57 protein-coding genes and 1 tRNA gene (2 of these 58 running past the window's edge) are annotated in these 55,821 nt (G+C 59.5%); 40 read left to right on the top strand and 18 right to left on the bottom strand.

Annotated features, from left to right (window positions below):
* Both ACO1VH_RS02300 and ACO1VH_RS02295 read left to right on the top strand, forming a co-directional pair.
* Window positions 1–230: the 3' portion of a hypothetical protein gene (locus ACO1VH_RS02300; protein ID WP_486242133.1), read on the top strand. Its footprint begins 85 nt before the window's first position; only the last 230 of its 315 coding nucleotides appear in the window; its start codon lies beyond the left edge, outside the window; the stop codon is at window positions 228–230.
* A gap of 499 nt (window positions 231–729) precedes the next feature.
* Window positions 730–2,070, top strand: a complete 1,341-nt coding sequence (locus ACO1VH_RS02295) for a class I SAM-dependent methyltransferase (protein ID WP_486242131.1) — start codon at window positions 730–732, stop codon at window positions 2,068–2,070.
* Window positions 2,071–2,073: 3 nt separating this feature from the next.
* Here ACO1VH_RS02295 and ACO1VH_RS02290 read toward each other — a convergent pair whose 3' ends face one another.
* The 3 genes from ACO1VH_RS02290 to ACO1VH_RS02280 form a co-directional block, all read right to left on the bottom strand.
* Window positions 2,074–2,283, bottom strand: a complete 210-nt coding sequence (locus tag ACO1VH_RS02290; RefSeq protein WP_486242129.1) for a hypothetical protein — start codon at window positions 2,281–2,283, stop codon at window positions 2,074–2,076.
* 156 nt (window positions 2,284–2,439) lie between these two features.
* Window positions 2,440–2,515 (bottom strand) — tRNA-Asn (locus tag ACO1VH_RS02285).
* A 104-nt stretch (window positions 2,516–2,619) separates the two neighbouring features.
* Complete coding sequence (locus ACO1VH_RS02280; protein ID WP_486242127.1) at window positions 2,620–3,834, bottom strand: amino acid aminotransferase; 1,215 nt, start codon at window positions 3,832–3,834, stop codon at window positions 2,620–2,622.
* Between the two features lie 118 nt (window positions 3,835–3,952).
* Between ACO1VH_RS02280 and uvrB the strand changes: the two genes are divergently transcribed.
* Both uvrB and ACO1VH_RS02270 read left to right on the top strand, forming a co-directional pair.
* The gene (uvrB, locus tag ACO1VH_RS02275; RefSeq protein ID WP_486242126.1) at window positions 3,953–6,046 is read left to right on the top strand and encodes an excinuclease ABC subunit UvrB; all 2,094 of its coding nucleotides are present in this window, start codon (window positions 3,953–3,955) and stop codon (window positions 6,044–6,046) included.
* Window positions 6,047–6,154: 108 nt separating this feature from the next.
* Window positions 6,155–6,931: a uracil-DNA glycosylase family protein gene (locus ACO1VH_RS02270; protein WP_486242124.1), complete on the top strand. Its 777-nt coding sequence runs from the start codon at window positions 6,155–6,157 to the stop codon at window positions 6,929–6,931.
* 16 nt (window positions 6,932–6,947) lie between these two features.
* Here the strand turns inward: ACO1VH_RS02270 and ACO1VH_RS02265 are convergent, their stop codons facing one another.
* A complete protein-coding gene (locus ACO1VH_RS02265; protein ID WP_486242122.1) occupies window positions 6,948–7,550 on the bottom strand; it encodes a TetR family transcriptional regulator C-terminal domain-containing protein in 603 nt (200 codons plus the stop codon).
* Between the two features lie 584 nt (window positions 7,551–8,134).
* Between ACO1VH_RS02265 and iscR the strand changes: the two genes are divergently transcribed.
* The 8 genes from iscR to iscX all read left to right on the top strand — a co-directional run bounded on the left by iscR (window position 8,135) and on the right by iscX (window position 13,840).
* A complete protein-coding gene (iscR, locus tag ACO1VH_RS02260) occupies window positions 8,135–8,611 on the top strand; it encodes a Fe-S cluster assembly transcriptional regulator IscR (protein ID WP_486242120.1) in 477 nt (158 codons plus the stop codon).
* Window positions 8,612–8,630: 19 nt separating this feature from the next.
* On the top strand, window positions 8,631–9,884 hold the full coding sequence (locus ACO1VH_RS02255) for an IscS subfamily cysteine desulfurase (protein WP_486242119.1): 1,254 nt from the start codon (window positions 8,631–8,633) through the stop codon (window positions 9,882–9,884).
* A gap of 37 nt (window positions 9,885–9,921) precedes the next feature.
* Window positions 9,922–10,326 carry a Fe-S cluster assembly scaffold IscU gene (gene iscU / locus ACO1VH_RS02250; RefSeq protein ID WP_486242117.1) on the top strand — a complete coding sequence of 135 codons (405 nt, stop codon included), beginning with the start codon at window positions 9,922–9,924 and terminating at the stop codon, window positions 10,324–10,326.
* A 53-nt stretch (window positions 10,327–10,379) separates the two neighbouring features.
* The gene (gene iscA, locus ACO1VH_RS02245; protein ID WP_486242115.1) at window positions 10,380–10,703 is read left to right on the top strand and encodes an iron-sulfur cluster assembly protein IscA; all 324 of its coding nucleotides are present in this window, start codon (window positions 10,380–10,382) and stop codon (window positions 10,701–10,703) included.
* 91 nt (window positions 10,704–10,794) lie between these two features.
* Entirely contained in the window at window positions 10,795–11,310 is a 516-nt protein-coding gene (hscB, locus tag ACO1VH_RS02240) for a Fe-S protein assembly co-chaperone HscB (protein WP_486242113.1), read from the top strand.
* 69 nt (window positions 11,311–11,379) lie between these two features.
* Entirely contained in the window at window positions 11,380–13,242 is a 1,863-nt protein-coding gene (hscA, locus tag ACO1VH_RS02235) for a Fe-S protein assembly chaperone HscA (RefSeq protein WP_486242112.1), read from the top strand.
* 53 nt (window positions 13,243–13,295) lie between these two features.
* The gene (gene fdx / locus ACO1VH_RS02230; RefSeq protein WP_486242110.1) at window positions 13,296–13,634 is read left to right on the top strand and encodes an ISC system 2Fe-2S type ferredoxin; all 339 of its coding nucleotides are present in this window, start codon (window positions 13,296–13,298) and stop codon (window positions 13,632–13,634) included.
* Window positions 13,635–13,645: 11 nt separating this feature from the next.
* Window positions 13,646–13,840: a Fe-S cluster assembly protein IscX gene (iscX, locus tag ACO1VH_RS02225; RefSeq protein ID WP_486242108.1), complete on the top strand. Its 195-nt coding sequence runs from the start codon at window positions 13,646–13,648 to the stop codon at window positions 13,838–13,840.
* 89 nt (window positions 13,841–13,929) lie between these two features.
* Here the strand turns inward: iscX and ACO1VH_RS02220 are convergent, their stop codons facing one another.
* The 3 genes from ACO1VH_RS02220 to prfB form a co-directional block, all read right to left on the bottom strand.
* A complete protein-coding gene (locus tag ACO1VH_RS02220; protein WP_486242106.1) occupies window positions 13,930–14,511 on the bottom strand; it encodes a glycine zipper 2TM domain-containing protein in 582 nt (193 codons plus the stop codon).
* Between the two features lie 187 nt (window positions 14,512–14,698).
* Entirely contained in the window at window positions 14,699–16,228 is a 1,530-nt protein-coding gene (gene lysS, locus ACO1VH_RS02215) for a lysine--tRNA ligase (RefSeq protein WP_486242105.1), read from the bottom strand.
* 69 nt (window positions 16,229–16,297) lie between these two features.
* A protein-coding gene (gene prfB, locus ACO1VH_RS02210; RefSeq protein ID WP_486242103.1) for a peptide chain release factor 2 occupies window positions 16,298–17,402 on the bottom strand; the annotation gives its coding sequence in 2 pieces (ribosomal slippage) (window positions 16,298–17,320 and window positions 17,322–17,402; 1,104 coding nt in all).
* Window positions 17,403–17,544: 142 nt separating this feature from the next.
* Here prfB and ACO1VH_RS02205 point away from each other — a divergent pair.
* A complete protein-coding gene (locus ACO1VH_RS02205; protein ID WP_486242102.1) occupies window positions 17,545–18,288 on the top strand; it encodes a hypothetical protein in 744 nt (247 codons plus the stop codon).
* A gap of 4 nt (window positions 18,289–18,292) precedes the next feature.
* Here the strand turns inward: ACO1VH_RS02205 and recJ are convergent, their stop codons facing one another.
* Window positions 18,293–19,987 carry a single-stranded-DNA-specific exonuclease RecJ gene (gene recJ, locus ACO1VH_RS02200; RefSeq protein WP_486242101.1) on the bottom strand — a complete coding sequence of 565 codons (1,695 nt, stop codon included), beginning with the start codon at window positions 19,985–19,987 and terminating at the stop codon, window positions 18,293–18,295.
* Window positions 19,984–21,033, bottom strand: a complete 1,050-nt coding sequence (locus ACO1VH_RS02195; RefSeq protein ID WP_486242099.1) for a hypothetical protein — start codon at window positions 21,031–21,033, stop codon at window positions 19,984–19,986. The genes recJ and ACO1VH_RS02195 overlap by 4 nt, the downstream gene beginning before the upstream one ends.
* A 169-nt stretch (window positions 21,034–21,202) precedes the next feature.
* On the opposite strand from ACO1VH_RS02195, the gene ACO1VH_RS02190 reads away from it, so the two are divergent.
* From ACO1VH_RS02190 to ftsB, 7 genes are all read left to right on the top strand, one after another.
* Window positions 21,203–22,468: a lipoprotein-releasing ABC transporter permease subunit gene (locus ACO1VH_RS02190; RefSeq protein WP_486242098.1), complete on the top strand. Its 1,266-nt coding sequence runs from the start codon at window positions 21,203–21,205 to the stop codon at window positions 22,466–22,468.
* Window positions 22,461–23,177 (top strand): lipoprotein-releasing ABC transporter ATP-binding protein LolD, encoded by a 717-nt coding sequence (lolD, locus tag ACO1VH_RS02185; RefSeq protein WP_486242096.1) that lies wholly within the window; start codon window positions 22,461–22,463, stop codon window positions 23,175–23,177. Before ACO1VH_RS02190 ends, lolD begins: the two co-directional genes overlap by 8 nt.
* A gap of 64 nt (window positions 23,178–23,241) precedes the next feature.
* The gene (locus ACO1VH_RS02180) at window positions 23,242–24,039 is read left to right on the top strand and encodes a TatD family hydrolase (RefSeq protein WP_486242094.1); all 798 of its coding nucleotides are present in this window, start codon (window positions 23,242–23,244) and stop codon (window positions 24,037–24,039) included.
* Between the two features lie 6 nt (window positions 24,040–24,045).
* Window positions 24,046–26,460, top strand: coding sequence for a DNA internalization-related competence protein ComEC/Rec2 (locus ACO1VH_RS02175; protein ID WP_486242092.1), 2,415 nt, complete (start codon window positions 24,046–24,048; stop codon window positions 26,458–26,460).
* A gap of 111 nt (window positions 26,461–26,571) precedes the next feature.
* A complete protein-coding gene (gene pyrG, locus ACO1VH_RS02170) occupies window positions 26,572–28,227 on the top strand; it encodes a CTP synthase (protein WP_486242091.1) in 1,656 nt (551 codons plus the stop codon).
* A gap of 67 nt (window positions 28,228–28,294) precedes the next feature.
* Window positions 28,295–29,578, top strand: coding sequence for a phosphopyruvate hydratase (gene eno / locus ACO1VH_RS02165; RefSeq protein ID WP_486242089.1), 1,284 nt, complete (start codon window positions 28,295–28,297; stop codon window positions 29,576–29,578).
* A gap of 51 nt (window positions 29,579–29,629) precedes the next feature.
* Window positions 29,630–29,971, top strand: coding sequence for a cell division protein FtsB (ftsB, locus tag ACO1VH_RS02160; RefSeq protein WP_486242087.1), 342 nt, complete (start codon window positions 29,630–29,632; stop codon window positions 29,969–29,971).
* 64 nt (window positions 29,972–30,035) lie between these two features.
* On the opposite strand, the gene hslO is transcribed toward ftsB, so the two are convergent.
* Both hslO and ACO1VH_RS02150 read right to left on the bottom strand, forming a co-directional pair.
* Window positions 30,036–30,968, bottom strand: a complete 933-nt coding sequence (gene hslO, locus ACO1VH_RS02155) for an Hsp33 family molecular chaperone HslO (protein WP_486242085.1) — start codon at window positions 30,966–30,968, stop codon at window positions 30,036–30,038.
* A 2-nt stretch (window positions 30,969–30,970) separates the two neighbouring features.
* Window positions 30,971–31,495: a gamma carbonic anhydrase family protein gene (locus ACO1VH_RS02150; protein ID WP_486242084.1), complete on the bottom strand. Its 525-nt coding sequence runs from the start codon at window positions 31,493–31,495 to the stop codon at window positions 30,971–30,973.
* 177 nt (window positions 31,496–31,672) lie between these two features.
* On the opposite strand from ACO1VH_RS02150, the gene ACO1VH_RS02145 reads away from it, so the two are divergent.
* The 12 genes from ACO1VH_RS02145 to ACO1VH_RS02090 all read left to right on the top strand — a co-directional run bounded on the left by ACO1VH_RS02145 (window position 31,673) and on the right by ACO1VH_RS02090 (window position 42,135).
* A complete protein-coding gene (locus ACO1VH_RS02145) occupies window positions 31,673–32,551 on the top strand; it encodes a ferritin-like domain-containing protein (RefSeq protein WP_486242082.1) in 879 nt (292 codons plus the stop codon).
* Between the two features lie 139 nt (window positions 32,552–32,690).
* On the top strand, window positions 32,691–32,885 hold the full coding sequence (locus tag ACO1VH_RS02140) for a hypothetical protein (protein WP_486242080.1): 195 nt from the start codon (window positions 32,691–32,693) through the stop codon (window positions 32,883–32,885).
* Window positions 32,886–33,039: 154 nt separating this feature from the next.
* Window positions 33,040–33,912, top strand: coding sequence for an alpha/beta fold hydrolase (locus ACO1VH_RS02135; RefSeq protein ID WP_486242078.1), 873 nt, complete (start codon window positions 33,040–33,042; stop codon window positions 33,910–33,912).
* 197 nt (window positions 33,913–34,109) lie between these two features.
* Window positions 34,110–34,946, top strand: a complete 837-nt coding sequence (locus ACO1VH_RS02130; RefSeq protein ID WP_486242077.1) for a 3',5'-nucleoside bisphosphate phosphatase — start codon at window positions 34,110–34,112, stop codon at window positions 34,944–34,946.
* 122 nt (window positions 34,947–35,068) lie between these two features.
* Window positions 35,069–35,944 carry a protease HtpX gene (gene htpX, locus ACO1VH_RS02125; protein WP_486242075.1) on the top strand — a complete coding sequence of 292 codons (876 nt, stop codon included), beginning with the start codon at window positions 35,069–35,071 and terminating at the stop codon, window positions 35,942–35,944.
* 62 nt (window positions 35,945–36,006) lie between these two features.
* Window positions 36,007–36,630 (top strand): L-threonylcarbamoyladenylate synthase, encoded by a 624-nt coding sequence (locus ACO1VH_RS02120; RefSeq protein WP_486242073.1) that lies wholly within the window; start codon window positions 36,007–36,009, stop codon window positions 36,628–36,630.
* 72 nt (window positions 36,631–36,702) lie between these two features.
* Complete coding sequence (locus ACO1VH_RS02115; protein WP_486242072.1) at window positions 36,703–37,359, top strand: site-2 protease family protein; 657 nt, start codon at window positions 36,703–36,705, stop codon at window positions 37,357–37,359.
* A 3-nt stretch (window positions 37,360–37,362) separates the two neighbouring features.
* Window positions 37,363–38,565, top strand: coding sequence for a tryptophan--tRNA ligase (locus ACO1VH_RS02110; RefSeq protein ID WP_486242070.1), 1,203 nt, complete (start codon window positions 37,363–37,365; stop codon window positions 38,563–38,565).
* Window positions 38,565–39,155 (top strand): class I SAM-dependent methyltransferase, encoded by a 591-nt coding sequence (locus ACO1VH_RS02105; protein ID WP_486242069.1) that lies wholly within the window; start codon window positions 38,565–38,567, stop codon window positions 39,153–39,155. The genes ACO1VH_RS02110 and ACO1VH_RS02105 overlap by 1 nt, the downstream gene beginning before the upstream one ends.
* Before the next feature lie 82 nt (window positions 39,156–39,237).
* Entirely contained in the window at window positions 39,238–40,116 is an 879-nt protein-coding gene (gene dapA, locus ACO1VH_RS02100) for a 4-hydroxy-tetrahydrodipicolinate synthase (protein WP_486242067.1), read from the top strand.
* Between the two features lie 60 nt (window positions 40,117–40,176).
* Window positions 40,177–41,328: an outer membrane protein assembly factor BamC gene (gene bamC, locus ACO1VH_RS02095; RefSeq protein WP_486242065.1), complete on the top strand. Its 1,152-nt coding sequence runs from the start codon at window positions 40,177–40,179 to the stop codon at window positions 41,326–41,328.
* A 36-nt stretch (window positions 41,329–41,364) separates the two neighbouring features.
* On the top strand, window positions 41,365–42,135 hold the full coding sequence (locus tag ACO1VH_RS02090) for an MBL fold metallo-hydrolase (protein WP_486242064.1): 771 nt from the start codon (window positions 41,365–41,367) through the stop codon (window positions 42,133–42,135).
* A gap of 118 nt (window positions 42,136–42,253) precedes the next feature.
* Here the strand turns inward: ACO1VH_RS02090 and ACO1VH_RS02085 are convergent, their stop codons facing one another.
* Together ACO1VH_RS02085 and ACO1VH_RS02080 are read right to left on the bottom strand one after the other, a co-directional pair.
* The gene (locus tag ACO1VH_RS02085) at window positions 42,254–42,484 is read right to left on the bottom strand and encodes a hypothetical protein (protein ID WP_188419265.1); all 231 of its coding nucleotides are present in this window, start codon (window positions 42,482–42,484) and stop codon (window positions 42,254–42,256) included.
* A gap of 282 nt (window positions 42,485–42,766) precedes the next feature.
* Window positions 42,767–43,894, bottom strand: a complete 1,128-nt coding sequence (locus ACO1VH_RS02080) for a JmjC domain-containing protein (RefSeq protein WP_486242062.1) — start codon at window positions 43,892–43,894, stop codon at window positions 42,767–42,769.
* A gap of 94 nt (window positions 43,895–43,988) precedes the next feature.
* Here ACO1VH_RS02080 and ACO1VH_RS02075 point away from each other — a divergent pair, with 94 nt between their 5' ends.
* Window positions 43,989–44,534, top strand: a complete 546-nt coding sequence (locus tag ACO1VH_RS02075) for an FKBP-type peptidyl-prolyl cis-trans isomerase (RefSeq protein WP_486242060.1) — start codon at window positions 43,989–43,991, stop codon at window positions 44,532–44,534.
* A 66-nt stretch (window positions 44,535–44,600) separates the two neighbouring features.
* Here the strand turns inward: ACO1VH_RS02075 and ACO1VH_RS02070 are convergent, their stop codons facing one another.
* From ACO1VH_RS02070 to ACO1VH_RS02055, 4 genes are all read right to left on the bottom strand, one after another.
* The gene (locus ACO1VH_RS02070) at window positions 44,601–45,551 is read right to left on the bottom strand and encodes a hypothetical protein (RefSeq protein ID WP_486242059.1); all 951 of its coding nucleotides are present in this window, start codon (window positions 45,549–45,551) and stop codon (window positions 44,601–44,603) included.
* Between the two features lie 63 nt (window positions 45,552–45,614).
* Entirely contained in the window at window positions 45,615–48,281 is a 2,667-nt protein-coding gene (gene mutS, locus ACO1VH_RS02065; RefSeq protein ID WP_486242057.1) for a DNA mismatch repair protein MutS, read from the bottom strand.
* Between the two features lie 163 nt (window positions 48,282–48,444).
* Window positions 48,445–49,806: a DEAD/DEAH box helicase gene (locus ACO1VH_RS02060; RefSeq protein ID WP_486242055.1), complete on the bottom strand. Its 1,362-nt coding sequence runs from the start codon at window positions 49,804–49,806 to the stop codon at window positions 48,445–48,447.
* 167 nt (window positions 49,807–49,973) lie between these two features.
* A complete protein-coding gene (locus ACO1VH_RS02055) occupies window positions 49,974–50,765 on the bottom strand; it encodes an inositol monophosphatase family protein (protein ID WP_486242053.1) in 792 nt (263 codons plus the stop codon).
* 154 nt (window positions 50,766–50,919) lie between these two features.
* On the opposite strand from ACO1VH_RS02055, the gene ACO1VH_RS02050 reads away from it, so the two are divergent.
* Window positions 50,920–51,681 (top strand): RNA methyltransferase, encoded by a 762-nt coding sequence (locus ACO1VH_RS02050; RefSeq protein WP_486242052.1) that lies wholly within the window; start codon window positions 50,920–50,922, stop codon window positions 51,679–51,681.
* 59 nt (window positions 51,682–51,740) lie between these two features.
* Here the strand turns inward: ACO1VH_RS02050 and lexA are convergent, their stop codons facing one another.
* Window positions 51,741–52,394 (bottom strand): transcriptional repressor LexA, encoded by a 654-nt coding sequence (lexA, locus tag ACO1VH_RS02045; RefSeq protein ID WP_486242050.1) that lies wholly within the window; start codon window positions 52,392–52,394, stop codon window positions 51,741–51,743.
* 234 nt (window positions 52,395–52,628) lie between these two features.
* On the opposite strand from lexA, the gene rpsF reads away from it, so the two are divergent.
* From rpsF to ACO1VH_RS02015, 6 genes are all read left to right on the top strand, one after another.
* Window positions 52,629–52,997, top strand: a complete 369-nt coding sequence (gene rpsF, locus ACO1VH_RS02040) for a 30S ribosomal protein S6 (RefSeq protein ID WP_188419258.1) — start codon at window positions 52,629–52,631, stop codon at window positions 52,995–52,997.
* Window positions 52,998–53,042: 45 nt separating this feature from the next.
* Complete coding sequence (priB, locus tag ACO1VH_RS02035; RefSeq protein ID WP_486242048.1) at window positions 53,043–53,336, top strand: primosomal replication protein N; 294 nt, start codon at window positions 53,043–53,045, stop codon at window positions 53,334–53,336.
* A 15-nt stretch (window positions 53,337–53,351) separates the two neighbouring features.
* The gene (gene rpsR, locus ACO1VH_RS02030) at window positions 53,352–53,636 is read left to right on the top strand and encodes a 30S ribosomal protein S18 (protein WP_188419256.1); all 285 of its coding nucleotides are present in this window, start codon (window positions 53,352–53,354) and stop codon (window positions 53,634–53,636) included.
* Window positions 53,637–53,662: 26 nt separating this feature from the next.
* Window positions 53,663–54,115: a 50S ribosomal protein L9 gene (gene rplI / locus ACO1VH_RS02025; protein WP_486242047.1), complete on the top strand. Its 453-nt coding sequence runs from the start codon at window positions 53,663–53,665 to the stop codon at window positions 54,113–54,115.
* Between the two features lie 100 nt (window positions 54,116–54,215).
* Entirely contained in the window at window positions 54,216–55,601 is a 1,386-nt protein-coding gene (locus ACO1VH_RS02020; protein ID WP_486242829.1) for a replicative DNA helicase, read from the top strand.
* Between the two features lie 97 nt (window positions 55,602–55,698).
* Window positions 55,699–55,821: the start of a DUF47 domain-containing protein gene (locus ACO1VH_RS02015; protein WP_486242046.1), read on the top strand. It continues 504 nt past the right edge of the window; the window shows 123 of its 627 coding nt (coding positions 1–123); the start codon lies at window positions 55,699–55,701; its stop codon lies off the right edge, out of view.

Genomic DNA, 55,821 nt, shown 5'->3' with positions numbered 1-55,821 from the left:
AGGGGAATGGTTCGCCGGGCTGGGAAGCTGTCACGGTCGAACAGGATGTGAATCTCGTCGTCGATGCGCTGCATTTTGGCGACGAAGTGGCGACCGCCTTCCATGTGGGTGGTGAGATGGTGCTGGGACCGCGCGTGCACATTGTTGTGCATCAGCATGGCATTGAGGATATCGATACGATCGATCACAACGTGCCGGGACGTTCATTGATGGATCTGCCTAGGTTCTGACGGAATGCATCCATGCCGGCGGCGGCCTGGTTCATCGGCCGCCGCCGGTGCATTCCGCTTTCGCGGTCTGCCTGCAATTTCCCATGGCCCGCAATGTTGTGCACACGAATATCCTGTGCAGCGACAGTCTTTCTGCACATTCATTGTTTATCTGCTATCTTGCTGCTGGAACCGTAAGGCCCACAGCCTTGTCCCGGCCATGCTGCCGGGGCGGAACGAATTGACGTAACCGATTTCTGCCTTGCCTCGAGAAGGAGAGCGTTACATGAGATTTCATCCGCGACAGTCTCGTCGTCTGCCCATTTCTGCGCATGCACATCTTTCTTTTGCCCGCGTCTGTTTCGCGGCAGCGCGCACCTTGCACGGCAAGGTACGCGAACGCCACGAACTTCATTTTCTTGCCTGAGCTCAATCGCCGTTGTCCGGCGGCACTATCCTGTCGTTGATGTCGGATAGTCCGACGGCACGCCGTTCGTACTTCTTCAGATAGGGAGCAACAATGAACGATCGCAATCTTTCGGCTTCTTCCTCACTGGCGGAAATCGACGCCGCCCATTCTTCCCAACTTGACGCTGCCGTTCGTATACTCAATCAGCTACTGGGCAGTTTTCCGGGTGCGACCGTGCTGCGAACCGTGGGTGACGAGTTGAACCTGATCGAGGTCGCGACGCCGAAATTCAAGCTGCTGCTACGGGATCTGTCGGTGTTGCGCAAGCTGGTTTTCAACCGTAGCCCACTGCCGCTGGCCGATGCTTATATCAACGGACTGATCGACGTGCAGGGCGACTTGTATGCGGCACTGGGGCTGAAGCAGTATTTCCAGAATTTCGATTTCTCGCTAGGCAAGCGCTGGGCGCTGGTGCGCGATGCCTTGCGCCTGCCTTCGAAGCCGCGCGAATTCCCGGCAGGCCAGTTCGCCGCCGGCGGATTCCGGCATCGGCATTCGCGCAACAGCGACAAGGAAGCGATTTCCTTCCACTATGACGTCTCGAACGATTTCTACAGGCTGTGGCTGGATGAACAGATGGTCTATTCGTGTGCCTATTTCGAGACGCCGGACGAGTCGCTGGAGAAGGCGCAGTGCGGCAAGCTGGATCTGATCTGCCGCAAATTACGTCTGAAGCCGGGCGAACGCCTGCTCGATATCGGCTGCGGCTGGGGCGCGATGGTGTGCTGGGCGGCCAAGCATTACGGCGTGATGGCGCATGGCATCACACTGAGCGAGAAACAGTTCGAATATGCGCAGGCACGCATTCGCCGCGAAGGCCTGGAACATCTTGTGACGGTGGAATTGCGCGATTACCGCGATCTGGAAGGTGAGGGCGTGTACGACAAGGTATCGAGCATCGGCATGTTCGAGCATGTCGGCCTGGCGAACCTGCCGGTCTACAACGCGACGGTGATGCGCGTGCTGAAACCGGGCGGCCTGTTTCTCAATCACGGCATCACGCACGATTCGGAAGGCTGGAAACACACGGTCGATACCGAATTCATCAATCGCTATGTCTTCCCGGATGGCGAGCTGGATATGGTCAGCAACATCCAGCGGCGCATGGAGCAAACCGGTTTCGAAATTCACGACGTGGAGGCGTTGCGTCCGCATTACGCGATGACGCTGCGGCACTGGGTCAACCGGCTGGAGGCGCATCGCGAGGAAGCGCTGCAGCATGTCGGTGAAGCTGCATACCGCGTCTGGCGGCTTTACATGGCGGCCTGCGCGCGCGAATTCGAGTTGGGTGGAACCGGCATCTATCAGATCCTGTCGTCGAGACGGAACAATGGCATCACGCCGGTGCCCCTGACGCGCCAGGACATCTACGCCGGCAAGTCTGTCGGCTAGGAATCAGTAGCAGCCGCCGAAAGCGAAGATGGAGAAATCGACGATGTCGTCCGAGACGTCGTCGTAGTCGAGATCGGGATTTTCCTGTTTGGACTGGACAAGCGCTTCCTCGATCGCTTCGAGTTCGCCGCGTACGCGTGTGCTCAATCCTTCGGCGGTAAAGAGCGTCTGGATGGCTTCAAGTCGATGGAGCAGTTCTTCCGGTGTCGCCATGTTTTCCTCGAGACATTGTTGAGTGGGCCAGTTGCGTCTGCCGGTACGATTCATGCCGTGCGATGGCTCAATGAATCACAATGAGACGTTTGTCTATTATTCTGCCTAAAGACAAAAGAAAAGGCCCCACGTTTTCACGTAGGGCCTTGTATTCTGTGGCTCCCCGACCTGGACTCGAACCAGGGACCTGCGGATTAACAGTCCGTCGCTCTACCGACTGAGCTATCAGGGAACAGAGAACGAAATTATGGCGGATTAATCGGAAGTTGTCAAAGGCTGCGCAGCAATTTTTCTATTTTTCTGCAGAAAATTTTCGCGCAGCCTTCATTCCCGTTTTTACAAGACCTTCGCGATCGCCGAGACGACGTAATCGATGTTGCCGCTGTTCAGTGCAGCCACGCAGATGCGGCCCGTGTCGACAGCGTAGATCGAATACTCTTCGCGCAGGCGATCCACTTGCGCTTTCGTCAGGCCGGAGTACGAGAACATGCCACGTTGCTGGATCACGAAATCGAAATCGTGGCTCGGCGCTTGCGCTTTCAGTTTCTCGACGAAAGCCTGGCGCATTTCGCGGATGCGCACACGCATGCCGGCCAGTTCGTCTTCCCACAGCTTGCGCAGTTCCGGGCTGGCAAGCGCGGTCGCGACGACCTGACCACCGTGTGTCGGTGGGTTCGAATAGTTGGTGCGGATCACGCGCTTCAGTTGCGACAGCACGCGTGCGGCTTCTTCTGCGTTGTTGGCAACGATCGACAATGCGCCGACGCGTTCGCCGTACAGCGAGAACGATTTCGAGAACGAGTTCGAGACGAACACCGGGCCGCCGGCTTCGGCGAACTGGCGCACGACCTTGCCGTCGGATTCGATGCCATCGCCAAAGCCCTGATAGGCCATGTCGAGGAACGGGATCAGGCCGCGCGACGTGACGACGGCGATGACTTCCTTCCATTGTGCATCGGTCAGATCGGCGCCGGTCGGGTTGTGGCAGCAGGCGTGCAGCAGGATGATGGAACCGGCTGGAACCGATTTCAGCGTGTCCAGCATGCCGGCGAAATTCACGCCGTGCGATGCTTCTTCATAGTACGGATAGGTGTTGACGACGAAGCCGGCCGATTCGAACAGCGCGCGGTGGTTTTCCCAGCTTGGATCACTGATCCAGACTTGCGCGTTCGGCGAGAAGCGCTTCAGGAAGTCGGCACCCAGCTTCAGTGCGCCGGTACCGCCGATGGCTTGCGCGGTTACTGCGCGCTTGTCCTTGACAACCGAGCTATCGGCACCAAATACGAGGTCTTGCACTGCCTTGTCGTAAGCGACCAGGCCGTCGATCGGCAGGTAACCGCGTGGCGACAGCTTTTCCATCATCTGCGCTTCGGCCTTTCGTACGCATTCGAGCAACGGCAGCTTGCCGTTGTCATCATAGTAGACGCCGACGCCGAGGTTGGCTTTCTTCGGGTTCTTGTCTGCGTTGAAGGCTTCGGTGATGCCGAGGATAGGATCACGGGGCGCCATCTCGATGGCGGTAAGGAGCGAGGCAGGAATAGGTGCGTTCATCGTGATAACATCAAAAGTTGGCTGCAAGGACGTGATTGCAGACGGGTTGTATGAAGCGCAAGGCCACAAGTCTTGCGTGGAGAATGCAGCTCATAATTCTACCAAAGGTCAGGTGTCAATGTCTGATTTATCCCAAGTTCCTACATCTCCAGACGAATCGAAGTTCGTTACTTTCCCCGGGTCACCGTTCCGCCTGTACCAGCCGTTTCCGCCCGCCGGCGACCAGCCGGAGGCGATCGACAAGCTGGTGGAGGGCATCAACGACGGCCTGTTCTACCAGACGCTGCTGGGCGTGACTGGTTCGGGAAAAACTTATACGGTTGCCAACACGATTGCGCGCCTGGGGCGTCCGGCCATCGTGTTTGCGCCGAACAAGACGCTGGCGGCACAGCTGTACAGCGAATTCCGCGAGTTCTTTCCGCAGAACGCGGTGGAATACTTCGTCAGCTACTACGACTACTACCAGCCGGAAGCCTACGTTCCGCAGCGCGATCTGTTCATCGAGAAGGATTCGTCGATCAACGAGCATATCGAGCAGATGCGCCTGTCGTGCACGAAATCGCTGATGGAACGGCGTGATGTGGTCATCGTGGCAACGGTTTCGGCGATCTACGGTATCGGCAATCCGAACGAATACCACCAGATGATCCTGACGCTGCGCGCCAAGGACAAAATCAGCCAGCGCGACGTGATCGCGCGCCTGATCCAGATGCAGTACACGCGCAACGAAGTCGATTTCGGCCGCGGCACCTTCCGCGTGCGCGGCGACACGATCGACATTTTCCCGGCCGAGCATGCCGAACTGGCGGTGCGGCTGGAGATGTTCGACGACGAGGTTGAAAGCCTGCAGCTGTTCGATCCGCTGACCGGCCGCGTCAAGCAGAAGATTCCGCGCTTCACCGTCTATCCGGGCTCGCACTACGTGACGCCGCGCGCGACTGTGTTGCGCGCGATCGAGACGATCAAGGAGGAATTGCGCGGCCGTCTCGAATTCTTCCGCAAGGAAAACAAGCTGGTCGAAGAACAGCGGCTGGAACAGCGCACGCGCTTCGATCTGGAAATGATGCAGGAAATCGGTTTTACCAAGGGCATCGAAAACTATTCGCGGCATTTGAGCGGCGGCAAGCCTGGTGATCCGCCGCCGACGCTGGTCGATTACCTGCCGCCGGATGCGCTGATGTTCATGGACGAGTCGCACGTGTTGCTCGGCCAACTGAACGGCATGTACAACGGCGATCGCGCGCGCAAGACGAACCTGGTCGATTACGGTTTCCGTCTGCCGTCAGCGCTGGACAACCGGCCGCTGCGCTTCGACGAGTTTGAAAGCAAGATGCGGCAGACCGTGTTCGTTTCCGCCACGCCGGCCGATTACGAAAACCAGCATGCCGATCAGGTAGTGGAGCAGGTCGTGCGTCCGACCGGCCTTGTCGATCCGATCATTCACGTGCGGCCGGCTTCGACCCAAGTCGACGATCTGATGTCGGAAATTACGGACCGCGTGAAGAAGAACGAGCGCGTGCTGGTGACGACGCTGACCAAGCGCATGGCCGAACAGTTGACCGAATTCCTCAGCGACAACGGCATCAAGGTGCGCTACCTGCACAGCGACATCGACACGGTCGAGCGTGTCGAGATCATCCGCGATCTGCGTATCGGTACTTTCGACGTGCTGGTCGGCATCAACCTGTTGCGCGAAGGTCTGGATATTCCGGAAGTGTCACTGGTGGCAATCCTCGATGCGGACAAGGAAGGTTTCCTGCGTTCCGAGCGCAGCCTGATCCAGACCATCGGCCGCGCCGCACGCAACCTGCAGGGTACGGCGATCCTGTATGCGGATCAGATGACCGATTCGATGAAGCGCGCGATCGGCGAGACCGAGCGTCGCCGCGCCAAGCAGATGGCATTCAACGAGGCGCACGGCATTACGCCGGCCGGCATCCGCAAGGAAATCCGCGAACTGATCGACGGCGTCTATAGCCCGCACGAAGCGCGTCAGGAGCAACTGGTTGCGCAGGAGGCGGCAAAGTACGAATCGATGAGCGAAAAGCAGGTCAGCAAGGAAATCAAGCGTCTGGAAAAACTGATGATCGAACACGCCAAGAATCTGGAGTTCGAGAAGGCGGCGCAGGTACGCGATCAGCTGGGCGTTCTGAAAGAACAGTTGTTCGGCGCGAACGTCGGCGACCACTTGTCTTCCGGGACGGGCAAGTGACGCGTGCGAGGAAGGCCGTCGACGGTTTTGCCGTTGGCTGCCTGTTTCTGTGATTCCCGTTATTGCTGCTGTTTCCCGGCTTTCGCTTCAATCCTTACAGGAGCAAATGTGATTCCCCATTCATTCACGTCCCAGATCGCGCAGGCCCATTCATCGTGGCGGCCGATCATCGAAGCGGGCCTGCAGGCGATCGACGAAGCTTATCCGGATTATCTGGCGACGCTGGCGGACGGCCATTACCTGCCGAACGGCGGACGGGTGTTTGCCGCTTTCGCACAACCACTGGACGTGGTGCGCTACGTGCTGGTGGGCGAGGGACCTTATCCGCGACCGGACAGCGCCACCGGCGTCTGTTTCATGGACGGTGCCGTATCGCAGCTGTGGTCGGAAAAAGGTTTGTCCAAGCCGGTCAATCGCGCGACGTCGCTGCGCAATTTCATGAAAATGCTGTTAGTGGCGGACGGCCGGTTGAAGCCGGAGCAGACGACCGGCGAGGCGCTATCCGATGTGGCGCACAAGGCGCGCACTTCCGACCAAGTGATTCAGACGCTGCCCGAACTGCAGGCGAACCTAACGAAGCATGGCTTCCTGCTGCTGAACGCGACGCTGGTCTACCGTCCGGAAGTGCCGCCTTTGCGCGAAGCCAAGGCTTGGCTGCCATTCCTGCAAACGGTATTGGCGGCGCTGGCCGATCATGCGGTAAAGCAAGGAAAGGAGCCGCCGACGCTGGTGCTATGGGGCAAGATCGCGGTGCAGCTGGAAGCCTTGCCGGCTAACAGCCGCTTCCCGAAGAAGACGTCCGAGCATCCGTACAACCTGAGTTTCATCGGCAATGCGACGATGCAGCAGCTGTTCGGGCCGATGCACCTGCTACGGAAGCAGTAAGATCGGCAGCAAGAGATCAGATCAGGCTCATCTGCCGCTTGTCCTGAGCGGCAGCGATGCGCTGGTCGAGTTCGGCGAACAAGGAGGCCGGCGCAGCGGCGGGTTTGCGGTTGTCGGCCTTGATGTCGCGTGCCAGAAGACGGTCGATCATCATTTCGTAGAAGGCCGGCAGCGCGTTCGGATCATCATGCGCGTGGAAATGCTGGCGAATGATCATGCCGTCCCACATGCCGGTCAGGAACAGTGCCGTCTGTGCGGCATCCAGCGATGCATCCAGTTGCCCGCGCGCCTGCGCCACGCGCAGGATGTTGGTCAACCCCATCACCCATTCCGCTTCAATCTTGCGCAGCACGGCGCCGATGCGCTTGCTGCGCATGCCTTCCGCATAAACTTCCGTCATCAGGCCGGCATCGCCGCCGGCGCGATAGCGTTCGGCAAAGACCCGCGTGGTGGCGTATAGCGCTTGCGGCAGCGATTCCGCGTCGCGCATTTGCAACAGGATAGCCCGTGCCTGACGGCGCTCCTCTTCGACCATGGCTTCGATGATGGCTTCCTTGCCGGTGAAGTAGCGATAGACGGCACCGGGGCCGAGACCGGTTTCCGTGCAAATTTGCTGCATCGACGTCTGATGGAAACCGCTCTTGCGGAAGCATTTGGCCGCGGCTTTTAAAACTTCGGCGCGTTTCTTGTCGGCTTTTGGAGTGGGGGATTGCGGTGTGCGGGAAGCCATGCGATGGAAGATAACGAAGTTTCAGTCAATAAACGAAGCCTCAAGTATAGATTGAATGCTCATTCAATTCACTATTGAATTACATCCATTTTGCTGTGAAATTTTCTTGCGGGCTTTGCCGTGATTCCTCTTGCGAGAAGACGTTGTTTTGTGGAAATTATTAGACTGATCGATCATTCAAATTTGTGATCGGGAGTCGGGAAGGCGGCGGAGACAGAAGGGTCGTGTCATCGTTTTTCATGCTGGATCATATGGGGAGCAGAATCGTTTCGTGCCGACAGCCAACGGCCATTTTTGTGCTTCGTGACCTTGATCAATGATCCGTTTCATGGGGTGATCTACACTTGCTTTCGATGGCAAGTCCTTGATTTGTAGGTGATAGTGCTTACCTGACAGATTCAGTCAACTTTGTTATACTTGACAAAAATGATCAACAACTCCGGTTTTGGGCGGATTTTGAGGTCGGGATTCTCATGCGTTTGACTACGAAAGGTCGTTTTGCCGTGACGGCGATGATTGACTTGGCGATGCGCCAGGGCAATGGCCCGGTCACGCTTGCCGGCATCAGCCAGCGTCAGGAAATTTCCCTTTCCTATCTGGAGCAACTGTTCGGCAAGCTGCGCCGCCACGAGATCGTGGAATCGGTGCGCGGTCCGGGTGGCGGCTACAACCTGGCGCGCCCGGCAGAACAGGTGACGGTGGCCGACATCATCATCGCCGTCGACGAACCGCTGGACGCGACGCAGTGCGGCGGCAAGGAAAATTGCCATAGCCCGGAGCACGAGAACGGACCGCGCTGCATGACGCACGATCTGTGGACCACGCTGAATGCGAAGATGGTCGATTACCTGGATTCGGTTTCGCTGAAAGATCTGGTCGATCAGCAGAACCAGAAGATCGCGGAACAACAAAGCGTCGTGGTGGTGCATCGCAACCACGCCGCGGCTTGATAGACAACCTGGAGTCAACATGAATGCCCCGCTGGATAAAAGCCTGATCGACACCATCAAGGCGCCCCATTTTCCGATCTACATGGACTATTCGGCGACGACGCCGATCGATCCGCGTGTGGCGGACAAGATGATTCCGTATCTGCGCGAGCAGTTCGGCAATCCGGCTTCGCGCAGCCACATGTACGGCTGGGCGGCGGAAAAGGCAGTGGAAGATGCGCGCGCCGAAGTCGCTGCGCTGGTCAATGCCGATCCGCGTGAGATCATCTGGACTTCCGGCGCGACAGAAAGCAACAACCTCGCGCTGAAGGGCGCCGCGCATTTTTACAAGACCAAGGGCAAGCACATCATCACGGTCAAGACCGAGCACAAGGCTGTGCTGGATACCGTGCGCGAACTGGAGCGCGAAGGCTTCGAAGCGACCTACCTGCAGCCGCAGGACAACGGCCTGATCACGATTGAGCAACTGGCCGAAGCGATCCGCCCGGACACGATCCTGGTCTCCGTGATGCTGGTCAACAACGAGATTGGCGTCATTCAGCCGATCGCCGAAATCGGCGAACTGTGCCGCAGCAAGGGCATCATTTTCCATTCGGATGCGGCGCAGGCGACTGGCAAGGTGAAGATCGATCTGGAAAACACCAAAGTCGATCTGATGAGTTTCTCCGCGCACAAGACCTACGGCCCGAAAGGTATCGGCGCGCTGTACGTACGCCGCAAGCCGCGCGTGCGTATCGAAGCGCAGATGCACGGCGGCGGCCATGAGCGCGGTCTGCGTTCCGGGACGCTGGCGACGCATCAGATCGTCGGCATGGGCGAGGCGTTCCGCATTGCCCGTGAGGAAATGGATTCCGAACTGGCACGCATTCGCGGCCTGCGCGATCGTCTGGCCAAAGGCCTGACCGAGATCGAAGAGGTCTACATCAACGGCGACATGGATCATCGCGTGCCGCACAACCTGAACGTCAGTTTCAATTACGTCGAAGGCGAGTCGCTGATCATGGCGATCAAGGATCTGGCAGTTTCTTCCGGTTCCGCTTGTACTTCGGCCAGTCTGGAACCATCTTACGTATTGAGGGCGCTGGGTCGCAGCGACGAACTGGCGCATAGCTCGATCCGTTTCACGATCGGCCGTTTCACGACGGAAGACGAAGTCGATTTCACGATCAATCTGATCAAGGAAAAAGTCGCCAAGCTGCGCGAACTGTCACCGCTGTGGGACATGTACAAGGAAGGGATCGACCTGAATTCGATCCAGTGGGCTGCGCACTGATCGCGGCATAGCAACGGTTTATTCAAGGAGCATTCAAATGGCTTACTCGGACAAGGTCCTCGACCACTACGAAAACCCGCGCAATGTCGGCGCTTTCGACAAGGGCGATGACACCATCGGTACCGGCATGGTCGGCGCGCCGGCATGCGGCGACGTGATGAAACTGCAAATCAAGGTCGGCGCCGATGGCGTGATCGAAGATGCGAAATTCAAGACCTACGGCTGCGGCTCGGCGATCGCTTCGTCGTCGCTGGTGACTGAATGGGTCAAGGGCAAGACGCTGGATCAGGCACTGTCGATCAAGAACACGCAGATTGCCGAAGAACTGGCATTGCCGCCGGTGAAGATCCACTGCTCGATCCTGGCGGAAGACGCGATCAAGGCAGCCGTGCAGGACTATAAGTCCCGTCACGGTGGCGCGGACGCGAAAGAAGCGGCTTGAGTTTAAGGCGGCGCGCATGACGCGTGCCGGGTGCGGTTTGCGAGGCAGGAAACATGGCAATCACATTGACTGAAAAAGCGGCGAAACACGTCAACCGTTATCTGGAGCGACGCGGCAAGGGTATCGGCCTGCGCTTCGGCGTGCGCACGACCGGCTGTTCCGGTCTGGCGTACAAGCTCGAATACGTGGACGAAAGCGCCAGTGAAGACGCGGTGTTCGAATCGCACGGCGTCAAGGTCTTCGTCGATCCGAAAAGCCTGCCTTACATCGACGGCACCGAACTCGATTTCGCCCGCGAGGGATTGAACGAGGGCTTCAAGTTCCACAATCCCAACGTCAAGGACGAATGCGGTTGCGGCGAAAGCTTCCGTATCTGACGATTCGCCGGCGGCGCTGATGCCGCCAGTGGCGCATGTTTGATGAGCCTGTCGAATTCGCGCAGGCTTTTTTATTTGAAGGCATTGCCAGTTGCAGAACCATTTCGAGCTATTCCATCTGCCGCAGCAGTTCGACATCGATGCGAAGGCGCTCGATGCTGCCTATCACGAAGTGCAGAACCAGGTGCATCCCGACAAGTTCGCCAGCGCATCGGACGCGGAAAAGCGGGTGGCGATGCAATGGGCCACGCGCGCCAACGAGGCCTACAAGACACTGAAGAATCCGTACAAGCGCGCCGCTTATCTGTGCGAACTGAACGGCGTCGATCTGCAGACCGAATCGAACACGGCGATGCCGGTCGATTTCCTGATGCAGCAGATGGAATGGCGCGAAGCGCTCGACGATGCGCGCGGACAGAAGGATCGCGCCGGATTGGAAAAACTGGAAGCCGATCTGCGCGGTGCGCGCAAGGACACACTGGCGCAGGTCGGCGGATTGCTGGATGCGCAGGATTTCACGCAGGCTGCAGAAAAGGTGCGGCAACTGATGTTTCTGGAAAGGTTTGCCGACGAAGTGGCGAACGCTTTCGAACTGCTGCCGGATTGACCGGCATACAAGATCAATGACGCGGATTGTGCCTCGACCGGTGATCCGCATCGGAACGAATCGACGAACATGGCTCTTCTTCAAATCGCCGAACCCGGCATGTCCACTGCGCCGCACCAGCACAGGCTGGCGGTCGGCATCGATCTGGGCACCACCAATTCGCTGGTGGCGACGGTGCGCAACAGCATTCCCGAAGTCCTGAATGATGAGGAAGGGCGCTCGTTGCTGCCTTCCGTCGTGCGTTATCTGACGAACGGTCACGCACACATCGGCTACAAGGCGCAGGCGGAACAGAACGCCGATCCGAAGAACACGATCGCCTCGGTCAAGCGCTTCATGGGACGCGGGCTGAAGGACATCGCCTATGCGGAAAACCTGCCGTACGATTTCATCGATTCGCCCGGCATGGTGCAATTGAAGACGGCGGCCGGCATCAAGAGTCCGGTCGAGGTATCGGCCGAAATTCTGGCGACGCTGCGCCAGCGCGCGGAAGATGCGCTGGGCGACGACTTGGTCGGCGCCGTCATCACGGTGCCGGCCTATTTCGACGATGCGCAGCGCCAGGCAACCAAGGATGCGGCGAAGCTGGCCGGTCTGAACGTGCTGCGCCTGCTGAACGAACCGACGGCTGCAGCAATTGCCTACGGACTCGACAACGGTTCGGAAGGCGTCTATGCGGTCTACGATCTTGGCGGCGGCACCTTCGACATTTCCATTTTGAAGCTCACCAAGGGCGTGTTCGAAGTGTTGGCGACGGGCGGCGATTCGGCATTGGGCGGCGACGATTTTGATCATCGCCTGTTCTGCTGGATCATCAACCAAGCCAAGCTGGATCCGCTGAATGAGGAAGACACCAGCCTGCTGATGACGAAGGCGCGCGAAGCGAAGGAACTGCTGTCGTCGAAGGCCGAAACGCATATCGATGCCGTGCTGAGTACCGGCGAGGAAGTGCACGTGACGGTGCGCGCCGAAGAATTTGTCGAAATGACGCAGCATCTGGTCGCCAAAACGATCACGCCGAGCCGCAAGGCGCTGCGCGATGCGGAGCTGACCGTTGACGACGTCGATGGTGTGGTGCTGGTCGGTGGTGCCACCCGCATGCCGCACGTGCGCAAGGCGGTCGGCGATTTCTTCCAGTCCACGCCGCTGGCCAATATCGATCCGGACAAGGTCGTCGCGCTTGGCGCGGCGGTGCAGGCCAATCTGCTGGCCGGCAATCGCGCCGCAGGTGATGACTGGCTGTTGCTGGACGTGATTCCGTTGTCGCTCGGTATCGAGACGATGGGCGGACTGGTCGAAAAAGTCATTCCGCGCAATTCCACGATTCCATGCGCGCGTGCGCAGGAGTTCACGACCTTCAAGGACGGCCAGACCGCGATGGCGATCCATATCGTGCAGGGCGAGCGCGAACTGGTCAGTGATTGCCGTTCACTGGCGAAGTTCGAGTTGCGCGGCATTCCGCCGATGGCGGCCGGTGCGGCGCGTATCCGCGTGACGTATCAGGTCGATGCCGACGGTTTGCTGTCGGTAGCGGCGCGCGAACTGCGTTCCGGCGTCGAGGCGTCGATTGAGGTCAAGCCATCGTACGGGCTGGCCGACGACCAAGTGGCGCAGATGCTGCAGGATTCGTTCAAGTCGGCGGAAATGGATATGGCCGCTCGTGCACTCCGCGAAGAGCAGGTCGAAGCGCAGCGCATCATTCTCGCGACCGAATCGGCGCTGGAAGCGGACGGCGCATTGCTGTCCGACGACGAACGTGCCGGCATCGATGCGATGCTGGCTGACGTGCGGACGAAGGCGCAGGGCAGCGATCATCAGGCCATCAAGATGGCGATCGAGGCGCTGGCCCATGGCACGGAAGACTTTGCCGCGCGCCGCATGGACCGCAGCGTACGCGCCGCCTTGTCGGGCCGCAAGCTGGAAGAAATCTGACACAAACACACAACGCCGGGTTATCCGGCAAGCAATCAACTCCGAGGTGACAAGTGCCCCAAATCGTCGTTCTTCCCCATCACACCTTATGCCCGGACGGGGCGGTTATTGAAGCGCCGGCCGGCAAGTCGGTTTGCGATGCCTTGCTGGAAAATGACATCGACATCGAGCATGCGTGCGAGAAATCCTGCGCCTGCACGACCTGCCACGTCATCGTGCGCGAAGGCTTCGATTCGCTGAATGAAGCCGAGGAAAAGGAAGAAGATCTGCTGGACAAGGCATGGGGACTGGAAGCGAATTCGCGCCTGTCCTGCCAGGCGATCGTGGCCGACGAAGATCTGGTCGTCGAGATTCCGCGCTACACGATCAACCACGCCAGCGAAAACCACTGAGGAACGTCATCATGAAATGGACCGATACCATCCGCATCGCGGAAGAACTGAACGACAAGTTTCCGGACATCGACCCGCTGACTGTGCGTTTCACCGATCTGCATCGCTGGGTGTGCGAACTGGACGGCTTCGATGACGATCCCGAACGTTCGGGAGAAAAGATTCTGGAAGCGATCCAGATGGCATGGATCGAGGAAGCGCAGTAATCGTCAGGATTCGGAAATAAAAAAGCGGCCCGTGAGGCCGCTTTTTTCATGCATTGCGTATTTGATCCGACGCGTGAATCTGCTGGAAATCAGGCTGCGCGCAGATAGCCGTCGACCACACGCACGCGATCGCCTTCACGCCACGGCGGCGGGTTGTTGTACGGGAAGTTGCGGATCTTGCCGTCTTCCATGCGGACGCGTACTTCGTAGGTCGTGCGGGTGCGCGTACGCTTCTCGATTTCGTTGCCGGCATAACCGCCACCGACTGCACCGGCAACGGTAGCCAGCGTACGGCCGCTGCCGCCGCCGATCTGGTTGCCGAGCAGGCCGCCGACGACTGCGCCGCCGACCACACCGACGCCGCTCGGAGGTGCAGCAGACTGCACGCTACGCACGGCCTCCACGCGACCGCAACTGGTGCAGGCGGCTGTTGCCTTCGCTGTGCGCGTTGGCGTGCTTTCGCGTACGGGAGCCTGGGATTTCTGGTCGCTGACGACCTTATCCGTCTTCGTATCGACGGTCGCGACTTCTTCCTGCGGATTGTTTGTGCTGTTGGAATTCGGCAGTAGGCCAGTCATCGCGGCGACGCCGACCAGGCTGAAAAGCAGGACGCCGACAGCAGCGGCAGCGACCAGCGGATGAATGCGACGTGATGTGCTTTGCGTTTCCATGGTGTTCCTCCAAAGTGCACACATATTCTTGTGTGAATGCAGTATTGCCGGGTCGCTACCAAATGAAAAGCAGGATCTTGTGTCAGATGTAAGCCGATGTAACTTGGATCATAAATATCCTACAAAGTTGCCGAAACAAAAAGGACCGCAGAGCGGTCCTTTTTTATGGGAAATTTCCTTGTGGAAATCAATCTTCTCGGCGCAGATGCGGGAACAGGATCACGTCGCGGATGTTCGGGGAGTCGGTGATCAGCATCATCAGGCGGTCGATGCCGATGCCGCAACCGCCGGTCGGCGGCATGCCGTATTCGAGCGCGCGGATGTAGTCGGCGTCGAAATACATCGCTTCCTCGTCGCCAGCATCCTTTGCCGCGACTTGGGCCTGGAAGCGCGCGGCCTGGTCTTCCGCATCGTTCAGCTCGGAGAAGCCGTTGGCAATTTCACGACCGGTGATGAAAAGTTCGAAGCGCTCGGTAATGCCGGGCACGGTGTCGGAAGCGCGCGCCAGCGGCGACACCTCGACTGGGTAGTCGACGATATAGGTCGGCTCCCACAGTTGCGCTTCGGCGGTTTCCTCGAACAGCGCCAGCTGCAGTGCACCGAGGCCGGCATGGGCATGCGGCTTGACGTCGAATTTCTTCAGCTCTGCCTTCAGGAAGTCGGCATCGTTCAGCTGTTCGTTCGTGTACTGCGGCGCGAACTTGTTGATGGCGCCGACGATGGTCAGGCGGTGGAAGGGCTTGGACAGGTCCAGCTCGCGCCCCTGATAGGTCAGCACCGCCGTGCCGTGCGCGTCGATCGCAGCCTGGCGGATCACGGCTTCGGTGAAGTCCATCAGCCACTTGTAATCGACGTAGGCCGCGTAGAACTCCATCATCGTGAATTCCGGATTGTGGCGCGGCGATACGCCTTCGTTGCGGAAGTTGCGGTTGATTTCGAACACGCGCTCGAAGCCGCCGACGACCAGGCGCTTCAGGTACAGCTCCGGCGCGATACGCATGAACATCTGCATGTCCAGCGCATTGTGATGCGTGATGAAAGGCTTGGCCGCCGCGCCGCCCGGAATCGGGTGCAGCATCGGCGTTTCCACTTCCATGAACTCGTGCTCGGCCATGAACTTGCGGATCGAGTTCATGGCCGCGGTGCGCGCCTTGAATGTGCGACGCGTTTCCTCGCTGGTGATCAGGTCCACGTAGCGCTGGCGATACTTGGTTTCCTGATCGGCCAAGCCGTGAAACTTGTCCGGCAGCGGGCGCAACGACTTGGTCAGCAGGCGCAGTTCGGACACCTTGACCGTCAGTTCGTCGGTCTTGGTCTTGAATAGCGTGCCGGTGACGCCGAGGATGTCGCCCAGATCGTAGCCGTGCAATGCGGCCATCGCGACTTCGCCGGTGTTGTCCAGCGTCACGTAGATCTGGATGCGGCCGTCGGCGCGCGGGCCGGATGCGTCCTGCAGCGTGGCGAACACGGCTTTCTTGCCGGCTTCGCGGCGCAGCATCATGCGGCCGGCGACGACGACGGTGACCGGATTGGTTTCGAGTTCTTCACGCGATTTGTCGCCGTACTGCGCATGCAGGTCGGCCGCCTTGTGCTGCGGACGGAAATCGTTGGGGAAGGCGACGCCTTGCGTGCGCAGCGCGGCGAGCTTGGCGCGGCGTTCGGCGATGATCTTGTTGTCGTCAAGCTGTGGCGCGGCGTTGTCGTTGGGCGTGTTCATGAAAGGCAAAGTCAGTGAGTGAAATCAAAAATGGGTTTGCGCAATAGGTTGGCGTGAGCGGCTGACCGGTTACACACCCTGTTTCAGCGAAGCGGCGATGAAGTCGTCCAGATCGCCGTCGAGCACGGCCTTGGTGTTGCCGGTCTCGAAGTTGGTACGCAAATCCTTGATGCGCGACTGGTCGAGCACGTAAGAGCGGATCTGGTGACCCCAGCCGACGTCGGTCTTGGAGTCTTCCAGCTTCTGCTGCTCGCTCATGCGCTTGCGCAGCTCCAGTTCGTACAGCTTGGCCTTCAGCATGTCCCAGGCTTCGGCCTTGTTGCGATGCTGCGAACGATCGTTCTGGCATTGCACGACGATGCCGGTAGGGCCGTGCGTCAGGCGTACTGCGGAATCGGTCTTGTTGATGTGCTGGCCGCCGGCGCCGGATGCGCGGTAGGTATCGATGCGCACGTCGGCCGGATTGATTTCGATGTCGATCGAATCATCGACTTCCGGATAGACGAACAGGCTGGAGAACGACGTGTGACGGCCGTTGGCCGAATCGAACGGCGACTTGCGCACCAGACGGTGCACGCCGGTTTCCGTGCGCAAGAAGCCGTAAGCGTAGTCGCCCTCGACCTTGATCGTGGCAGTCTTGATACCCGCGACCTCGCCGTCCGATTGTTCGAGAATTTCGGCCTTGAAGCCTTTGCGTTCGCAGTAGCGCAGGTATTGGCGCAGCAGCATGGAGGCCCAGTCCTGCGCTTCGGTGCCGCCGGCGCCGGCCTGGATGTCGATGAAGCAGTTGTTGCCGTCCATCGGATTGCTGAACATGCGGCGGAATTCCATGCCTTCCACCAGCTTCAGCAGTTCCTGCGCATCGGCTTCGATGGAGACGATGGTGTCGTCGTCCTTTTCCTCGCGTGCCATCGCGAACAGGTCGCGCGCATCGGCGAGTTCACTATCAATCTTCGTCAGCGTGTGGACGACGGCTTCCAGCGATTTCTTTTCCTTGCCCAGGTCCTGGGCGCGTTTCGGGTCGTTCCAGACCTCGGGGTCTTCGAGTTCTCCGTTGACCTGTTCGAGTTTCTCCGACTTCACATCGAAGTCAAAGATACCTCCGGAGTTCGGCTGCGCGCGTCGTCAGATCGTCGAGCAGCGATTGCAGGGAATTTAAGCGTTCGGCTTCCATGATATTTTCTTTTGCGATCAAACCAGACATTATATCCGAGCCAGCCGGCGCTTTTAAGCGCGGGGACGGCAGTGGCTCATCAGAGGACCTGATTTTCCGCATTGCGGTTTTTCGATCATTCTTGTCAAGGGAGCAATCAAATATGAAGCAGCCGCCTCGCGCCTGCCTGCGCTGTTGTGTGTCGTTCTGCCTGTGCGTGCTGGCGGGCTGTTCGACGATGAACGACGCACCGACCACGCGCGGCGAGGTACAGGGCGTGTCGGCTAGCGGCAGCGAGATGGGCCAGTCGGATCTGAACCGCGTGGCAACGCTCGGCATGCGCGACAACCTGCACAGCCTGTATCTGCTGATGGACAAGCTGTATCGCCGCAACCCGGCCGAATGGAAAAAGACTGCTGCCAGCCGCGAGGAAAGCATCAAGCGCGTGCGCGATGCGATCGAACTGCGGCAGCCATGGCCGGCTTTGCAGGGCCAGCACGATATCCGGGCGATGTCGCTGGCGCTGGCGCCGGATTTCAGCGGTGACCGCGTGGCAGCCTTCATTTACAGCAGCGCCGACATGATCATCACCGCGCATGGCGGCAGGACGGAGTTCTATCTGACCGATGGGTTGGACGCGCAGCATGTCTACAATGCCGCGCGCAATATCGAGATCGCGGTCTGGCTGCTGTCGAACCGTCGCAATACCGACGGTCGCGTGCTATTGCTGTCGGACGAGATTGGCGCGCAGGGGCGCAACCTGAGTTTCGAGCGGGAATTCGGCAAGATCGTCGGCAGACTCGATCTGCTGGCGGAGTTCGTTACCGAGAAATACCGGCGCGCCGGCATCAATTACGTGCAGAACATCCTCGGCGCGTCTTTCCTGCAGTTCCTGCCGGTGCGTTGATTTATTAGGCCGCCTCGGCGTGCTCGACCAGCAATTGCACGCGCGTGACGCCGTTGAATTCGTTGGCGTCGAGCCGATAGGCGATGCGTGCGCGTTCCGGCAATGAGTCGGCGTGACCGAACCAGATTGCATCGTAGCGGCTGCCGTCCTTTTCTACCGTCAGCTTCAGGTGGCGTTCCTTCAGGATGCGCTGGTTGACGATGCGGAATTCGTCGCAGAACAGCGGCGGCGCAAAACCTTGTCCCCACACTTGCGACTCCAGCAGTTCAATGAATTGCGTCGTGAAATAGGCCGATTCCAGCGGACCGTCGGTTTCGATCACGCGTTCCAGCTGATGGCGTTCCAGCAGCGATTTGCCGACCGCTTCGAACGCATCGGTAAACGCGCCAAGTGCGGTGGCACGTATAGTCAGGCCGGCTGCCATCGCATGACCGCCGAACTTGTCGATCAGGCTGGGCGCATGCTTGGAAACGAGGTCTAAAGCATCGCGCAGATGGAAGCCGGCGATCGAACGACCTGAGCCCTTGATCCAGCCATCGCCGGCATCGGCAAAGGTAATCGTCGGGCGGTAGAACTTGTCCTTCAGTCGCGAGGCGACAATGCCGATCACGCCCTGATGCCAGCTTGGATCGAAGACGCTGATCGTCGTCCTGTCCTGTGGATTGTAGGTGTCGAGCAACATCAATGCCGTGTCCTGCATGTCGGCTTCGATGGTGCGGCGTTCGCGGTTGATTTCGTCGAGCTGTTGCGCGATGGACCAGGCGCGGCCTTCGTCGTCGGTCGTCAGGCATTCGATGCCGAGCGACATGTCGGACAAGCGGCCCGCCGCGTTCAGCCGAGGTCCCAATGCAAAGCCGAGATCGAACGGCGATGCGCGCCGAGCCTCGCGCCCGGCGGCGCGAAACAGCGCGGCGACGCCGGCATGCATGCGGCTGCTGCGCATGCGCTTCAACCCTTGCGCGACGAGGATGCGGTTGTTCGCATCCAGTTTGACGACATCGGCCACCGTGCCGAGCGCGACCAGATCGAGCAGTGCGTCCAGCTTTGGCTGCGTTTGCGCATCGAATACGCCGCGCCGCCGCAATTCTGCGCGCAGTGCCAGCAGCACGTAGAACATCACGCCGACACCGGCCAGATTCTTGCTGGGGAATCCGCAATCGGGCTGATTCGGATTGACGATCACTTTCGCGGCCGGCAGATGCTCGCCCGGCAGATGGTGATCGGTGACGACGACGTCGATGCCGCGCCGGTTGGCTTCGTCCACGCCGTCGATGCTGGCGATGCCGTTATCGACAGTGACGATCACGTCCGGTGATTTTTCGCGGACCGCGAGCGCGACGATCTCCGGCGTCAGGCCGTAGCCGTATTCAAAGCGGTTCGGCACGATGTAATCGACGACGGCACCCATGGCGCGCAGTCCGCGCAGTCCGACCGCGCAAGCGGTGGCGCCGTCGCAATCGTAATCGGCGACGATGACCAGTTTTTTTCGAGCGGCAATTGCATCCGCCAAATAGACGGCAGCGGCATCGATATGCAGCAGGCCGGGCGGAGCCAGCAACGCAGTCAGTTCGCTGGAAAGTTCCTTCGTGTCGAGCAGGCCGCGTGCCGCATACAGGCGCGCCATCACCGGATGGATGCCGCTTTGATGCAGACGTTCGGCGTCGCGGTAGGAATAGCTGCGAGTGGCGATGCGGGTCATGCGGACAAGCGGGAAAGGGAGGGCGTACGCCAGAATTTGCGCAGTGCGGATCTGTTGATCCGGTAACTTGCCGTTGCCGTGCCGTGGCTGAAGGTCATCGACAACTGTGCGATACGGCCGGTGCGAACAGCTTCCAGCAATGGAGTAAACCATTGTTCGTCCGCCGACTGGAAGCGCGCCAGCCATTCCGCCCAGTCGCCGGCCAGCGACGGTGCGAGCAGATCGTCCATTAGCAGCAGCGCATGCTGCCTCGGCGAACTGAGCACATTTTCCATCGAATCCGCATGCGTTGCACCGGCTACCGCCGCAATCGGCGCATGCGGATCGCCTGACGTGTACGCGGTATCGAATGTCGTATTGCCATCCTGCTGTGTATTTGCTGTAGCACCACCCCACAACCAGATCGTGTTGACGGGTTTCAGGCCGCGCATTTCGCGCGCTTCGTTGACCGGATGCGCATGCCAGTGCATCTGTACTTCGTTCTGCAATCTGCGCCAGTCGCGCGCCTGTGCGCCATGCGGCATCCAGATATCGATGTTGTGGCCGCAGGCGGCATCCGGCGTGGAAGTCTGCAATGCCTGCCAATCGTCGGCACGCAGCAGCCAGGTGGCAGCGTCGATGTAATGCAGCGTCTTGCCGGCTTCCGCGAACAATGGCGCAGCACTGTCGAACAGCGTGCGCGCTTCCTGTTCCGTCAGGACCAATTGCCGCAGATCGGTGAGTACCAAATGATCGCGGGCGATGTGGAAATTGGCAGGCTGCAGCAGAAACCAGAAGCCATCCGAAGCGTCAATGCCGGCCGTGCGCAGCACGCAGGCGGCCAGCGGCGGGCTGGAATTATCCTGTGCCGCGGACAGGCCGAGACGTTGTGCCAGCCACAGTTCATGCGGCAGGGCACGCGAAAATTCATCGTTCGACGTCGCGGCGACAGGTCGTGCGCGCGCCAACAATAGTGCCAGCGACGGTGCCTTCAGCTCGCGCAGCAGGTCGCGCGCCAGCTCTTGAGGCGACAGCGAAAAAGGAAAAAGAAGATCGAGTTGCGTCATGCACGCGATTGTAGGTCAATTCATGCCCGTGCTTATGCGCCGCAGCGCCAGCGGGAACGGAAATATGTTCGTTACAGTCAATGTGCTGCAGCCTTCGCGGTACTTTGCAATGATTTGGTAACGATTTGGCAATGTATGGCAAACTGCGTGCTGCATTCAGGAGCCTTCTTTGAGCATCATAAAAAATCTGTCTTTCGAATGGCTGGTCGGCGTGCGCTATACGCGTGCGGGTAAACGAAGCGGCCGCAACAGTTTCATTTCCTTCATTTCGCTGATCTCGATGGCGGGCATTGCGCTTGGCGTCGCGGCGCTGATCGTCGTGCTGTCGGTAATGAACGGTTTTCAGAAGGAAGTGCGCGACCGCATGCTGTCGGTGCTGGCGCATGTCGAAATCTTCGATCCGACCGGAGCGATGCCGGACTGGAAGAAGACCGCGCAGGAAGCCTTCGCAGACAAGGAAGTGATCGGCGCCGCGCCCTATGTCGATGCACAGGCGATGATGACGCGCGACGAAACGCTGCGCGGCGTGGCCGTGCGCGGCGTGCTGCCGGAGGAAGAGCCGAAGGTGTCCGACGTGGCATCCGAAGTGAAGCAAGGCAGTTTCAACGATTTGCGGCCCGGTGAATTCAACATCGTGCTCGGTACCGAACTGGCGCGCAGCATGGGTGTGCGCGTGGGCGACAAGGTGACGATGATTGCGCCGCAGGGGCAGGTGACGCCGGCGGGCGTGATTCCGAGGCTGAAACAGTTCACCGTGGTTGGCATCTTCGATTCCGGCCATTTCGAATTCGATTCGACGCTGGCTTTCATTCATCTGAACGATGCGATGAAAATGTTCCAGCTCGGCGCGCCGTCCGGCCTGCGCCTGAAACTGACCGACATGCAGCGCGCGCCAGAGGTTGCCTACGATTTGTCGCGCATGCTGAGCGGCGACTTGCTGATCCGCGACTGGTCGCGCCAGAACCGCAACTGGTTCGCCGCCGTGCAGACCGAGAAGCGCATGATGTTCATCATCCTGACGCTGATCATCGCAGTGGCCGCATTCAATCTCGTCTCGACGCTGGTGATGACGGTGACCGACAAGCAGGCTGACATTGCGATCCTGCGCACGTTGGGCGCATCGCCGCGCTCGATCATGAAGATCTTCATGATCCAGGGGGCGCTGGTCGGACTGTGCGGTACGGCGCTGGGTGTCGCCGGCGGCGTATTGATCGCTTCGAACATCGACGTCATCGTGCCGTTCATCGAGCGGCTGCTGCATGTTCAATTCCTGCCGAAGGACGTCTATCTGATCAGCGAACTGCCGTCCGATCTGCGCTGGCCGGACGTCTATACGATCGGCGGCGTTGCCGTCGTGCTGTCTTTCCTTGCGACGCTGTATCCGAGCTGGTCGGCCGCGCGTGTCAAACCTGCGGAGGCGCTGCGCTATGAATAATGAAAACAACGTTGAAACCGAATACGGCGAGATCGTTCTGTCCTGCCGCAATCTGGCGAAGACATTCACGCAGGGAAAATACGCGGTCGATGTGTTGAAGGGCGTCGATATCGACATCGCACGTGGCGAGCGCGTCGCAATCGTCGGCGCTTCCGGCTCTGGCAAATCCACGCTGTTGCATCTGCTGGGTGGGCTGGATACGCCATCGACCGGTTCGGTGACGCTGAAAGGGCGCGATTTCGCCAGTCTCGACGAAAAGGCGCGCGGCGATCTGCGTAACCAGTCGCTCGGTTTCGTCTACCAGTTTCATCATCTGCTGCCGGAGTTCACGGCCGTCGATAACGTTGCGATGCCGTTGATGATCCGCCGTGTGCCGCGTGACGAAGCGCAGCAGACAGCGAAGACGATGCTGGAACGCGTCGGTCTCGGTCATCGCACCAGCCATCGTCCGGGCGAATTGTCCGGCGGCGAGCGGCAGCGTACGGCGCTGGCGCGCGCACTGGTTACGCAACCGGCCTGCGTGCTGGCGGATGAGCCGACCGGCAATCTCGATCGGCCGACCGCGCAGAAGACGTTCGACCTGATGCTGGAACTGTCGCGTACGCTGGGTACCGCATTTGTCATCGTCACGCACGACGAGGAATTGGCGGCGCACTGCGACCGCATTCTGCGGCTGTCCGAAACAGGGCTGCATGCGGACAACAAATGATGCGTGCTGAAGCGATGGCGATGCACATGCTGCCGCTTTCACGTTCTATTTCCCATCTGCAGCCATGTGGATAGATACGCACTGCCATCTCGACGCGTCGGAGTTCGGCGCCGCGATCGATGACATCGCCGTGGCGGCGCGCGAAAGCGGCGTCGGCATGATCGTCGTTCCTGCCGTGGCGTACGACAATTTTTCCATCGTCGTCGAACTGGCGCATCGCCACGCCAACTGCAGCTATGCGCTTGGCATCCATCCGATCTTTGTGCCGCAGGCGGAAGAACACGATCTGCAACGGTTGCGGGATACGGTCGCGACAGTTATCGACGATCCGCGCCTGGTCGCCATCGGCGAGATCGGACTCGATTTCTTCGTGCCGATGCTGACGACGCCGGAAATGCGCGAACGCCAGGAATTTTTCTATTCGGAGCAACTGAAGATCGCGCGCGATTTCGATTTGCCTGTCTTGCTGCATGTGCGCAAATCGCAAGACCAGATTCTGAAATACCTGCGCCGCATCGCCGTGCCGGGCGGCATCGCACATGCATTTAACGGCAGTTTCCAGCAGGCACGGACTTTCATCGATCTCGGTTTTCGTCTCGGTTTCGGCGGTGCAATGACGTTCACGCGTGCGTTGCAGATTCGAAGGCTGGCAACCGAATTGCCGCTGGACGCGCTGGTGCTGGAAACCGATGCTCCCGATATTTCGCCGGCGTGGCTGCATCCGCAGCGCAACAGCCCGGTGCAATTGCCGCGTATCGGGGAAGTATTGGCAGAATTGCGCGGCATCCCGGTCGCCGACGTTGCCGAGGCGACGTCGCGCAACGCCTGTGCGGCGATGCCGCGCCTGAAAGCGCTGCTTTAAACCACAATGCGCGGCGCGATCATCGGCTTCGTCGTCGGTGCGGGCTGGCTGCAGACGCAGGCGGCGTTGCCGTCCTGGCCGATGCTTCTGCTGTTATGCGTTTTTGGCGCATTCTCGATCGGCATTGCACGTATCTCTGCGCGAGCGAGAATACGTGTTCCTTTGCTGGTTGCAGCCGGCTTGTCGCTCGGCTTCGCATGGGCGGCGCTGTTTGCGCATCATTACTTGTCGCAGGAGTTGCCGCGCGAATGGGAAGGACGGGATATCACGCTTGTCGGAACGGTCGACAGTCTTCCCGATCATTTTGCGCGCGGCCTGCGTTTCCGCTTTGCCGTCGAAAAAGTACTGCCGATCGACGGCGAGATGCCAGTCGTGCCTTCACGCATCGCGTTGTCATGGTATTCCTCCTTTGATGACGAAGAGGTGTCGCAGAACATCGTCGTACAGCCCGGTGAACGCTGGCGCCTGACGGTGCGTTTGCGCCGTCCGCATGGCAATGCGAATCCCCATGGTTTCGATTACGAGCAATGGCTGCTGGAGCAGAACGTGCGCGCGACCGGCTATGTGCGGGCAGGGTCGCACGGTGAACATGCCAATGCACGGCTGGATGCATTCGTGCCGGGCTTTCGCGCCATTGTCGAGCGTAGCCGCGGCTGGTTGCGCGAACGTGTGCAGCGCACTTTGGAAGGCAAGCCGTATGCGGGCGTGATCGTGGCGCTCGTGGTCGGCGATCAGCGCGCAGTGGAGCAGGAAAGCTGGAATGTCTTTAATCGTACCGGCATCGGGCATCTGATTTCGATTTCCGGCTTGCACATCACGATGATCGCGGCGATGTTTGCGGGAATCGTCTTTGCACTGTGGCGACGTTCTTTCTTCACCGGCATGCAATTGCCGTTGCTGCTGCCGGCGCAGAAAGCGGCATCCCTGGCAGGCGTGTCGGCTGCTGTCATCTACGTGCTGCTGGCCGGCGCGGGCATTCCGGCACAGCGTACCTTGTGCATGTTGACGGTCGTGGCGCTGGCGCTGTGGTTCGGCCGCATTGCCAGCGTATCCCATGTGCTCTGCCTGGCGTTGTTTGCGGTGGTGCTGCTGGATCCATGGGCGGTGCTGGGTGCAGGATTCTGGTTGTCTTTCGGCGCGGTGGCGGTGATTCTTTATGCCAGCATCGGTCGTGCATCGGCGGCGGGAGTTGCGCCGCGCCCTGGCTGGCGTGTGGCGCTGGATACGGCGGTGCTGACGCAGTATGCGGTGACGATCGGATTGATTCCGTTGACGATGCTGTTGTTCGGCCAGGTGTCGCTGGTCAGTCCGATCGCCAATGCGATTGCCATTCCGCTCGTCAGCTTTTTCGTGACGCCGCTGGCGCTGGTCGGCAGCGTGCTGCCGGCGCCCTTGTCGGATTGGTGCCTGCTGTCGGCGCATTTTCTTGTCGAATGGCTGGCATACGGTTTGACGTGGTTGTCCGGTTTGTCGTTTGCGGTATGGACTGCACCGCTGCCGACTTGGTGGATGTTTGCGCTGGCGATGCTCGGCACCTTGTGGATGCTGGCGCCGCGCGGCTGGCCGGCGCGTTACCTGGGCGCGTTGACGTGGCTGCCATTGTTGCTGAACGCGCCGACGCATCCGCAGGCCGGCGAGATGTGGGTGACCGCCTTCGATGTCGGGCAGGGCATGGCGTTGCTAGTCGAAACGCAAAACCATCGATTGCTGTACGACACGGGGCCGGCCTATTCGCCCGAGAGTAACGGCGGCAATCGTGTCGTCGTGCCGTATCTGCGCGCACGCGGCATTGCTGCACTGGACGGCATCGTCGTCTCGCACAGCGATACCGATCATGCGGGCGGCGCGCTGTCCGTACTGGAAAGCGTCGATACCGGCTGGCTGTCGTCGTCGCTGCCGTTGCAGCATCCTGTTGTCGCTGCGGCGCCTGCGCATCGGCGATGCGAAGCGGGAGAGGAGTGGCAATGGGATGGCGTGCAGTTCGAGATGCTGCATCCTGCCGCAGGAATGTACGACGATCCGCTGGGTAAACCGAATGCGCGCAGTTGCACGCTGAGAATCACGGCGGGCGGACATGCGATTCTGCTTGCCGGAGACATAGAGGCAGGGCAGGAAGCGGAACTGCTGGCCCGCGAGCCTGATCGCCTGCGAGCGGACGTGCTGCTGGCGCCGCATCACGGCAGTGGCACGTCGTCGACGCCGGCTTTCCTGCGTGCGGTCGATCCGCAGATTGCGCTGTTCCAGGTCGGTTATCGCAACCGCTATCGCCATCCGAAGCAGGAAGTGTTCGATCGCTATGGTGAATTAGGCATCATGCGGCTGCGCAGTGATACGGCGGGAGCCGTCACGCTGCGCTTCGGTCCGGTGCTGGAGGTAGCCGAGTATCGGAAGGAGCAGCCGCGCTATTGGCATGGCCGTTAGCTTCGGCGATGCATCGTCGCGGTGCGATTTTAATCGCGCCCGGCGTTCAAGAACCGCGCGCCTTGCGGTATAATTTGAATTTCCCGCACGTGCCGTTCGGCACCAATTGCAATGACCAAGTTTGTATTTGTCACTGGCGGCGTGGTTTCATCCCTGGGTAAGGGGATTGCCGCCGCTTCCCTCGCTGCGATCCTCGAATCGCGCGGCCTCAAAGTCACCCTGCTCAAGCTCGATCCCTACATCAACGTCGATCCCGGCACGATGAGCCCGTTCCAGCACGGCGAAGTGTTCGTCACCGACGACGGCGCCGAAACCGATCTGGACCTCGGCCACTACGAGCGCTTCGTCACCGCGAAGATGCGCAAGGTGAACAACTTCACCACCGGCCAGATCTATGAATCCGTGATCCGCAAGGAACGTCGCGGCGAGTATCTGGGCAAGACCGTGCAGGTGATCCCGCACATCACGAACGAAATTCAGGATTACATCCATCGCGGCGCCGAAGGCTTCGATGTTGCTCTGGTGGAAATCGGCGGCACGGTCGGCGATATCGAATCGCTGCCGTTCCTCGAAGCCGCGCGTCAACTGAGCTTGCGCGCCGGCCGTAATGCGACCGCTTTCGTACATCTGACGCTGGTGCCTTTCATCGCCTCCGCCGGCGAACTGAAAACCAAGCCGACGCAGCACAGCGTGCAGAAGCTGCGCGAGATCGGTATCTCGCCGGATGCGTTGCTGTGCCGTGCCGACCGCCGTATCCCGGACGATGAGCGCGCGAAGATTTCGCTGTTCTCCAACGTGCAGGAAGAAGCCGTCATCTCGGTGTGGGACGTCGACACCATCTACAAGATTCCGCAGATGCTGCTGGATCAGGGGCTGGATCGCATCGTCTGCGAAAAGTTGGGCCTGACGCCGCAGCCGGCCGATCTGTCGATCTGGAGCAAGCTGGTGCATACGCTGGAAAATCCGAAGCATACGGTCACCATCGGCATGGTCGGCAAGTACGTCGATCTGACCGAATCGTACAAGTCGCTGACCGAAGCCTTGCGCCACGCCGGCATCCATACGGAAAGCCGCGTCAATATCGAATATCTGGATTCCGAGGAAATCGAAGCCGGCGGCCCGCAATGCCTGGCCAAGTACGACGCGATTCTGGTGCCGGGCGGCTTCGGCAAGCGCGGCGTGGAAGGCAAGATTGCCTCCGCCCGTTTCGCGCGCGAAAACAAGATTCCTTACCTCGGCATCTGCCTTGGCATGCAGGTCGCGCTGATCGAATATGCGCGCCATATGGCCGGCCTCTCCAAGGCCAATTCCACCGAATTCGATCCGGATACCGAACAGCCGGTCGTCGCGCTGATCAACGAATGGCAGAACCATGACGGCAAGGTCGAGCGCCGCGATGCCAATTCCGATCTGGGTGGCACGATGCGTCTGGGCGCGCAAACCTGCGCGGTCAAGGCGGGCACGCTGGCTGCCGAAATTTATGGTGACACGGTGACCGAACGCCATCGTCACCGTTACGAGGCGAACAACCACTACCTCGGCCGTGTCGAGGAAGCGGGTCTGATTGTGTCGGCGCGCACGCCGACCGAATCGCTGTGCGAAATCATGGAACTGCCGCGTAGCGGCGACAATGCGCATCCATGGTATGTCGGCGTGCAATATCACCCGGAATTCAAGTCAACGCCGCGCGATGGACATCCGTTGTTCATCTCGTTCATCAAGGCGGCGCTGGCGCATAAACAGGCACAGGCGAAGAAAGTCGCATAAGAAAATGCGCAAGAATCCGCACAGGATGCGGAACCGTAACGAACAAGAAATTTGCTAGGAGAAATGGATGAGTGCAATCGTTGACATCATTGGCCGTGAAGTGATCGACTCCCGCGGCAACCCTACCGTCGAATGCGACGTGCTGCTGGAATCCGGCGTCATGGGCCGTGCGGCCGTGCCGTCTGGCGCATCGACCGGTTCGCGCGAAGCGATCGAGCTGCGCGACGGCGACAAGAGCCGCTACATGGGCAAGGGTGTGCTGAAGGCCTGCGAAAACATCAATACCGAAATCTCGGAAGCGATCATGGGTCTGGATGCCAACGAACAGGCTTTCCTGGACCGCACCCTGATCGATCTCGACGGCACCGAAAACAAGGGCCGCCTCGGCGCCAACGCGACGCTGGCCGTCTCGATGGCGGTAGCGAAAGCAGCCGCCGAAGAATCCGGCCTGCCGCTGTATCGCTACTTCGGCGGTTCAGGCGCGATGCAGATGCCGGTGCCGATGATGAACGTCATCAACGGCGGTGCGCACGCAAACAACACGCTGGACCTGCAGGAATTCATGATCATCCCGGTCGGCGCACCGAGCTTCCGCGAAGCGATCCGCTACGGCGCCGAAGTGTTCCACACGCTGAAGAAGATCATCAACGACAAGGGTCTGTCGACCGCGGTCGGCGACGAAGGCGGTTTCGCGCCGTCCGTCGAGAACCACGAAGCGGCGATCAAGCTGATCCTGCAGGCGATCGAGCAGGCCGGCTACGAGCCGGGCACGCAGATCGCGCTGGGCCTGGATTGCGCGGCCAGCGAGTTCTACAAGAACGGCAAGTACGAACTGCACGGCGAAGGCCTGACGCTGTCGTCCGGCGATTTCACAAACCTGTTGGCAACCTGGTGCGACAAGTACCCGATCATCTCGATCGAAGACGGCATGGCCGAGAACGATTGGGAAGGCTGGGCCACGCTGACCAAGGCGCTGGGCAAGAAGGTGCAGCTGGTCGGCGACGATCTGTTCGTCACCAACACCAAGATCCTGCGTGAAGGCATCCAGAAGGACATCGCCAATTCGATCCTGATCAAGATCAACCAGATCGGCACGCTGACCGAAACCTTCGCCGCGATCGAAATGGCCAAGCGCGCCGGCTACACCGCGGTGATCTCGCATCGTTCGGGCGAAACCGAGGATTCGACCATCGCCGACATCGCCGTCGGCACCAACGCGCTGCAGATCAAGACCGGTTCGATGTCGCGTTCGGACCGCATGGCGAAGTACAACCAGTTGCTGCGCATCGAGGAAGACCTGGGCGACATCGCCAGCTACCCCGGCCGCAACGCGTTCTACAACCTGAAGTAATCGTCACGCCGGCCATGCAATGCATGGCCGGTTCTCCATCGGCAGCGTCTCATGCGCCTCATCATCATCTGCCTCGCAGCTCTGGTCATTCTCATCCAGTTCCCGCTTTGGCTGGGCAAGGGCGGCTGGCTGCGCGTCTGGGATCTGGATCAGCAGGTGGTTGCCGCGCAGAAGAAGAACGACGAGCTGAAGGCGCGTAACGCGAAGCTGAATTCCGAAGTGCAGGATCTGAAGGAAGGAACCGGCGCAGTGGAAGAGCGGGCGCGTTACGAACTGGGCATGATCAAGGAAAACGAAGTGTTCGTTCAGATCATCGATCCGAATCAAAAGACGGCACCTGTTGCCAGTCCGCCGGAGGAAAAGCCGGCGCAGCAGCAAGGTTCGCAGCAATAAAAAACGCGCCGTTCGGGCGCGTTTTTTATTTCAGTCATTTCAGCCGTTCTTCAGCCATTCAGCTTCAATGCTTGACCGGATTTTCCGGATTCATGGCCGCCAGTGATTCGCCGGCCGAGCCGCCCGCGAACAATTGCGCGCAGTCGACGCTATCGAATTCGTAATGCTGGCCGCAGAAATCGCAATCGACCTCCAGCTTGCCGAGATCCTGCAGCGCCGCATCGATCTCTTCCTGTCCCAGCATTTTCAGCATGGTGCCGACCTTTTCCCGCGTGCAGGAACACAGGAACTGCGGATGGCGCGGATCGAAGATGCGGATCGTCTCTTCCCAGAACAGACGGCGCATCAGCGTTTCGACGTCGGTGGTCAGCAGTTCTTCGCGGCGCAGTGTGGAAGCCAGCATCACCGTACGGTCCCAGGTCGAGATGTCGTCGCCCGGTGCGCCGATACCGCCTTCGCGCGGCAGCTTCTGCAGCAGCAGGCCGCGCGCGACATGGTCGTCGGCGGCGAGCCACAGCTTGGTATCGAGCTGTTCGGAACGCAGCATGTAGTTTTCGATGACGATGGCCACCGAATCGCCATCCAGCGGCACGATGCCCTGGTACGCTTGCTGGCCCGGCAGTTTTTCCTTCGGGTCCAGTGTAATGACGAAGCGGCCTTCGCCGTGCGCGTTGACTAGTTGCTCCAGTGTGGCGGCATCGGGGATGACGGCATTCTCTGCCAGCTTGGCCGTGGCGCGCATGTTCAGGTCCGAATCGCATTCGACCACTAGCAGGCGCAGCGGGCCGTCGCCGTGAATCTGCATGACGATGGCGCCGTTGAATTTCAGATTGGCCGACAGCAGTGCGGCGGCCGCCAGCATGTCGCCCAGCACCATCTTGACGGCTTTCGGGTAATCGCGGCGTGCCAGCACGTGGCGCCATGTCTCGGAAACGTCGACCAGTTCGCCACGCACCGATGCGTTTTCGAACAGGAATTTTTGCAAGGTGTCGGTCATGTTCAACCTATTCTTTTCAATGATTGTCGGAACTGGCGCGCACGTTCGGAATAACCGTCGGCAATGCGGCGCAGTCTGGCGATATCGTCGTCGGTCAGCGTGCGCACCACGCGTGCAGGCGCGCCGACGATCAGCGAGTTGTCCGGAAATTCCTTGCCTTCGGTGACCAGCGCGCCGGCACCGACCAGACAGTTCTTGCCGATCTTCGCACCGTTCAGCACGATGGCCTGGATGCCGATCAGCGAGCCTTCACCGATCGTGCAACCGTGGATCATCGCCTGATGGCCGACGCTGACATGATCTGCCATCGTCAGCGGAAAGCCGGGATCGGCGTGCAGTACCGCGCCTTCCTGCAAATTGCAGTTGCGGCCGATCGTGATGTCTTCGTTGTCGCCGCGCACGGTGACCTGGAACCACAGGCTGGAATCCTCGCCGATCTTCACGCGGCCGACGACAGTGGCGGATTCGGTCAGATAGACGGACGAGGCAATCTCGGGAGCGTGCTCGCCTAATTGGTAGATGGGCATGATTTCAGTACAATGAGCGGTTGCTGCATGCTCGGCCATGCCAGTCTTCCATCCGGTTAGATGGGGACGATTCATGAAACGGAAAGAGCTTTCCGTACTGGCCGCGCACCGGCTGAAAACAATACAGCGTTAGCAGACAAAGGCGTTATTTTACGTCACCCGCACCCACTCTCCCAGATGCGTTCTCCCGTTTCTTCTTTTGCATCCGATGAAAGTTCGGCCGAGCCGCGCAAGGCCGAGCTGCGTCTGGCCGCGCTGCGCCTGACGGAAGAGAGCGATCCCGTGCGCAAGGCAGGCAATACGATTGCACTTGCCGAAGCCTGGCAGGAAGGCAGACTGACACTGGATTCACAGGCGGCGCTGCAGCCATCCTGCACGATTCCCGGCCGGCCGAAGAAGCCCGAACTGATTTCACCGAAGTTCGTGCGGCAACGCGCGATGCATACGGAAGAAGGGCGGGCGGCGACCATACATGCGCTTGCGCATATCGAATTCAACGCGATCAATCTGGCGCTGGATGCAATCTGGCGTTTCGCCGGCATGCCGGACGACTACTACGCAGACTGGCTGAAAGTGGCGGGCGAGGAAGCGCTGCATTTTTCGCTGCTGTCCGATCATCTGCAAAAGCTGGGCTGGCGCTACGGCGATTTCCCCGCGCACAACAGCCTGTGGGAAATGGCCGAGAAGACCGCCGGCGACGTGCTGGCACGTATGGCGCTGGTGCCGCGCACGCTGGAGGCACGCGGGCTGGATGCCTCGCCGCCGATGCGCGCCAAGCTGGCGCAGGCCGGCGATCAGGCGGCGGCGGAAATCCTCGACATTATCCTGCGCGACGAGATCGGTCATGTCGCCATCGGCAACCGCTGGTACAACATGCTGTGCGCACAGCGCAACCTCGATCCGGTGGCCGTTTATCCTTTGCTGGCGCAACAGTACAAGGCACCGGTTCTGCGTGGTCCGTTCAATCTGCAGGCACGACGCGATGCCGGATTCAGCGATGCAGAGTTGCATGCATTATCTGCCGGGGCGTTAGCGGCAGTCGATCGCGATCAATGAATCCCAGTTATTGTGCCGGTTACATCCTGTTACCCGGCTGCAAGAACTTGTCAAAATTTTCACAGTCAGAAGCTGAACTGATGCAAGTTTGCGTGTCACCGTCTGCGTCAGTTCGTATAACTTGAAAAGGGGCCTCATCATGCAATCCATGAAAAAAACGTTTGTTTCGCTATTTGCCATCACTTTTCTGGTAGCCGGTCTGGCTGCCTGCGAAAAGAAGGGACCAACCGAAACCGCTGGCGAAAAAATCGATCAAGCGACAGAAAACGCAGGGAAGAAAATGGAAGAGGTCGGAAACAGCATCCAGAAATCTGCCGAAGACGCCAAGAAATAAACCAGTCGTCTGCAACGCGCATCGATGGGGAAGGCCGTCGATGCGCGCTTTTTTGCACAACATCCGCTCGTCACAGGGGATGCATGCATGACAGGTAAAATGACGATCTTGTTGTTTTCGCCATGTACTGCGCCGCAGTGTTTACTCCCATCGCATGAAGCCTTCCCGTTCAGAATTCATCCCGGTTCGCAATTTGCAGTATCACATCAGGCATTGGGGCAATGACGATGCCCCGGCATTGTTCATGCTGCACGGCTGGATGGATGTTTCGGCGTCGTTCCAGTTTCTGGTCGATGCGCTGCAGCGCGACTGGCATGTGATCGCGCCGGACTGGCGCGGTTTCGGGCTGACGGAAAATGCGCCGTCCGGCTATTGGCAGCCGGATTATCTGGCCGATCTGGAGAAAATTCTGGATCGCTACGCGCCGGTACAACCGGTCAATCTTCTCGGTCACAGTCTTGGCGCAAATGTTGCCGGCATTTATGCTGGCGTGCGTCCGCAGCGCATTGCCAAATTGATACTGCTGGAGGGATTCGGTCGACCGGCCATGACGCCGGAAGAGGCGCCGCAACGTTATGCGACATGGCTGAACGAGTTGCGCAGTCTGCCTGTGCTGCGTCCGTATGGATCGCAGGAGGCAGTCGCCATGCGCTTGCAGAAAAACAATCCGCGTTTGACGAAAGAGCGCGCGATGTTTCTGGCAACGCATTGGGCGGCGCCGAATGAGAACGGCAGCTGGATCTTGCGCGCCGATGCGCAGCACAAGCTGACGAACCCGGTGCTGTATCGGATCGAGGAAGTATTGGCCTGCTGGCGCGTGATCACGGCGCCGGTGCTGTGGGTAGAGGCGGAAAACAGCGAATTGCTGCCGCGTTTCGGTACGCCGAACGAGATACGCACCGAACTGGATAGCCGCATTGCGCATTTGGCAAACGCCACCATATTGAAGATGCCGAATGCAGGGCACATGGTTCAGCATGATCAGCCGGAAATTCTGGCGCAAGCCATCGAGTCGTTTCTGGCTTGAATCTTGCAATTTTGCTTCGGCCGACGGTGTAGGTGCGTTTCGTTCTGATGCTTCGGCGCCGATATGCGCGAAATTATTTTCTGTACGGCATGAACATTCCGGCCCGCGTACAATCGAATCGATACATACAAGATGAATTCATGCGCGGCAGACAACCGTGATAATCAGGCAGTAAAAGCAGTAGCAGGAAAACCGACATGCGCAATTTCGATCTTCACAGTCATTCCAATGTTTCCGACGGCACACTGACGCCGACCGCGCTTGCCGAGCGTGCCAAGACCAACGGCGTCGATGTATGGGCAATGACCGATCACGACGAAATCGGCGGCATCGCGGAAGCGCGCATTGCTGCGAAAGCGCTGAATCTTCCCTATGTGCCGGGCGTCGAAATTTCGATCACGTGGTCGGGACAGACCGTGCACATCGTCGGCCTGCAGATCGACGAAACCAATCCGGTGCTGGTCGATGGACTGGCATCGATACGCGGTGGCCGCGAACTTCGTGCGCGCGAGATGGCGGCGAAACTGGAGGCCGTCGGCATTCCCGGAACGTTCGAAGGCGCGCTGAAATTCGTGGGCAATCCCGATCTGATTTCGCGCACGCATTTTGCCCGCTACCTGCTGGAATCCGGGGTCTGCACCGACCTGCAGCAAGCGTTTTCCCAGTATCTGGGCGACGGCAAGCCCGGCTATGTGGAACATCGCTGGGCGACGCTGCAGAATTCGGTCGAGTGGATACGCGCAGCCGGCGGCATTGCCGTGATCGCGCATCCGGGGCGCTACAAATTCAGCGATACGGCATTCAGTGCACTGTTCAGCGAGTTCAAGGATCTGGGCGGCACCGCGATCGAAGTGACGACCGGCAGCCATACACCGGATCAATATGACGAATACGCGAAGATCGCGAAGAACTATGGATTCCTCGCTTCGCGCGGTTCCGATTTTCATGGTCCCGGTGAATCGCGTGTCGACATCGGCACCTTGCCGCCACTGCCGCCGGGTGTACAGCCCGTCTGGCATGACTGGGGGATTTGATTTTCCCGAGCGAATTTCCGAGCGTTGACACGGCGCGGGATTCCGGTATCTTGCGCACTTGAAATTTTGTGCACAAACGCTATTTATCTATCGCCCTTGACCCCCTTACTGGAGGCTTTTGAATGAAACGGATTTTCCTGTTCGTCCTGACGAACATCGCAGTCATCGCGGTGATGTCCATCGTGCTGTCGCTGCTGGGTGTCGACCGCTACATGACGCAGTCGGGCCTGAACCTGCCGATGCTGCTGGTGTTCTCGCTGGTGGTCGGCTTCACTGGTTCCATCATTTCGCTGCTGATCAGCAAGCCGATGGCCAAGTGGTCCACCGGCGCGCACGTGATCGATGCGCCATCGAACAGCACGGAACTGTGGCTGGTCGATACGGTGCGCAAGCTGGCCGATCGTGCCGGCATCGCAATGCCGGAAGTAGCTGTCTATGAAGGTGAGCCGAATGCATTTGCGACCGGCGCTTTCAAGAATTCGGCTCTGGTTGCGGTGTCGACCGGCCTGCTGCAGAGCATGAATCGCGAAGAAGTCGAAGCCGTGCTGGCGCACGAAGTCGCGCACGTCGCCAATGGCGACATGGTGACGATGACGCTGGTGCAGGGCGTGGTGAATACCTTCGTCGTGTTCCTGTCGCGTGTGGTCGGCTATTTCGTCGATCGTGCGATTTCGCGCGACAACAACAATAGCGGCCACGGCATTGGCTACATGGTGACGGTGCTGGTCTGCCAGATCGTGTTCGGTATCGCGGCTTCGGTCATCGTCGCCTGGTTCTCGCGCCATCGCGAATTCCGTGCCGATGCGGGGGCCGCCAAGCTGATGGGTTCGCCGCAGCCGATGATGAATGCGCTGGCGCGTCTGGGCGGCATCGTGCCGGCACCGCTGCCGGAAAATCTGGCTTCGTTCGGCATTACCGATCGTCCGGGTTTCATGGCGCTGTTTTCCAGCCATCCGCCGATCCAGGATCGCATCGAAGCGCTGCGCAACGCACGTTAATTCTTGTTTGAACAACCGATCTGGGCGGCGGCGATCGTCAGATCTCCGCCGCCATTGTTTTTATGAGCCAGTTTTTTCAAATTCATCCCGACAACCCGCAGCCGCGCCTGATCGCGCAGGCAGCACAGATCGTGCGCAGCGGCGGCATCGTCGCCTTGCCGACCGATTCCTGCTATGCGCTGGTCTGCCATCTGGACGACAAGGATGCCGTCACGCGCCTGCGCCGTATCCGCAACGTCGATGAAAAACATCATCTGACGCTGCTGTGCCGCGACCTGAGCGAAATTGCGCAGTATGCGAAGGTGGACAATCAGCAGTACCGGATGCTGAAGACCGCCACGCCGGGACCGTACACTTTCATCCTTGAAGCGACGAAGGAAGTGCCGCGCCGCCTCAGCCATCCGTCGCGCAAGACGATCGGTTTGCGCGTGCCAGAAAACCGCATTGCCCACGCCTTGCTGGAGGAGCTGGCGCAGCCGCTGCTGGGTACGACGCTGATCCTGCCGGACGACGACGAACCGCTGACCGATCCGGACGAAGTGCGCGAGCGCCTCGCCAAACAGGTCGATCTGGTGGTCGATGGCGGCGCCTGCAGCCTGCAGCCGACCACCGTCATCGACTTGACCGAAGCTGAGCCGATCCTGCGCCGCCAGGGGCGGGGCGATGCGTCGCTGTTCGGGCTCTGACCGCCTCTACTTGAGCTTTCGCATCTGCCCTGGTGCAGGGGCGGGTAGCCTCCCTCTGATAGAATTCCGTTGATGAACGACCTGATCCAGACCTTTTCCGTCTATGCATTGCCGATCGTTTTCGCGATCACCTTGCATGAAGCGGCACATGCCTACGCCGCCAAGTATTTCGGCGATACCACCGCCTATGCGCAAGGGCGCATGAGCATGAATCCGATCAAGCACATCGATCCGATCGGCACGCTGCTGATTCCGATCGCACTGTATTTTGCCGGCAGTCCTTTCCTGTTCGGTTACGCGAAGCCGGTGCCGGTCAACTTTGGCAACTTGCGCAATCCGAAAAAGCAGATGGCCTTCGTCGCGCTGGCAGGTCCGATGGCCAACATGGCGATGGCACTGGGCTGGCTGGTGCTGGCCATCATGCTGCGTGCATTCGGCATGAACGAGGAATTCCTCATGCGCATGGCGCAAGCCGGCGTGCTGACCAATCTGGTGATCTTCGCCTTCAACTTGTTTCCGATTCCGCCGCTGGATGGCGGCCGCATCATGACCAGTCTGCTGCCGCATCGCTATGCGTACAAGTTTGCACGACTGGAACCCTACGGATTTTTCATTGTGCTGGCGCTGGTCTTCCTGCATGTGCTGCACTACTGGATGACGCCGGTGATGGCGCTTGCCGGCACCGTGCTGCAACTGCTTGTTTCTCCGCTGACTTTTCTACTCAACTAAGCTATGTCCACTGATCTCGTTGTTTCCGGCATGCGCCCCACGGGTGCCATGCATCTCGGCCACTACCACGGTGCGCTGAAGAACTGGGTCAGGCTGCAATCCGAAGCGCCGTGCCTGTTCTTCGTGGCCGATTGGCACGCGCTGACCACGCACTACGACGATCCGAGCATCATCGAAACCAGCACCTGGGAAATGGTGATCGACTGGCTGGCGGCCGGCATCGATCCGTCCAAGGCGAGCCTGTTCATCCAGTCACAGGTGCCGGAGCATGCCGAACTGCATCTGCTGCTGTCGATGGTGACGCCGCTGGGCTGGCTGGAGCGTGTGCCGACTTACAAGGACCAGCAGGAAAAGCTGTCCGACCGTGATCTGGCGACTTACGGCTTCCTCGGCTATCCACTGCTGCAGGCGGCCGACGTGCTGATCTATCGCGCGACGCAGGTGCCGGTCGGCGCCGACCAGATTCCGCATATCGAGATGATGCGCGAGATCGCACGCCGCTTCAATTCGATCTACGGCAAGGAAAAAGGCTTCGAACAGAAGGTTGCCGACGCGCTGAAAAAGCTGAGCAAACAACAGGCGAAGCAATATGGCGAACTGCGTGCTGCCTATCAGGAGCAGGGTGATGCCACGGCGCTGGAACAGGTGAAAGCCTTGCTGGATGGCGCACAAAGCATCAGCGCCATCGATCGCGAACGCCTGCTCGGCAATGTCAGCGGCGCGCGCCGGCAGATCCTGACCGAGCCGCAGGTACTGCTGACGGAAGCGTCGCGCATGCCGGGGCTGGACGGTCAGAAGATGTCGAAGAGCTACGGCAATTCGATTACGCTGCGCGAGGACAAGGAAACGCTGACGAAGAAGATCCGCACGATGCCGACCGATCCGGCGCGCGTGCGTCGTACCGATCCGGGCAATCCGGAAAAGTGCCCGGTCTGGCAGTTCCATCTCGTCTATTCGGATGAAGCGACGAAAGATTGGGTGGTCAAGGGCTGCACATCTGCCGGCATCGGCTGTATCGAATGCAAGCAACCTGTCATCGACGGCGTGTTGAAGGAACAGGAACCGATGCGCGAGCGTGCGCAGAAATACGTCGACGATCCGGCGCTGGTGCGCGCGATCGTGGCCGACGGCCGCGACAAGGCACGTGCGTTGGCGCAGGAAACGATGCGCGAAGTGCGCGACGCGATGGGTTTGACTTACCGCTGATGAGCGATCCCGGCAAAAAGCCCGATCCGCACGAGGCAACCGGTAAACCTTCTTCCTGGGTTGCGCGTTTTATTTCCCTGATTCCGGAAGGCGAAACGCTGGACGTGGCCTGTGGCGGCGGACGGCATAGCCGGCTGCTGGTGGCGTCAGGCCATCCGGTGCTGGCGGTCGACCGCAAGGTCGATACGTTGGCGCTGCTCGCCGCGGAAGGTATCCGCACGCTGGAAGTCGATCTGGAAACCGGCGATCTTGCGCAGTCGTGGCCGTTCGATGCCGGCCGTTTTGCCGGCATCGTCGTGACCAACTATTTGCACCGTCCGTTGTGGCAGTCGATGATCGCCAGCCTGAAGGAAGGCGGCGTACTGATCTACGAGACGTTCGCGCAGGGAAATGGACAATTCGGTAAGCCGTCGAATCCGAATTTCCTGCTGGCGAACGGTGAGTTGCTGGATGTGGCGCGCGAACACGGCTTGCGCGTCGTCGCCTACGAAGACGGCTACGTGGCCGAGCCGCGGCCGGCAATGCTGCAGCGGATTTGCGCAGTCAAGCCGGCTTCGGCGGTAAAGGCGCAGGATTTTGCACTGAATTGACGCTTATATTCGGCCGTCGCCGCGCTATTCGGGCGGCGATCCGCTACAATCAAATATTCTCTTTTTTTCGCTCACATTTATCATGATTCAGGGCAGCATTGTCGCAATCGTTACTCCCATGCACGAAGACGGTTCACTCGATTTGCCGGGCCTTCGCAAGCTGATCGACTGGCATATCGCCGAAGGCACGGACGGCATCGTCATCGTCGGCACCACCGGCGAATCGCCGACGGTTTCGGTCGAAGAGCATAGCGAACTGATCCGCATCGCGGTCGAGCATACGGCAAAGCGCATCCCTGTCATCGCCGGTACCGGCGGCAACTCCACATCCGAAGCGATCGAACTGACCGAATATGCGAAAAAGGTCGGCGCCGATGCCTCGCTGCTCGTCGTGCCGTACTACAACCGCCCGACGCAGGAAGGCATGTACCAGCACTTCAAGAAGATCGTCGAAGCGGTTGACCTGCCAGCGATCCTGTACAACGTGCCGGGCCGCACGGTGGCAGACATGTCGAACGAAACGATTCTCCGCATGGCGCAGGTGCCGGGCGTGATCGGCGTCAAGGATGCGACCGGCAACATCGCGCGCGGCGTCGACCTGATGCGTCTGGCGCCGAAGAATTTCGCCGTTTATTCGGGCGACGATCCGACCGCGATGGCGCTGATGTTCTGCGGTGCAAAGGGCAATATTTCGGTGACTGCCAACATTGCGCCACGCGCAATGCACGAGCTGTGCGATGCCGCGATCAACGGCCGCGTCGCCGAAGCAATCGCCATCAACAATAAAGTGTTCCCGTTGCACAGCAAGCTGTTCATCGAGCCGAATCCGGTGCCGCTGAAATGGGCGATGGCGGAAATCGGCCTGATTCCTTCGGGCATGCGTCTGCCGATCGTCCCGCTGGCCAAGGAATATCACGATGTCGTGCGTGCGGCGATGCGCGAATCGGGTGTATTACAATAAGCGTTGCCCGATTCTCGGCGCGCCTGCAGCATTCCATCATTTATCTCGGAAGATTCGTCAATGGCTCCACGCAGTTTCGCACAACGCGGATTGATCTCGCTGTTCATGCTTGCCGGTCTGGCAGGGTGCAGTTCCCTCAATTCGGCACTCGAACCAGGGCACATCGATTACAAGAGTGAGACCAAGAAAACGCCGACGCTCGAAGTGCCGCCGGATCTGACGCAATTGCAGCACGATAACCGCTATGCGCTGCCGGATGCGGCGCGCGGTACCGCGACGGCATCGCAGTACAACAAGCAGGCGGATGCGCGCGACGAACGCCAGGTCGTGACGGTGGCGCCGAACAAGATTGCGGACATCCACATCGAGCGTGACGGTTCACAACGCTGGCTGGTCGTCGGTCAGGCACCGGAAGCACTGTGGCCGCGCATCAAGGATTTCTGGCAGGAGAACGGCTTCCTGATCGATATCGATTCGCCGCAGACCGGCATCATGGAAACCGACTGGGCGGAAAACCGCGCCAAGATTCCACAGGATTTCCTGCGCAAGACTATCGGTCAGATCTTCGATTCGCTGTATTCGACCGGCGAGCGCGACAAGTTCCGCACGCGCCTGGAACGTCGTGCCGACGGCGTGACGGAAATCTATATCAGCCACCGCGGTGCGGAAGAGGAACTGACCGGCTCCGACAAGGAAACCACGATCTGGACGCCACGTCCTGCGGATCCGGGCTTGGAAGCAGAATTCCTGTCGCGCATGATGACCTATCTCGGCGTCGAGGAAAAACGTGCGCGTGAAGCGGTGGCCGGCGGTGCCGTCCAGCAAGCGCCGCGTTCGCGACTGCTGAAGAGCGTGCAGGGCAGCTACGTCCAGGTGGATGAAGGATTCGAACGCGCATGGCGTCGCGTCGGCCTGGCGCTGGACCGCGTCGGCTTCACGGTCGAAGACCGTGATCGTTCGCAAGGTCTGTATTTCGTCCGCTACGTAGATCAGAACGAAGATGCGCAGACCACGCAGAAGAAAGGTTTCTTCGGCAACCTGTTCTCGTTCGGTTCCAAGGACGACAAGGACAAAAAGGCCGTGCGCTACCGTATCGCGGTCAAGGGCTCGGGCGACGCCAGCCAGATCACCGTGCTGGACAATAACGGCAAGGCAGAAGCATCCAAGACGGGCGAACGCATTCTGACCCTGCTGAACGATCAGCTCAAATAACATCGCAACGATGTCTGTTGCTGCCGAGGTGCGTGCATGAAATTCGCCAGCCTCGGCAGCGGCAGTGAAGGCAACTCCCTCCTCATTTTCACCCAATCCGGCACGACGCGCACCACGGTCATGCTGGATTGCGGCTTTGCCGTGCGCGAAACCGAGCGGCGTCTTGCGCGGCTGCAACTCGCGCCTGACGACATTTCGGGCATCATCGTCACCCACGAACATCAGGATCATATCGGCGGCGTGTTCAAGCTGGCCCGTCGTTATCGCATACCGGTCTGGCTGACCTACGGCACGTATCAGGCGATGCAAAGCCATTGCGACGGCGTGTCACTGCATTTTTGCCGAGATTCGGAGCGCTTCGTCATCGGAGATATGGAATTGACGCCTTATACGGTGCCGCACGATGCACGCGAGCCGGTGCAATACATTGCGCACGACGGCAATCGCAAGCTTGGCGTGCTGACAGATGCCGGCCATGCAACTGCGCACATGATTGCTGCGCTGGGCGGTTGCAACGCGTTGATGCTGGAATGCAATCACGATCGGCAGATGCTGAAGGATTCGCGTTATCCCGAGTCGCTGAAGCGGCGCATCGGCGGCGATTATGGCCATCTGTCGAACGAGTCTGCGGCCGAGATTCTTGCCGAAGTAGATCGCACGCGATTGACGCGCGTGGTGGGAGCGCATCTGAGCTTGAAGAACAATACGCCGGAACTGGCATTGGCCGCATTGACGCCTGTGGTGCAGGGTGCCGTTGCACTGACGACCGCTTGTCAGGAAGAAGGGTTCGACTGGACGGATTGCTAGCCGTAAAAGAATGACCGTTGCGGTTTAAGAGAGCAAAGCAAGAATCGGCTAGGCCGAAATGCCTAGCCAAACAAAAAGCCGACCCGCAGGTCGGCTTTTTTCATTCAGACAGGCTGAATTATTTTGCAGGAGCTTCTGCCGGAGCGGCAGGAGCTTCAGCAGCCGGAGCAGCTTCGGTAGCGGCCGGAGCTGCTGGTGCTTCTGCTGCTGGTGCAGCTGCCGGAGCTTCAGCGGCCGGAGCGGCTGCAGGAGCTTCAGTAGCGGCCGGAGCTGCCGGTGCTTCTTCTTTTTTGCTGCAAGCGGTCAGGGCGATAGCCAACAGGGATGCGATCAGCAGGGATTTGGTCATGATTTATCTTTCAAATAACGTGGTTGATTGTGATATGGCGATCAATAATTACCGGTCATTATCGCGCGTAGGTGCCTGTTTGTTGTTTCGACCATTGTTGCGGTGCGACGCAACGCAAGCGTCCTAGCAACAAATTATAGCGCTTCTTTTTGCCTATGACACAACGGTTTTACACTTTGTTAAGGTCGATGTACGAATGATACAAAAGGTTCGGGCAGGTATTTTTGATCGCGGATTTCGTGCCATTGTTCCGTGTTGAACGAAGATACGCAATCGGTCGAATCATGTTGATTTCAAATGCAGCCAACCGTCCTTGTACCATCCATGCAAGCCTTCGAGCAGTTCCGCGGATGCCGACTTGATTGCTTCTCCGGCAAGTTCTCTTTCGTTAGCTAGCATGACAAGAATTTCCTTGTCGACACCAGCTGTTTCGAAGGACATTCCATTGAGGAAAATGTAATTGCTGCGATGCAACATTTGCGTCTTGCGCGACAGTCTGATTCCTGACTTCTTCGCCAGTTGGACGAAGCGCGCCCTTGTCAGTTCCGTATCGGGAGCATCGAAATAAACGTGTGGCTTCGGTTCGGACAGATATTCGCCGAGAAAAAGTGCGATGTCATCCTGCGTGAAGCGTACCTTGTTCAATTCTGCGGTGATGCGCGACAGCATCGCGTTACCGATTTCCGCACGGTGCTTCGACGGTTTCAGATCGGGATCGGCGTAGCGGCCAGGAAGGTCGATTGTGTCGATCAGCGATTCCAGAAGAGCTTGCCCGAGTTCCTGATAGGACGGTGCACGAAAACCGATCGAATAAGTCATGCATTCGTCCATTGCCGTGCCTTCGTGGGCATATTTCGGCGGTAGGTAAAGCATGTCGCCGGGCGCGAGCACGAATTCCTCTTCCGGTTCGAAATGCTTGAGGATTTTTAGTGGTACGCCTTCCTGCAGTGTCAGGTCGGCTTGCGCACCGATACGCCAGCGCCTGTGGCCTTGGGCCTGCAGCAGGAACACGTCGTAGGAATCGAAATGCGCGCCGACGCCGCCGGTTTCGGTGGCGTAGCTGATCATCAGGTCGTCCAGTCGCGTGTCAGGCACGAAGCTGAACTGGCGCATCAAGGCATCGACCGCATCGTCGTGCAGGTTGACGCCCTGTACCAGCAGCGTCCAGTTTTTTTGCGTTAGCGGTGGAACCTCGCTGAACGGGCCGCTGTCCATTTTCCAGCGGCGTTTTTCGCGTGTGATCAGCCGCGATTCCACATCGTCGCGGGCTGCCAGATCGAACAGTTGATCGCGCGACAGCAAAGGCTTGAAATCGGGAATGGCCTGGCGAATCAGCAGAGGTTTCTTGTGCCAGTAATCACGCAGGAATTCGGCAGCGGTCAACCCGCCCAGCAGAGTCAGTTTTTTCATCGTGCCATTATAGGTCAGGCACCTGCCCGACAGAGAGCGAAAGGGTATGAAAACGGCTCGGAGTATAATGCCCGCATTCAATGAAAGGATCATCATGCAGATAGCCAAGAACACGGTCGTGACCGTGGAATACAAACTGTCGGACGCTCAGGGTGAACTGATCGAGGAAAGCCGCGAACCGATGACGTATCTGCATGGCGGATACGACAATACGCTGCCGAAGATTGAGGAAGCGCTGGAAGGCAAGACAGTGGGATTCGAGGACACGATCCAGGTCGAGCCACATGATGCTTTCGGCGACTACGATCCTGAGCTGGTGAAGATCGAGCCGCGTAATCGCCTGCCGACGCCGCTGGAAGTTGGCATGCAGTTCGAAGGTTCGCCGGAAACGCCAGACGATGACGAGATGCCGGTGATCTTCACGGTGACGGACATCGCGGACGACAAGGTGGTGCTCGACGGGAATCATCCGCTGGCCGGCATGGCGTTGCGTTTCACGCTGAAGGTGACGGGCGTACGCGAAGCGACCGAAGAGGAAATCGCCCATGGTCACGTGCACGGTCCGCACGGTCACCACCATCATGGCGACGACGATGAGGATAGCGCGGGCGACCAGTTCCGCAGCCATCCGATACATTGAGATCGTTTCACCCATTAAAAAAGGATGCTTCGGCATCCTTTTTGTTTTTTGCGTGGAGCGACGGCATCAAGGCGTGGAGGCGTTGTGTCCCGTGATGGATGCGACAGCCGGTGTTACGACGGCGAACAGCTGCGGCTGTGCAGGGTTCACCTTAATCTTGGTCCACGGTGCGGCCGCACGCAGCATGCCGACGTTGTCGTGCCAGAGGATGCCTTTCGCTGAGTGCGCATCCTGCTCTGCATGCACGATGAGGATACGGCCCTGGAAGGTCGCGGCCGATTTCAGAATGTGGTGACGGATCTCGGCATAGCCGCCGCGTTTGCCGCCGAAGAAGATGCCGGAATCATGTTCTCCATGGGCGGCCATCGGATTGCCGTCGCAGAAGAGCACGATGCCGTTCAATCTGCTTGCCTTGGCGGTGATGAAAAGCCGCTTAAGCCAATCATTGTTGGCAACCTGACGATCTTCGTATTCGCTGTTGCGGCCGGCCGCGTTCTGGAAATTGTTGTTGTTGGATGGCAGATTGATCGTCGCAAACAGTACGTCGCCGATGCGCCAATGCATGTTTTCCGCATACATGCGAAATGTCGGAATCGTCGACTGCCGGATCAGCGGAATCTGGCTTTGGCCAAACGAGAATTCGCCAACGAAGAACAGTTCGCGCAAACGGCGCAGACGTTCGATGGCGATCGACTGTTTCATCGCATTGACGCAGTCTGCCCAGTCGCCGGAAGTGGGAGAGACGATCAATCCGTTCTTCGCGCTTTCGTATAGCGCATGCCGCTCGTTGTACAGATCATCGGTGCAGGACTCGTCGTCGGCCTTGATGCCGTTGGCGACGACAAAGGCGAGGTTGTCGGCATCGGTTTCATCGATCGCCTTGCGCAGCAGCGTTGTTGCCGTGGCTGCGTGCGCAGGCCGGGCGATGACGCCGAAGCTGAAGGCTTCGCTTGCCTGCGCCAGCAGCGGGCACAGTAGGATCAGGCAGAGCAGCGAACGAAGAATGGACGATTTCATGCGGGGCCTTGTCTGCTTCGCTGGTTGTGCCTTAACTATGCCTTGGTTATGCCTGAGTTGGCCTTAACTGCCCGACTGTCTGCTCAGCTCTTTCAACCGGTACAGTGCTTCGAGCGCTTCGCGCGGCGACAGCGCATCGGGATCGATGTCGGCGATGGCATCATCGACCATTGAAAATTGCGGTGCGGTGATTTCCGGCTCGCTTGCGATGCCGTCGCGTTCCGTAAACAGATCGAATTGCGGCGTCTGCTGCACCGAATGCGCTTCCAGCGAAGCCAGATGCCGGCGCGCGGCGCGGATCACGGTTTGCGGCACACCGGCCAGTTGCGCCACCTGCAAGCCATAGCTCTGCGATGCCGGTCCGGTCTGCACTGCGTGCAGGAAGACGATGCGATCCTTGTGCTCGACGGCGGACAGATGCACGTTTGCCGCAGTCGGATGCGCTTCCGGCAATTGCGTCAATTCGAAATAATGGGTGGCGAACAGCGTGAAGCTGCGTGTGGATTCGATCAGATGGCGTGCGATCGCCCAGGCGAGCGCCAGGCCATCGAAGGTCGACGTGCCGCGGCCGACTTCATCCATCAGCACCAGCGAGTGTTCGGTGGCACCGTTCAGGATGGCGGCCGATTCCGTCATCTCGACCATGAAGGTGGAACGGCCGCCGGCCAGATCGTCGGCCGCGCCGATACGCGTGAAGATGCGATCGATCGGGCCGATGACAGCGCTGGCAGCCGGGACGAAGCTGCCGACGTAGGCCAGCAGCGTAATCAGCGCAACCTGCCGCATGTAGGTCGATTTACCGCCCATGTTGGGGCCAGTGATCAGCAGCAGGCGACGTTCGTCGTTCAGCATGCAATCGTTGGCGATGAAGCGTTCGATGTGATTCTCGACGACAGGATGGCGGCCTTGTTCGATGGCGATGGCGGGTTCGGCCACCAGTTGCGGCGCGCACCAGTTGTTGCGCAAGGCATGATCGGCGAGCGACACCAGCGTGTCCAGTTGCGCCAGTGCATGTGCAATGCTTTGCAGAACCGGGATGTGCAGCAGCAGTTGCTGCAGCAACTGGTCGTACAGGAATTTCTCGCGTGTCAGTGCGCGTTCCTGTGCCGACAGCGCCTTGTCCTCGAATGCCTTCAGTTCCGGCGTGATGTAACGCTCGGCATTCTTCAGCGTTTGGCGGCGGCGATAGTCGTCTGGCACCTTGTCGGTCTGGCCGTGCGTGACTTCGATGTAGAAGCCATGCACTTTGTTGTATTCGACGCGCAGGTTGGCGATGCCGGTACGTTCGCGCTCGCGCGTTTCCAGGTCGATCAGGAACTGGCCGGCGTTTTCGGACAGTCCGCGCAGTTCGTCCAGTTCTGCATCGTAGCCGCGCGCGATGACGCCGCCGTCGCGCACCATTGCGGCGGGTTCCATTGCGATCGCGCGCTCCAGCAAATCCAGACATTCGCCTGGCGTCGCCAGCGCATCGTGGATGGATTTCAGCAACGGCGCATCGGCATCCTTGTTGCACATCGATACATAGGTGCGCAGCGACGGCAGTTGCTGCAGGCCGTTGCGCATGCCGGCGAGATCGCGTGGGCGGGCGCTCATCAGTGCAATGCGTGTGGTGATGCGTTCGATGTCGGGCACCGAGGCTAGCGTCGACGAGATGCCGCCGGTGGCGTCGGCGCGCATCAGTGCGTTGATGGCGGCGTGGCGTGCAACGGCAACGCGCTGGTCGCGCGGCGCGTGATGCAGCCAGTGGCGCAGCAGGCGTGAGCCCATCGCGGTGCGGCAATGGTCGAGCAGCGAGAACAGTGTCGGTGCGTTGTCCTGGTTGCGCAGCGATTCGGTCAGTTCCAGATTGCGGCGCGTGGCGGCATCGAGGCCGATGAATTCATTCTCGGTTTCGACGGTCAGCGTGCGTACATGCTGTAGTCCCTGGCTTTGCGTCGATTGCGCGTAGCGCAACAGGGCGCCGGCGGCGCCGATTGCCGGTTTGAGTCGATCGGCGCCGAAGCCGCTCAGTGTGGCAACCTGCAATTGTTCAAGCAACGCCTTGCCGCCATGCTCGCTGTCGAAGTGCCAGTCCGGCACCAGCGTAGTGCGGGCGAGGGCATAGTCACCGAATGCGTCGAACGGCTGGTCAATGCCGCCCGACAACAGGATTTCGGCCGGCGCGATCCGTTCCAGTTCCTGCTTCAGGCGCATTTCCACCTGCTGTGCATCGACGGTGAATTCCATCAGCTTCAGCGCGCCGCTGGCCATCGACAGCCAGGCGAGGCCGATCGTGACGTTTTTGCGTTGCGTGCTGCTGTTCAATGCGAGCAGCGGACGTTCGGCCTTTTCCGGCAGCAGATCGGAATCGGTCAAGGTGCCGGGCGTGATCACGCGTACGACCTTGCGCTCTACAGGCCCCTTGCTGGTGGCGGGATCGCCGATCTGTTCGCAGATCGCAATCGATTCGCCGAGCTTGACCAGCTTCGCCAGATATTGCTCGACCGAGTGGAATGGCACGCCAGCCATCTTGATCGGATTGCCGTTGGAAGAACCGCGTTGCGTCAGTGTGATGCCGAGCAGGCGCGACGCCTTTTCGGCATCGTCGAAGAACAGTTCGTAGAAATCGCCCATCCGGTAGAACAGCAGCGTCGTCGGATGATCGCTCTTGAGACGCAGGTACTGCTGCATCATCGGCGTGTGTTTTTCGTGCGACGGAGAGGATCTGTTTTCGTTTGCCGGCAATGACATGGTCGGTTCTGGTTCGTCAACAGCGCGCGAGCCGCCGGATGGTGTGCATCGGCGGTGCGCCCAGGATAAAGACGACATTGTATGCGACGCCACCGTCTTTGTAGACCGGCATGGCGGGGCGGGCACTTGCGACGGTGTGCCGCAAGTGCCGGGATCGCGAGGGTTAGCGTCCGCGCCCTGCGTTGCGTTGTGGCTGGTTGCCGTTGCGATTGGCGGAGGAGGCTCCCGATCGGTTGTTCGGACGCGGCGCGCCATTGGCCGGCTTGGCTGCCGGCTGCGACTGGCGCGATCCGCCGCCGGCTGCGCGCCCCGGCTGCTGCGGACGGCGCCCGCCGTGGCCCTGGCTGCGCAACTGGATCGGTTGCGGCTTTGCATTCGGGTCCGGTTCGAAGCCGACGATGACTTCCGCCGGCAGCTTGCGCTTGATCAGCTTTTCGATGTCCTTCAGCATCACGTGCTCGTCGACGCAGACCAGCGAGACGGCTTCGCCGGTTGCGCCGGCGCGGCCCGTGCGGCCGATGCGGTGGACATAATCCTCCGGCACGTTCGGCAGATCGTAGTTGACGACGTGCGGTAACTGGTCGATGTCGATGCCGCGCGCGGCGATGTCGGTAGCGACCAGTACCTGTAGTTTGCCGTCCTTGAATTCGGCGAGCGCCTTGGTGCGCGCAGACTGGCTCTTGTTGCCGTGGATCGCCATGCCGGAAATGCCGTCCTTGCCGAGCTGTTCGACCAGACGGTTGGCGCCGTGCTTGGTGCGCGTAAAGACCAGTACCTGCGACCAACTGCGGCTCTTGATCAGATGTGCGAGCAGCGGATGCTTGCGGTCGCGATCGACCGGGTGGATCTTCTGCTCGATGATTTCGACGGTGGAATTCAGCCGCGCGACTTCAATCGTCGCCGGATTGTTCAGCAGGCCGTTCGCCAATGCCTTGATCTCGTCGGAGAAGGTGGCGGAAAACAGCAGATTCTGGCGCTTGGGCGGCAAGGCGGCGAGCACCTTGCGAATGTCGCGGATGAAGCCCATGTCCAGCATGCGGTCGGCTTCGTCCAGCACCAGGATTTCGATGTTATCCAGATTGACCGTACCTTGCTGCATGTGATCCAGCAGGCGGCCCGGTGTCGCGACGAGAATATCCACGCCGTGCTGCAGCAGCTTGATCTGCGGATTGATGCCGACGCCACCGAAGATGACGGCCGACGACAGGTTCGTGTACTTGCCGTAGGCGCGCACGCTTTCCTCGACCTGTGCGGCGAGTTCGCGGGTCGGCGTCAGCACCAGCGCGCGGATGGCGCGTGGCGACGTGCGTGTCTTATGCGGCGTGCCGCTGGTTGCGAGACGATGCAGTACGGGCAGCGTGAAGCCGGCGGTCTTGCCGGTGCCGGTCTGTGCGCCGGCCAGCAAGTCGCCGCCGGTCAGCACGGCGGGGATCGCCTGCGCCTGAATGGGAGTGGGAGCGTTGTAACCTTGTTCGGTCACGGCACGAACAATGCCTTCGGCCAGGCCGAGGTCGGAAAATGACATGTGAAACTCGATGAAAAAAGTGATCGGCCTGTCGCCGCGTGGCGCCAGTCGCAGGCAAACGGATTCGGTGTTGGGAGCGTCGTTATGGACGGCGGCAGAGGACTGGTGCGATGCCGCGTGGCTGCAGTATAGCAGCGCTGCCTGCGCAGCGCCGCTATTTGCGATGTTTATTTGTATGGAGCGAGCAGGGAAACCATCTGCGCGAAGATTTTTGGCGAACCGGCAATGATGTCGCCCTTGTACAGATAGTCGGATTCGCCGGTGAAATCGCCCATGATACCGCCCGCTTCGGTAACCAGCAGCGAACCTGCGGCGATGTCCCACGGCTTCAGGCCTTTTTCGAAGAAGCCGTCGAAACGGCCGGCCGCCACGTAGGCCAGATCCAGTGCAGCCGAACCGGGGCGGCGCAGGCCGGCGGAATTCTTGATGATGGCCTTGAACATCTCGATGTATTCGTCGAGGCGACGCATGTCGCGGAACGGGAAGCCGGTGCCGAGCAATGCTTCGGACAGTTTGTCGCGCTTGGAGACGCGGATGCGCTTCTCGTTCAGGAAGGCACCGCCGCCCTTGCTTGCGGTGAAGAGGTCGTTGCGTGTCGGATCGTAGACGACGGCCTGCGTGATCTGGCCTTTCTGTTGCAGTGCGATCGATACGCAGTATTGCGGAAAGCCGTGGATGAAGTTGGTGGTGCCGTCGAGCGGATCGATGATCCAGACATTTTCGGATTCGTCGTGCAGGTTGGCCGATGCGCCGGATTCTTCGGCGAGCACGGCATGATCGGGGTACGCGTTCAACAGAATCTCGACAATCGCCTGTTCGGCGGCGCGATCGACTTCGGTGACGAAGTCGTTGTGTCCCTTGTCGGTGACCTTCACGCGATCCAGGTCGAAGGAGGCGCGGTTGATGACGGCGGCGGCGCGACGCGCGGCCTTAACCGCCGTATTGAGCATGGGGTGCATAGGGATTCCGTTAAAATGGCGGCGCTTCGCCTGTACGAACGCGCTACCCGATTCGAATTAATGAGCGATGCGGCATAAAGGGCTGGTCGAGTGTGCGAAAAATCGCACAAGGCCATCGTTCCAGCCGGATTGCCGCGCAATGCCGCTATTTTAAATGAACCAGCCGCAAACCGACACGCCTCTTTTCAAACGCCTGCGCTTCGTGCTGGTGGAAACCAGCCATCCGGGCAATATCGGCGCCGCCGCGCGCGCGATGAAGACGATGGGATTTGCCGAGATGGTGCTGGTCAATCCGCGCGACATGGCATTTGCACAAAACGAGGAAGCCATTGCCTTTGCCAGCGGTGCGCTGGATGTGCTGAATGCCGCGCGCGTCGTTACGTCGATCGACGAGGCCTTGCAGGGGGTGCATTTTGCTGCGGCGCTATCGGCGCGGCTGCGCGAATATTCGCCCCCCATCCTGTCGCCTCGTACGGCATCTGCAACGATGTCGGCTATCGAGGCGCCGGTGGCGCTGGTGTTCGGTAACGAGCGCTACGGTCTGCCGAACGAAATCGTCGAGAAGTGCAATGCGCTGATCAACATTCCGGCCAACCCTGAATACGCTTCGTTGAATCTGGCACAGGCGGTGCAATTGCTGGCTTACGAATGCCGCATGGCTGCATCGGGAGAGAATCTGACGGAAGCCGGTATCGGCTTCCAGGGTGAGCCGGCGAGCGCAGAGCAGGTCGAAGGCATGTTTGCGCATCTGGAGCAGGCACTGATGGAGATCGACTTCCTCGATCCGCAGAATCCGAAGAAACTGATGCCGCGCCTGAAACGCCTGTTCGCGCGTACGCAGCTGGAGACGGAAGAGGTCAACATCCTGCGCGGCATTGCGCGCCAGATCATCGAAAGGCGGCGCCGGCTGGATTGATGCTGGCGCAGCGTATCGGTGGCTGCGCCAACGAAGATTTCAGCGAATGCTTCGGCGATTTAGTGCCAGGAGCGCACCAGACCCACCGCCAATCCTTCCAGTGCGAAATCGTCGCCATCGCCGACACGAATGACCTTGAAGTCCGGATTTTCCGGCAGCAGTTCGATCGCCGAACCGGTCTTGCGATAGCGCTTGACCGTTACGTCGTCGCCGATGCGGGCGACCACGATCTGGCCGTTGCGCGCCTGATCGGTTTTCTTCACTGCCAGCAGGTCGCCATCCAGGATGCCGACGTCGCGCATCGACATGCCGCGCACTTTCAGCAGGTAGTCCGGCTTGACCGGGAACATCGACGGATCGACGTTGTACGTCTGTTCCACGTGTTCCTGCGCCAGAATGGGGGAACCGGCGGCGACGCGGCCGACCAGCGGCAGGCTCAACTGCATCAGTGCAGGATGCGGCAGTGCCATCTGCGACGGCGCCTCGCGTTCGTTCGATCCGCTGTCGCGCAAACGGATGCCGCGCGAGGTGCCGGGCGAGATTTCGATCGCGCCCTTGCGGGCCAGTGCCTGCAGATGTTCTTCCGCCGCGTTGGCAGAACGGAAACCAAGTTCGGCGGCGATTTCCGCGCGCGTGGGCGGAAAACCGGTGTTTTCGATCGCGTCGCGAATCAGGTTGAGGATTTGTTCCTGGCGGGCGGTAAGCTTGATCATGGCGGCTTGTGCTGTGAATGCAGACAGTATGGGATTTTATACAGTATTTGCATCAATGCAAGCGCCATGTGCCAGGCGCCTCGTCGCATGTGGCCGAAACGGCAGTGGGCATGGCCCTAAATGCTTGAATGAATTGAATTTTCGCCGGATTCGCGGTATAGTTGCGGGCTTTTCCTCTTCCCACACTCGTCTGACGCCGGGGTGGGCGTTTAATCAAGTCCATAAGGAGCTTACATGCGTCACTATGAAATCGTATTCATCGTGCATCCCGATCAGAGCGAGCAAGTGCCTGCAATGATCGAGCGCTACAAGGGTATCGTCACTGCACGCGGCGGCGTTATCCATCGCGTGGAAGACTGGGGTCGTCGTCAAATGGCCTACATGATCCAGAAACTGGCGAAAGCACACTACGTCTGCCTGAACATCGAATGTGACAGCGAAACGCTGGCTGAAATCGAAACCGGCTTCAAGTTCAACGATGCCGTTCTGCGTCATCTGACCGTGAAGATGAAGAAGGCCGAAACCGCACCTTCGCCGATGATGAAGGCCGTGCAGAAGGAAGACGCTGCCAAGAGCCATCGCAACGAGGCGCCTGCTGCCTAAGTCCTGGCGTACCGGGAGTGTGAATCAGGTTTTTGAAGCCGTTTCGTGAACCAGTTTCAATTTGTTGCCACCATCGCCGAGCGCGAAATTCTGCGTTACACGCCGGCAGGCGTACCGATAGTGGAAGCAAGATTGCTGCACAGTTCGCAGCAAATTGAAGCGGGAACCCCCAGGTTGGTCGAGTTTGAAGTTGCCGCGATTGCCGCGGGCGAGATTTCGGGCAGATTCAACCAGGCCGAACTGGGCGGGACATTCAGATTCACAGGTTTTCTGGCACGCAAGGGACGCAACGGCAAAAGCCTTGTTTTCCATCTCACAGATTTCGAAAAACACATTTAGATACAGGAGCCAAAAATGGCATTCGGTAAAAAATTCGACAAGAACAAACTGAAAGAAAAACGCAAACAGCAGAACCCGCTGTTCAAACGCAAGAAGTTCTGCCGCTTCACCGCTGCAGGCGTCGAGCAGGTCGATTACAAAGACATCGACACGCTGAAGGATTTCGTTCAGGAAAACGGCAAGATCATGCCGGCACGCCTGACCGGCACCAAGGCAATCTACCAGCGCCAAGTGGATACGGCGATCAAGCGCGCACGTTTCCTCGCGCTGCTGCCGTACACCGATCTGCACAACGCCTAATCAACGACTGAATCAGGAGAAAAAACATGCAAGTCATTCTGTTGGAAAAAGTCGTTAATCTCGGCAACCTGGGCGAAGTCGTCAAAGTCAAGGACGGTTACGCACGCAACTTCCTGATCCCGCAACGCAAGGCACGCCGTGCAACGGCAGCTGCGCTGGCAGAGTTCGAAGTCAAGCGCGCCGAGCTGGAAAAGATCGCTGCAGAAAAACTGGCTGCTGCACAAGCGCAAGGCGAGAAGCTGTCCGGTCAATCGATCCAGATCGGCCAGAAAGCCGGTGTGGATGGCCGCCTGTTCGGTTCCGTCACTAACTTCGACATCGCGGAAGCGCTGGGCAAGCAAGGTTTCGGCGTCGAAAAAGCCAACATCCGCATGCCGCAAGGCCCGCTGAAGATGACCGGCGAGCACCCGGTTTCGGTAGCGCTGCACACCGACGTTGTCGTCGATATCACGATTTCCGTGGTCGGCGAACAGGCCTAAAAGCAACACTGCATTCGATGCAACAAAAAGCCGGGTTTTCCCGGCTTTTTTCTTGTCCGCTTCCTCTAAGCATCGGTCGCCAGCAGGTATAATGCGCGCCATGAATACGCCAGCCGATCCGCAGCTCGACTCCCTTCGTGTTCCGCCGCACTCCATCGAATCGGAACAATCGGTTCTGGGCGGTCTGCTGCTGGACAATGCGGCATGGGACCGTATCGCGGATTTCGTCAGTCAGGAAGATTTCTACCGCTACGATCACCGCATCATCTTCCAGCACATCGCCAAGCTGATCAACGGCTCGCGTCCGGCCGACGTCATCACCGTTTTCGAAGCGTTGACCAACAGCGGCAAGGCCGACGAGGTCGGTGGCGTCGCCTACCTGAACGCGCTGGCGCAGAACACACCGTCGGCAGCCAACATCCGGCGTTATGCCGAAATCGTGCGCGACCGCGCCGTGCTGCGCAAGCTGATCACCGTTTCCGACGAAATTTCCGGCGCCGCTTTCAATCCGCAGGGCAAGGAAGTCAAGCAGATGCTGGACGAGGCCGAATCCAAGATCTTCGCGATCGCGGAAGAGGGCGCGCGCGGCGCACAAGGCTTCCAGGAAATCCAGCCGCTGCTGACGCAGGTCGTCGAACGCATCGACGAACTCTACAACCGCGACAGCACCAGCGACATCACCGGCGTGCCGACCGGTTTCGCCGATCTCGACCGCATGACATCCGGCCTGCAGCCGGGCGATCTGGTCATTGTCGCCGGCCGTCCGTCGATGGGTAAAACGGCATTTTCGGTCAACATCGGCGAGAACGTCGCGATCGACAGCGGTCTGCCGGTCGCCGTGTTTTCGATGGAGATGGGCGGCACGCAGCTGGCGATGCGTATGCTGGGTTCGGTCGGCCGTCTCGATCAGCATCGCCTGCGCACCGGCCGCCTGAATGACGAGGACTGGCCGCGCCTGACGCATGCGATTCAGAAGATGAACGATGCGCAATTGTTCATCGACGAAACGCCGGCGCTGAACTCGATGGAATTGCGCGCGCGTGCGCGCCGTCTGTCACGCCAGTGCGGCAAGCTGGGCCTGATCATCATCGATTACCTTCAGCTGATGGCGGCGAATTCGGCAGGCGAAAACCGCGCAACCGAAATTTCCGAAATCTCGCGTAACTTGAAGGGCCTGGCGAAAGAGCTGAATTGCCCGGTGATTGCGTTGTCGCAGCTGAACCGCTCGCTGGAACAACGTCCGAACAAACGCCCCGTGATGTCCGATCTGCGCGAATCCGGCGCCATCGAGCAGGATGCCGACGTGATCCTGTTCATCTATCGCGACGAGGTCTACAACCCCGATTCGCCCGATAAGGGCACGGCCGAGATCATCATCGGCAAGCAGCGTAACGGCCCGATCGGCGCGGTGCGCCTGACCTTCCTCGGCCAGTACACGAAATTCGAAAATTACACCGGTTCCAACTCGGTGTATCAGGGCGACTGACATGATTCGCTGCGCCATGACTTCCTCGATTCATCGCCGCCACATAAGAGCGGTTCTCTATCCGGTTTCCCTATTCTAATTTTCAAAGAGAATAATCATGTTTGGACGACTCCTGCCGAAAGACGGCAAATTCTTCGACCTCTTCAACGAGCATGCCGAATACTGCGTCAAGGGTGCGAAGGAAATGGTCGCATTGATGACCAATTTCGACGATCTCGAA

The organism is Oxalicibacterium sp. (genome assembly GCF_057353965.1).
This window is presented reverse-complemented; position numbering and strand designations above follow the sequence as displayed.

Coding starts and splice junctions, on each gene's coding strand:
- ACO1VH_RS02295 (WP_486242131.1), top strand. CDS start 730: ATGAACGATCGCAATCTTTCGGCTTCTTCCTCACTGGCGGAAATCGAC.
- ACO1VH_RS02290 (WP_486242129.1), bottom strand. CDS start 2,283: ATGGCGACACCGGAAGAACTGCTCCATCGACTTGAAGCCATCCAGACG.
- ACO1VH_RS02280 (WP_486242127.1), bottom strand. CDS start 3,834: ATGAACGCACCTATTCCTGCCTCGCTCCTTACCGCCATCGAGATGGCG.
- uvrB (WP_486242126.1), top strand. CDS start 3,953: ATGTCTGATTTATCCCAAGTTCCTACATCTCCAGACGAATCGAAGTTC.
- ACO1VH_RS02265 (WP_486242122.1), bottom strand. CDS start 7,550: ATGCAGCAAATTTGCACGGAAACCGGTCTCGGCCCCGGTGCCGTCTAT.
- iscR (WP_486242120.1), top strand. CDS start 8,135: ATGCGTTTGACTACGAAAGGTCGTTTTGCCGTGACGGCGATGATTGAC.
- ACO1VH_RS02255 (WP_486242119.1), top strand. CDS start 8,631: ATGAATGCCCCGCTGGATAAAAGCCTGATCGACACCATCAAGGCGCCC.
- iscU (WP_486242117.1), top strand. CDS start 9,922: ATGGCTTACTCGGACAAGGTCCTCGACCACTACGAAAACCCGCGCAAT.
- iscA (WP_486242115.1), top strand. CDS start 10,380: ATGGCAATCACATTGACTGAAAAAGCGGCGAAACACGTCAACCGTTAT.
- hscA (WP_486242112.1), top strand. CDS start 11,380: ATGGCTCTTCTTCAAATCGCCGAACCCGGCATGTCCACTGCGCCGCAC.
- iscX (WP_486242108.1), top strand. CDS start 13,646: ATGAAATGGACCGATACCATCCGCATCGCGGAAGAACTGAACGACAAG.
- ACO1VH_RS02220 (WP_486242106.1), bottom strand. CDS start 14,511: ATGGAAACGCAAAGCACATCACGTCGCATTCATCCGCTGGTCGCTGCC.
- lysS (WP_486242105.1), bottom strand. CDS start 16,228: ATGAACACGCCCAACGACAACGCCGCGCCACAGCTTGACGACAACAAG.
- ACO1VH_RS02205 (WP_486242102.1), top strand. CDS start 17,545: ATGAAGCAGCCGCCTCGCGCCTGCCTGCGCTGTTGTGTGTCGTTCTGC.
- recJ (WP_486242101.1), bottom strand. CDS start 19,987: ATGACCCGCATCGCCACTCGCAGCTATTCCTACCGCGACGCCGAACGT.
- ACO1VH_RS02195 (WP_486242099.1), bottom strand. CDS start 21,033: ATGACGCAACTCGATCTTCTTTTTCCTTTTTCGCTGTCGCCTCAAGAG.
- lolD (WP_486242096.1), top strand. CDS start 22,461: ATGAATAATGAAAACAACGTTGAAACCGAATACGGCGAGATCGTTCTG.
- ACO1VH_RS02180 (WP_486242094.1), top strand. CDS start 23,242: ATGTGGATAGATACGCACTGCCATCTCGACGCGTCGGAGTTCGGCGCC.
- ACO1VH_RS02175 (WP_486242092.1), top strand. CDS start 24,046: ATGCGCGGCGCGATCATCGGCTTCGTCGTCGGTGCGGGCTGGCTGCAG.
- pyrG (WP_486242091.1), top strand. CDS start 26,572: ATGACCAAGTTTGTATTTGTCACTGGCGGCGTGGTTTCATCCCTGGGT.
- eno (WP_486242089.1), top strand. CDS start 28,295: ATGAGTGCAATCGTTGACATCATTGGCCGTGAAGTGATCGACTCCCGC.
- ftsB (WP_486242087.1), top strand. CDS start 29,630: ATGCGCCTCATCATCATCTGCCTCGCAGCTCTGGTCATTCTCATCCAG.
- hslO (WP_486242085.1), bottom strand. CDS start 30,968: ATGACCGACACCTTGCAAAAATTCCTGTTCGAAAACGCATCGGTGCGT.
- ACO1VH_RS02150 (WP_486242084.1), bottom strand. CDS start 31,495: ATGCCCATCTACCAATTAGGCGAGCACGCTCCCGAGATTGCCTCGTCC.
- ACO1VH_RS02145 (WP_486242082.1), top strand. CDS start 31,673: ATGCGTTCTCCCGTTTCTTCTTTTGCATCCGATGAAAGTTCGGCCGAG.
- ACO1VH_RS02140 (WP_486242080.1), top strand. CDS start 32,691: ATGCAATCCATGAAAAAAACGTTTGTTTCGCTATTTGCCATCACTTTT.
- ACO1VH_RS02135 (WP_486242078.1), top strand. CDS start 33,040: ATGAAGCCTTCCCGTTCAGAATTCATCCCGGTTCGCAATTTGCAGTAT.
- ACO1VH_RS02130 (WP_486242077.1), top strand. CDS start 34,110: ATGCGCAATTTCGATCTTCACAGTCATTCCAATGTTTCCGACGGCACA.
- htpX (WP_486242075.1), top strand. CDS start 35,069: ATGAAACGGATTTTCCTGTTCGTCCTGACGAACATCGCAGTCATCGCG.
- ACO1VH_RS02120 (WP_486242073.1), top strand. CDS start 36,007: ATGAGCCAGTTTTTTCAAATTCATCCCGACAACCCGCAGCCGCGCCTG.
- ACO1VH_RS02115 (WP_486242072.1), top strand. CDS start 36,703: ATGAACGACCTGATCCAGACCTTTTCCGTCTATGCATTGCCGATCGTT.
- ACO1VH_RS02110 (WP_486242070.1), top strand. CDS start 37,363: ATGTCCACTGATCTCGTTGTTTCCGGCATGCGCCCCACGGGTGCCATG.
- ACO1VH_RS02105 (WP_486242069.1), top strand. CDS start 38,565: ATGAGCGATCCCGGCAAAAAGCCCGATCCGCACGAGGCAACCGGTAAA.
- dapA (WP_486242067.1), top strand. CDS start 39,238: ATGATTCAGGGCAGCATTGTCGCAATCGTTACTCCCATGCACGAAGAC.
- bamC (WP_486242065.1), top strand. CDS start 40,177: ATGGCTCCACGCAGTTTCGCACAACGCGGATTGATCTCGCTGTTCATG.
- ACO1VH_RS02090 (WP_486242064.1), top strand. CDS start 41,365: ATGAAATTCGCCAGCCTCGGCAGCGGCAGTGAAGGCAACTCCCTCCTC.
- ACO1VH_RS02085 (WP_188419265.1), bottom strand. CDS start 42,484: ATGACCAAATCCCTGCTGATCGCATCCCTGTTGGCTATCGCCCTGACC.
- ACO1VH_RS02080 (WP_486242062.1), bottom strand. CDS start 43,894: ATGAAAAAACTGACTCTGCTGGGCGGGTTGACCGCTGCCGAATTCCTG.
- ACO1VH_RS02075 (WP_486242060.1), top strand. CDS start 43,989: ATGCAGATAGCCAAGAACACGGTCGTGACCGTGGAATACAAACTGTCG.
- ACO1VH_RS02070 (WP_486242059.1), bottom strand. CDS start 45,551: ATGAAATCGTCCATTCTTCGTTCGCTGCTCTGCCTGATCCTACTGTGC.
- mutS (WP_486242057.1), bottom strand. CDS start 48,281: ATGTCATTGCCGGCAAACGAAAACAGATCCTCTCCGTCGCACGAAAAA.
- ACO1VH_RS02060 (WP_486242055.1), bottom strand. CDS start 49,806: ATGTCATTTTCCGACCTCGGCCTGGCCGAAGGCATTGTTCGTGCCGTG.
- ACO1VH_RS02055 (WP_486242053.1), bottom strand. CDS start 50,765: ATGCACCCCATGCTCAATACGGCGGTTAAGGCCGCGCGTCGCGCCGCC.
- ACO1VH_RS02050 (WP_486242052.1), top strand. CDS start 50,920: ATGAACCAGCCGCAAACCGACACGCCTCTTTTCAAACGCCTGCGCTTC.
- lexA (WP_486242050.1), bottom strand. CDS start 52,394: ATGATCAAGCTTACCGCCCGCCAGGAACAAATCCTCAACCTGATTCGC.
- rpsF (WP_188419258.1), top strand. CDS start 52,629: ATGCGTCACTATGAAATCGTATTCATCGTGCATCCCGATCAGAGCGAG.
- rpsR (WP_188419256.1), top strand. CDS start 53,352: ATGGCATTCGGTAAAAAATTCGACAAGAACAAACTGAAAGAAAAACGC.
- rplI (WP_486242047.1), top strand. CDS start 53,663: ATGCAAGTCATTCTGTTGGAAAAAGTCGTTAATCTCGGCAACCTGGGC.
- ACO1VH_RS02020 (WP_486242829.1), top strand. CDS start 54,216: ATGAATACGCCAGCCGATCCGCAGCTCGACTCCCTTCGTGTTCCGCCG.